The sequence below is a fragment of the Chryseobacterium polytrichastri genome (genome assembly GCF_900142445.1).
GTDB classification, from domain to species: Bacteria; Bacteroidota; Bacteroidia; order Flavobacteriales; family Weeksellaceae; genus Chryseobacterium; species Chryseobacterium polytrichastri.
Window position 1 is genome coordinate 1 of record NZ_FRAV01000036.1, and the last position, 52,024, is coordinate 52,024.

A 52,024-nucleotide genomic window follows, 5' to 3' on the forward strand; every position below is an offset into this window, starting at 1 on the left:
ATGTAGAATTTGGTTTTCTTCTTCAAATTTTACAATCTCAAAATATTCAATCAACAGTTCAGGTAAAAATAATTTAAGCAGTTCGGCATCATTTAGCATTATACAAAAATAGCATTTTTTATTTTCTCCCCAACTTTTGAGACTGATCCAAAAACGATTTATCTCGCACACCTCTAAGTTGTAATCTGAAGTTTTTTATTTTGGCATTGAAAGATCCAGACATAGTTTTTCTAAATAATTCAAGATATCTCTATCTTACATATTAAAAAATTGAAACTCTTAATTAGATGATAGGATGTTACTTTTAAAATAAAAAAAGCACATCGAAATGCGCTTTAATTTAATCTGGAAACATTTATATACCACTGAATGTGCTTCCATATTCAAATGGTCAGTAAATAGGTCTTGATAAAAAAGCCTCAACCATAATTTTTGTTTACTTATATTTTAATAATTTAACTATTTCTTGAGATACTCCTTTTGCTGATTCTGGATTTTGTCCGGTAATGAAGTTACCATCAGTGATCACATTTTCTTCCCAAAGGGCAGCATGAGATAATATTCCTCCATGAGCAGCTAGCTCATCTGCTACAAAAAATGGTACAACTCCTACTCCACCTTCAGCTTCTTCCTCGGCATTACTGAATGAGGCAATCTTTTTACCATGAATCAAATAGCTCCCATCAGATAATTTCACGTTGATAAGTCCGATTGAACCGTGACATACTCCGGCTACAATACCTTTATTTTCCCAAATCTTCCTGGTGATTTCCTGTAGTTCGTGATTATCCTTGAAATCCCATACGGTACCATGCCCACCGATATAATAAATAACATTATACAGATCAATATCTACTTCGCTGGGCTTAAGTGTATGATTAACTTTATATTGAACATCGCTATTATTCAGAAACCAATCATCAGCAGGTTCAAGCTCATTGCCTGTAACAAAAGGAGCAATTCCCCCCTGCGGGCTAACGAAATCTATTTCATAGCCAGCATCACTAATGATTTTTGCTGAAATAGAAGCTTCAGGTAAATAATAACCGGTAGGCTTTCCTGTGCTACCGAACTGGGCATGACTTGTCAATACCAGTAATATTTTTTTTGGCATATTTATAAAATTTAAAGATGAATTAATTTAGAAACTTTACATAATTGGGTTCTCTACCCTCTTATTAACATAGATTATTCTCAACCTATAGGAATCAGTTATATTTATTATTTTATTTTTAATCTGAATACCTTGTATGGTAATTTGGTTAAATTCTGACCGTTATTGAAAAATGGCATTTGATGAATTTGAGAACAAGATATATAGAGATAGCCATCTTCAGAAATACTATAGCTGTCTGGCCAGCTAAGTTTATCGGTATCCTGTACCAAAGTCGTCATTTTATTATCCGGCCTTATTTTTATAATACTGGAATGTTCAAGATCACCCATATAAAGGTTTCCATCCTTGTCGAACTCCATTCCATCTGTTGCTACAAATTTGCCTAGATCTTCAACTTTATCCTCAATTGTTTTTTCTGATATTTTAAAGTTTCGTAGAAGACTTGTATTTATCCTATAAAGATTATTATCGGTAAGTGATTTGTAATAAAGCCAAACTTTATCCGGTGTCAGCGCTATACCATCAGAATTAATCTTTACCTCCCCTTTATCATTTTTCATTTCTTTATTGTTCATTTTGAAATGATAATCGGGATCAGATAAGGTCGAATAATGATTATGAAGTACTAATCTTGATTCACCAGTATTAATATTCAGAATAACAATCCCGCCATTCGCTGAACTGGTCATGTACGCAAAACCGTTTTTATTATCAACCCGAATATCATTGATATAACTATCCCGCCCAGCAACATTTTCCGGAAACCTGTAAATCCTTTTAATTTTATTGCTTTTTAAATCTATCTGAATAAGCTTATTACTTTTCCTATAGACTTCAGAAAGACCAATACCAGCAGCATCAACAACCCACAAATAGCCTTTTTCATCAGCAAATACTGCCTGAACGCAGACAAATTTATTCTGTCCGTCTTCTCCTTTTTTAAAACTATTCCAAGCTGCATCAGGATATGGTTTTGCTTTTCCATCCTTTCCAACTTCTACAACAGAATAGCTATGTTTATCCATCCAGTAAGGATAGTTCACAAACAATCGTCTATCGGGAGATATCGCTACACCCGTCAGCTGGTAAGTACTATCAGCAAATACTTGTTCTAATTTACCTGCACCATTTCTCAGGCTTAATTTTTCTTGCTTATTACTTTCAGGCTTAGATTTCGAACAAGAAACCAAAGCAATGAGAAATAGAAATGCTAGAATATATTTCTTCATTTTGATCAATTAATTATATTAATAAAATATCTAAGCATGCAATATTTCACCCTTTGCAAATGACCAGTTTTCCCAAGCTGTTTCCTGGAAAGAAACAAAAACGTCTTCAGGATTAAATGATAGGTCTTGTAACTTAGTAATCAGAGTTTCCAGAATTTTACGTTTTACTTTGACACTGCGCCCAACCGAAAGTAAGATTTCAATAATTACAAAATTTTCAGTACGACCATTTTCCAGGTTTGGATAATATTTATCGTACAGGAAATTTTCGGGTTCCAAATCTAGAAATCTTTGGAAACGATCTGTAGGTGGTACACCCCCTTCCACGATAGCTGCATGTACAGCTTCGCCTATTTTTTGTTTTTCTTCTGCTGTTCTTCCTTTTAAGGAAGTAATGGTAATAAGTGGCATAATTAAAATTTTAATTGTTATTTATTTAATAATTGAATAGACTAATCTATCTGTTTTTGTGGCAAATTTTTTATCATATCAAAATAAGATATTCTACACTAGCAATTGCTGTACAATCTCTTTAGCGGTTGATAATGCTTCTTTTTGTTTATTAATATTAACGCTGACTGTTGCTCCTTCCATTAACAAATAAATGGTTTCAGAAAGCATATCTGCATTTAATAGTTGTTGTGTAATTTTGATTTGTGATACTAAGCTACTGATATAATTCCTTAGCCTTTCTTTATGATTCCGAACCAGTTGAAATGCTTTTAATTCATCTGCAGAAATTTCTGTGCTTACTTTAACAAAAGGGCAACCACCAAAATGTTCTTCTATCTGACGTGTAATTCTAAAATCAAATATTCCTAGAATTCTTTGTTTTGGATCTTTATGCTTTTTAAGGAAGCTATCCAATTCTTTAAACCAATTTTCATCCTTTCTCTCAACATAGGCATGCAAAAGATCTGTTTTCGATGGAAAATGATTATATAATGAAGCCCTTGCAATTTCTGCCTCAGAAATAATCTGGTTAATCCCTGTGGAATTATACCCTTGTTTAGCAAACAATTGAGATGTAACATCGAGAATTCTTTCACGTACTGCAGATTCTTTGGCCATTTTTAAATAATTATTTTATTCTATTCGGACACCATAAAGGCATCCAATTCTATTAATCTTCAACAAAGGTAAATAAAAAAACAGATAGACCAGTCTACTTATTTAATGTTTTTATATAAAGATTTCTATCAATATTTAAAAAAGCTGAAATAATCAGTATTTCCGTAGAATAAAAATATTTACTTTTCATTAATGAAATTGTAAAATTCTACAATATAAGTCATATCTTTGCATTCATCAGATGATAAGATGATATGTCACACATTCAAAGAAAAACATTAGCACAAGAAGTTGCAGATAGACTGATTGAAGAAATCACCAATGATGAATATACTATTGGTGAAAAGCTCCCGATTGAACCTGAGCTCATGAAAATTTATGGGGTTGGACGCTCCAGCATTCGTGAGGCTATAAAAATATTATCTATTAATGGAATCCTGAGCGTACAACAAGGCGTGGGAACATTTGTGGTTTCTAAAAATATCCAGGAATCTTTAGAAACTCAAATCAGTAAAGCAGAAATTGAGGAAGTACTTGAAGTACGATCACTTTTGGATTCAAAGATTGCCGCAAAAGCAGCGATGAATCATACGAAGAAAGATTTAGAAACCATTAAACTTTATTTAGATCTAAGAGGTAAACTTGCTGAAGAAAACCAAGCGCAGGAATGCTATCTGGCAGATTTAAATTTTCATATAGCAATAGCTGAAGCTTGTGGCAATACACTTTTAAAAGAAATTTATAAAGTAGCAAGCAAGAATATTCTAAAAACTTTTGAGATTAATAACAACAATAACACAGATTCTTTTAAGATCTCACAAAATATACATGCCGATCTTTATAGGAGTATAGAAAAAAGAAATTCAGAAGAAGCATCAATTATCGCTCAAAAAATTGTTGAAAATTTATTTTAAAAAAATTACAGTCAAGTAAAACAACAATCAAATTCATCAGATGACAAGATGAATTTCAAATTACAATTCTATGGAAGACGTACAAACAAAAACAATTGATAACAGTAAAATTGTTTATCCTATTTTATTTATGATCAGTTTCTCGCATTTTTTAAATGACCTGATTCAATCTACCATCCCTTCATTATATCCAATTCTAAAAGGAGAATTCACATTATCTTTTGCTCAAATTGGTATTATTACTTTAGTATTTCAGCTTACGGCATCTATACTACAGCCGTTTGTTGGTATTTATACTGATAAGAAACCAAACCCAAGATCGTTGGCCATCGGAATGGGATTATCAATGGCCGGCCTATTGCTTTTGGCATCTGCTCATGAGTATTATATGATACTAATCTCGGTAGCATTAATCGGTATGGGATCATCGGTTTTTCATCCTGAAGCTTCCCGAGTTGCTCAACTTGCATCTGGTGGACAGAAAGGGCTTGCCCAATCTATTTTTCAGGTAGGAGGAAATTCAGGAAGTGCTATCGGTCCATTATTGGTCGCATTAATAGTTCTTCCGTTAGGTCAGGGGTATGTAGGATTGTTCGCCATTGCGGCATTTATTGGTATTATCCTGCTATGGAGAATCGGAAATTGGTACGCTGAAAGATTATCTATTCAAAAATCTACCAAGCATTCTGATGTAGTAATCAATATTCAGTTGTCAAGAAAAAAGGTATTATTCTCGGTTAGCATTTTGTTAGCTTTGGTATTTTCCAAGTACATCTATCTGGCCTCAATGACGAATTACTTTACATTTTTCCTGATCGATAAATTTCATGTTTCTGTACAAGATTCTCAGTTATATTTATTTATGTTTCTTGCAGCTGTAGCAGTAGGAACAATTTTGGGAGGAAAATTAGGAGATAAATATGGCAGAAAGAAAATTATCTGGGTATCTATTTTAGGAGCTGCTCCGTTTACATTATGTCTTCCTTATCTATCATTGGTATGGACAATTGTATTTGCTGTTCTAATCGGGTTAATTATTGCCTCAGCATTTTCTGCCATCTTAGTATATGCAACAGATCTTATGCCTGATAAAATTGGCTTAGTAGCCGGTTTATTTTTCGGTTTCATGTTCGGAATGGGAGGAATTGGCTCTGCTGTACTAGGGGCTGTTGCAGATGACACCAGTATTGAGTATGTCTTTAAAATCTGTGCATTCTTACCTTTAATTGGTATTATCACCGCATTTTTACCCAATATTCAAGGAACAAAAAAAACAAAATAACTTACATTATTATTGATACAAAAAGCCCTTTACTAATTAGCAAAGGGCTTTTATTATTTTAAATTAGAGAGTCAAATCCTTTTCAAATTACCTATCTTCTTCCTCTACCTCCTTCTCCTCTATTGCCACCTCCCATTTTCATCTCTCTTCCTCGCTCATCAAATCCTTTTCCGCCAAACATATTCATACTATGAATAGCAGGTCTTGGGTTAGTGTTGTGAAATTGTCCCACTTCATTACCCATATTTTTTTCATGCTCCATTTGCTCTCTACTTGCCGGAATACGATTATCATGCATCCCATTCATTTCATCCTTATTGGGTTCGTAACGTACTCCTTGGCCTCCGTTAAAACTCGCACGATTTCCATTATGAGCAAAATCTACTTTATTAATGTATGTATTGTGTATATTCCTGCCTACATGCCAAACCGAAGTATTATACATAAAGCGGCCACCTTCCCATCTTCCACCATAGAAACCGGATCCAAAATATCCAAATCCATAATTAATTCCACCATAATATCCTACCTGTGGACCCCAATATCCAGGATTCCATCCGTAAAAATTATCATAGAAGCCCCAATATCCCGGTGTCCATAATACATTTACTGAGGGTGGTAAAACCCAAACTCCAGGAACCCAATAATAATCATTCGAGTTCCAACCCCAATATCCAGGCGTCCAAAGATAACCCTCTCCAGGACATGGCGGCTGAACATAATCAAGCAAAGCTGGCGGTGCAATTTGTGCTCTTAAAGTGATAGAAGCACCATCTCTATGACCAATATTTTGTCCAAAAACTGATGTAATCCCAAAAAGGAAAATCATAAAAACAACCAACAGTTTTTTCAAATCAAAGGAAAGATTTGTATTAAGCAAATCATTACTTCTGCATGCAATAATAGCTTTCATAAGAAAAGATTTCTCTTGAAAGCTGGATTTGTTTTTTTCCATAAAAAAGCGATTTAAGATTTGGTAAATAGAATACTATGCAATTTAAAAAATAAAAACCAAGAAAACAATACTCTCTGGGTATCAATCAATTAAAAAGCCTCCACCATAATATAATGGCAGAGGCTTCAATCTAATTATAAATTATTATTTAGAATAACTAATTCTTAATAAATTTCTGTTGGTACACTGCTTTATCAGTTACCACTTTTAGAATATACATTCCTTTTGTAAGTGTGCTTACATTGATTTGTCCATTATTGATTGGAGCATTAATCATCTTTCCAGAAAGATCAAAGATCACAGCACTTACAATTTTCTCTTGTGTTTTAATATTTAAAACATCTGATGTAGGATTTGGATAAATACCTAATTCTATTTTTTTAACCTCAGCTGTAGCCAAAGTAGAAGTAGTGCTATTTACTGTAAGCGTTTTATCAATTACTTTACCATTTGAATTAAAGCTTAAAACGATATCTGCAGTTCCTGTCCCTTGAGATGTAAGAACCAATTCGTCATTCAGATTAATCACGGCAGAAAGTATAGCAGTATTGCTGTTAGATTTAATAGACTTAACAATAGCTGATGATAAATTATCTTCATCAGAAATTACTGTTTTCAAATCAATTGTAGTTACCGTATTCACAGACACCTGAGAAGGGAATGTATTGCTTACAACAGGAGCATTAGCATCCGGGAAAACCGCAACTGAAGGGAACCAATAATAATCATTTAGCGTTTTTGTATTGGTTAAAGTTCCTGTATTACTAAATGTATGAATCCAATTTTTCTGAAAGTGTGCTAACCCTCCACTTTCTGTTGTATTTAATATCAATTCATCGGTAACAGGATTAATACGTAAAGCTGCTCCATAAGGAATTTGTCTGAATGTACCCCCTTGTCCTGGAATAGAAGCAAAGGTTTCATTAAATGTTTTAGCCGTTACATCAAATTTTACAATCTGGCTTCCCGCCGAAAAAGCATTGATAGAATTAATCCAATATAATGCGTTCTGCTGATTACTGTAGGTAAGTCTTCCTGCATACCATGCTCCCCAATCTCCAATGTATTTTGTAGTAGGAATAGGATATTCTGTTGTTGCAAAAGTTGTAGGATTAATATTAATAAGCTTCTGCTGCTGAATAGCCCAAACGCTTCCGTCTTTAGCCTGTACTATAGAATAAAAAGATCCCGGAATGGTATTGATTACCGTATGGGTATTAGGATTAATAACCAAAATCCCTCCAGTTTGTGTTACCACAAAAACATATTGAGAAGTACGGATCATATTTCCAATCTGCCCTTTTCCACTGGTTCCGGCAACTAAATTTCCTACTTGCAAATTGTCTATATTGAACAGAACAATTCCTGTACTTCCTCCTATATATCCTGTATGTTCATTCACTCCAAGGAATGATCTTCCATCTCCTGCAGCTCCAATGGTATTAAAACCTGCTATTTTCTGCATGGTCTGAGCATTCGCAATAACTAATCTTCCTCCTGGTGTATATTGATGATCTCCACCGTCAGCAGCTTGCTTTGAAATGAAATAGAATTTATCTCCGTAAATTGTTCCAAATTGGGTAGTTGCTCCAAAAGCCTCATTGTTATTTACATTGCTGTATACACGATAATTAATATTTCCGTTATTATCTATGAAATTTACAGAACCATTGGTATGGCTAAACCAATCTTCATTCACCATAAAATAGCCATTTGTAAAGCTCGTTAAGGGTACATAAGGTGTAACCGGCGTCATGGTAGAAGAAATTGGGGAATCATTAAATGATACATTAAAATTCCAAACATCCCAAGAACCATTTTCTAATGCTCTTGTACTTGCTCCTACTGATGAAAACCCGAAATCCTGATCGGCCGGATCTTTTGTCCAATATGACCAGAATCCATTGGTTGTCCATCCTGAAGACCAGTGATCAGCTGCATCTATTGCAGTGTATTGATCAAAATCATAAGATGTAGAGTTTATAATTCCGTTTACTGGATAAAGAGGGTAAGTAAGGTTTCCTGAGTTGTAAAGTCCATTTGAATTTACCCCATTTAGATCGAAACCAAGACCTCCAACTGCTGTTCCGAACTGTGTTCCCTGATATAGCAAAGAGAAAAATCTATGATCTGCTTTTGCAATAGCTTTCAACATATCTTCACCTGTTGCATTTCCGTTCCATCTGAATCCCCAAACTAATGCATCAGGATTTTTTCCGTCATTCCATTGCACTACAAAAGCAGCTTCGTTTGTTCCTGTTCCTACCCAATATTGTACATCAGCAAACGTTAACGCTGTGTTCGTTTGATTTTGGGTATTAAGGTTTTGAATATCATTTCGGGGTACTCCCTGTACTTTTACCTGCGCATTCGTAATAAATGCAAACAGCAAAAGCATTGTAAAAAGATAAAACTTTTTCATTTTTATTTAATTTTAAAAGTATTGTTGAATTTTATTTAAGATGTAAATCGTAAGCTCCCGCTACTTCTGTGGAAACCTCCCCTAGCCATCCTGCTTCCTGATTAACTCCTGTATAAACTTTTATAAAATCTATTCCAGGTAGTTTTACATAATTACCGTTTTTATCAACCGCCCAAGAGATATCGATATTGGAAGCTTCATCATTATTGGGTGCATTATCTGCATAGCCAAAAGCATACGACTTTCCTACCCAATAGGTTCCGTTTCCACTTTGGTCATAAAAATTATTCTTTATTTTCGTTCCTGTAAAACTGTAAGAAGGATCTGTAATCCATAAGGGATAATAACTGTTATTCGCATTAAAACTGTTTTTTGTTTTATATCCCGAATTTCCAAGATTATCCTGCCATTTAATATATTCTACATCATATTCCCAAGGTTCATTTCCGGAAACAGGTGGTTTATTTTCATTAGGCTTGAAATAAGTAATGTTATAATTTTTAACGGTCGTATTTTTAAAATATTCACTTCCTGCAATCTCATACCATTCATTATCATCAGGTTTTCCGTTTTTATTTTTATCATAAGCCACCAAAATAATTCCCGGTTCACATGATCCCGAGCGATTTTCAATAGCCTCACTTGCCCAAAATGCATTTCCAAGGATTTTGAAATCATTACCCTTCAAGTTTGGAATCGTATGATCAAAACCAACCACAACATAACCACCATACCCTCCTAATGAAACAGGAAAGCTATTGGACCCCACTAAATAGGACTTTACTTTCTGAAGCATTTGCCCAACTGTATTTCCAGGATCATATTCGGGAATTTCATTCATAAATTGCCCCACAGCAGGACGGTAGTCTAAAACATCTGAGATGTATTTACTGTAAGTTCCCGTTTCATGTTTAACAATTATTGAAGAATTATAGGTTTGTACAGTTCCGTTATTCTCAATTTTTAATTGTAATGGATACGTTTTTATAACCGGACTGATAAAATCTAGTTCCGAATTTTCAGAAATAATAGAATCATTAATACTCCATGTTACTTTTCCATTAATCTTTGGAGCAATGTTTAAAACTTTGAAACGATCAACAGTATATGCTTCTTTCAAACCTTCAAAAGAAGAGTTATCATTATTTACCTCTTCATCATGTTCACTTTTACAACCTATAACTCCTATAAGAAGAAAAGCAAACCATACAGTTCTTACAATTTTAAAAGTATTTCTTTCCATATTTTGAGTTCAATTTATTTATATAAAAAAGCAAAATGAGCAGGGATATTCCCGCCTTCGGTTTTCCATTTGAATTGACCATTCTTGTCAAAACAGTATACAAATCCTGTAGCCACATAATTTCTGGCATCGGTAATATAAATATCTTCTGTAATTGGATTTACGGCAATTCCATAAGGTGCTTTGATGGCATCTACATATTCCTGAGGAATAATTTTATTGGAAATAACCTGTTCGGTCTTCACATCAATAATTCCAAAAGTTTTGGTATAAGTATGCGTATTGTAATTAAATTCATTTCCGTAATAGTACAATTTGTCATTCACGATAGTCATTCCACTTACCGCGACATGAAAATCTTTTTTCACAATTCCCGTAGCAGCATCTAGCAAAAATAAACTGGAAGGAATGGTATAATAATCTCCTCTAGAACTCACATACAGATCTCCGTAATTATCTTTTTGCAGACGGTGAAGGTTAATGGCAACGTCTATTTTTTTTGTCTCTGTAAAAGTGGTAAGATCAATCACCGAAACTGTTTTATCATAATTGGGAAATTTATATCCTCCGGAGTTAGCTACAAAAAGTTTATTTCCAACGATTGCCATTTCTTCAGGCTGATAGCCAACAACTACTTCTCTCTGGATAGAAAGCGAAGTAGTATCAATTTCTACCACTTTCCCTGGAGGCGAGTTGGGGTCTAAAGAAACAGGACCCGCATAGCTACTTGCGTAAATTTTATTTCCTTTAAAGCTCAGATAACGGCAATTCTGCAACTGAATCGTTTTTATACGTTTCGCCGTCTTAGCATCCATCACTTCAATCTTATTAGAAACATTAATAACAGCGTATAGCTTACTTCCATAGACCATAATATCATTTCCTACATCTCCTAATTCTTTTACTACATTAGGATTCGTTTCTGCATAGATATTTCTGCGATAAGTTCCCGTTGTATAATCAAAGAAATCTAGGGTAGATTTGTTACTTCCCATATTTCCTTCATTCAACATATAAAAGCCTTTGATTGCTGTATTTTCAGGCTGAGCAAGCGTTTCGCGTTCCTCAGGAACAACTACATCATCAGTTCTGCAAGAGAACAGAAAAAGCAATGTAAAAGCTAATAGATAAAAGTTTATTTTTCTCATAATGTAAAACTTACAATAAGTTTAAAGTTTCTTCCGGGCATCGGATAATTCCTTACCACTTCATAGTTTTGATTAAAAATATTATTGACTTCAAAACTGGTTTTAAATTGATGCGAATTCCATTCAAACCTTCTCTGAATGGAGAGGTCATGCGTATACCAAGGTTGGATATAATTGTATTGAATATTATTTAGCTGGCCATCGTAGCGTTCTCCTACATACATACAGCTATAATTAAAACTCCAATTATGATAATCTGCCATCATCGTAAAAGTTCCGGCATTCCAAGGGATATAAGGAATTTGATCTCCATAATAAGATTCACTAGGATCAGTAAAATCCCGAGCACTTTGATAGGTATAACTTAACAAAGGTTTCAATTTTACCTCTCCAAAATTTATTTCTGCCTGAAGGTTTATATCAGCACCTATAATTTTTACATTGCCTAGATTAGTCATTGTCCATCGGAAAAGATTAGCAGTGGGCATTGCTACAATTTTATTTTCCACAACATTATAATAACCATCTACTTTTAAATAAAGTTTGCTGAAATTTTGATTGGTATAAAGTTTTTGGTAGGTAAAACCAAGATCATATTGATTGGTGAATTCTGGTTTTAAGAAAGTATTTCCAATCATTGAATAATACAAATCATTGAAAGTAGGCATTCTGAAAATTCTTTTATAAAAAGCCCTAATCGTAAAATCATTAGATTGAAATGGCTGGTAGCTTGCAAAGACAGAAGGTGTCCACTCAGTTTTATCCGGAGATTTTGAATTGTTCTCAACATTCTCATGAATAAATGTTCCTAACACACTCCCAAGAATCTTAAAACGGTTCCATTGATATGTTGTTGCAAAAGCAACTAATGAAGTATAGCGAGTAGGATAAGAAAAATCAACCAAATTAGCGTCTAGATTATTATACTGAAAATCCATGCTTGCACTGACATCCCAATTCGGAGTAATTGAATATAAATTGGATGAAGAAAGATATAATTCTCGTTGGATATAGGTATTATCAATTCTCAACGCAGTACTTTCAACATTCAAAGTATCCATATATCTTGTATAATCATACGCGAATTTTGCCTTAAACTGAGTTTCGAATTTTGGAAATAACTTCTTTTTAAACTGCCCCTGAATAAAATAATTTTCATCTTTTAATCTTGAACCTCGCGGTATAAAACCGTTATTAACAATTGCTGCAGGAATTCCTCGATTAGACAAATATCCATACCCTCTTACGTTCCAATTACCATCATTCAAAGTTCCATTAACACTGGTCTCAAAACGTTTTGCCGTAACATCAGAATCATATCTTTTAGCAATGGTATCATAAGCTGTTGAACCATCAGGCATTTTTTTACCTGCTCTGAATTTATAAATTCCATCAGTTTGTAAATATTCAGAACTAAGGCTTGCTGAAATTTTATCTGAAATCTTTTGCTCTAAACGAAATGAAGGATTGAAAAGTTGAATTGAAGAACTTTTAGTCCTTAGAATGACATTTGTTTTTCTTCCATTTTTGAAAGCAGGAGTTTTAGCCTGCATATAAATAGATCCGGATGACCCGAAATCCTTAGCCGGCTGAAAAATTTCACTTTTTTGTCCGTTATACAATGAAATTTCCTCAATATCGTCTAATGAAAATTTACCTAAATCAACTACGCCATTTTGTGCATTCCCCAGCTGAATTCCATCATAAAATACACCAACGTGCTGGCTACCCATGCTTCGGATATTGACCGTTTTTAATCCTCCAATCCCTCCATAATCCTTAATCTGAACGCCTGAAAAATAACGTAACGCATCTGCAACTGATTGGCTATTGAGCCTTTCTAATTGTTCCCCAGAAAGGGTTTGAGCCGAAACAATTTCTTTAAAATTCTTTTTGTAAATAGTGACAGGAACAATGTGTTGCTCTTTAAGAGTATCTCTTTTTGTTTGAGAGCATAAGAGTTGAGCCGTTAGCCCAACGAATATGACAATAACTTTATGAAGTCCAGAAGTAAATTTTGATACCATTAGCTCTTTGAAAATAATAACGCTAATGGATATAAGAAAGCAGCAACGAAAAGCACAGCTGTAGCTGCACAGAATCATTGATGTCCTAAGCTTTATTCCACGAAAGCGTCAAACGTTAAATCTTCTGGCAGGTCTTCTGACTTACTCCATTTTTGAAATCCTTCCCATTAAAAAAACAGTGGATCTAATTTTCAAAAACTTTTTTGTGGAGCTTACAGCAGCGGGTCTGTTCCGGATTTACACCGAATTCCCTTTTAAGCGCTTTTTAGGGCTCACCAGATTTCGGCAAAGATAGAAAATTATCGGCAGATACAATACACCGTTTAATAAAATGATAATCAGTTAAATAACAAAAATATCCCGTTAAAAAAATAACGGGATACAATAATTATGTTAAATTCCAAAATTGATAAAAACACTCAATCGGGATTTCGCTTCAATATCTCCTCCTGCTAAATTAGAATAAGCGGGAAGCATTACCTCACTTCCCAAACTAAACTTTTTATAAGAGGCTTCAAAGCCTAATTTTCCATACAAAGCACTTCCTGCGGTATTGGGTAAATCTTCACGAAACTGCTTATTTCGATCATATACTTCTCCCTGCATTCCTACTTTTCCTGAAAAAATAACTTTTTCATTGGCAATAAGTTGATAGAATCCGGTGACAGAATAATTCCATTGGTTTCCGAAATCATAATGTTTTTTGTTCTCTGTTTTAATAGTATAATCTGTGTTTAAAAGAACAGCAACTTTATTTTTCTGAAATTTATAATTCAAAACCATCTGGTAATCCCAACTTCCGGTTCCTAACTGAAAACTCGGGTTCACCCCCGTGATTCCTTTCTCATCAAACTTTCCTAAGGGAACTTTCACTCCAACCCCTCCATTTAATTGATGAATATTATCTTTTGAATTGATCAACTGATAGATCCCCATCACGTTCAAATCACCAATTCCGTTGATCTTAATATCGCCCTGCATTGTTTTCTTTTCATGAAAATGAAATGGCAAACTTGCATACACACTTAGCTTTTTAGTTAAAGGAATCTTTCCCCAAAGCTGAATGGTATTGAAATATTGATCTTGCGTTAAATCCTTTACAAATAGATTTTCTTTTGCTTTATAATGCTGCGCAAAATATTTAATTCCTATAAATTGTGGATTCAATAAAGACTCAAAACCAGAAGAACCATTTCCTGCAGCACATCCGCACGCATCACAATCATCAAAAACCATTGCATGAAAATCAGTAGGAATATAAAGACTGTCACCGATTGTTTTCGCCTGAAATAAATTACATAAAATCAAACTTATTATTAATAGTATTCTTTTCATGTTTACTCAGCAAATTTTGGGTTTGAAATGAAGTTTTTATCAGACAATGTTTTTAAAAAGGCAATAATAAACTGCTTCTCCTGATCATTCATCGCAATTCCGACATGACCGTTTTGTTTTAATTGAGGATCAAGATTGGGTTGATCTTCTACATTATCTGAATAGAAATTAAGCACCGCATTTAACGTATAAAACCTTCCATCATGCATATATGGCGCTGTATATTCAATATTCCTTAAACTCGGAACACGGAATTTCATCCAATCATTTTGATCAAGCGTCACCCGATATCGTCCCGCATCTTTGAACTGCGTATTATAATACATTCCTGTATTTCTAAAACTTTCATCTGTAAATAATGCTCCGCTATGGCAGGAAGCACATTTCTGCTGAAATAAATTCATTCCCTGCGTTTCTTCTGAAGTAAAATTTTCTTTTCCCTGTTTAAATCTATCATATTTCGAATCTGCGGAAATCATCGTCGCCATAAATTGTGACAACGCTTTCAACACTCTTTCTCCCGTAATACTTTCATCGCCATAAGCAGACTTAAATAATTTCTTATACTTAGAATCCGCGCTTAATTTTGAAATAACCTCAGGCATCGAACTATCCATTTCATCTTCGTTGGTTATTGGAATTATTGGCTGTTCATTTAAATTATGAATCACTCCGTCCCACATATATCGTTTTAAAAAGGCCATATTCTGAATCGGTGGCGCGTTTCTGATTCCAATTCGATCATCAACACCATGACTTACAGTATGCCCGTGATGGGTAAATGCATTTTCCTGAATATGACAGAAACCACATGAGATGGTATTATTTCGTGAAAGCTTGCCTTCATAGAATAATTTTCGTCCCAACTCTACTCCATTTTTGGTAATCGGATTTCCAGATTGATCGAAAGTCAATTCAGAAAAATAAGAAGGAAACTCTAAATTGTAAGCTTCGTCTTTTTCCAGCGGCTCTATCACCTCATCAGAACACGATGCAATACTTATAAAAGAGAAAAGAATCAATCCCGTTTTTACTATTTTAATCATTGTGAACGTGATCTACTTTAAACATCTTCGTTAAGTTATTGGTTACGCTCACCAAATGCTGACTAGAACCCATCATCATGTCATTGGTAGACGTCAAAGTAAGCGGAGTTTCTCCACTCAAATACTGATTAAGGTCTGCCAAAATATGAATAGAAGGCGTAATGGCATTGGTAACTCTTGCCGTCGTCGGAAGATTCAACGTAACTTCTCGGTAAAGATTAGGGGTGTTATTCGCTCCGGTGTTCCCCATGTTTCCGGTGTGATTCATAAATTCTGTAGTAGGAGAACTTGTTCCATATTTCCCTTCCAGTTTTACAAAAACATAACCTGCTGCCCAAGACCATGACATTCCTTTTTGCTTGGCCTTATTCCAAAATTCTGCCTGCCCGTCTTGTCCCAGCAGATAAGCATTTTGGCTAATTCCCAATCCGAATTTTATTTTTTTATAATTGTTTTTTGGAATTCCATTGAGGTTGAGGTAAATAATTCCAGCCACAGCATCCGCTTGATCCACGATAAAAGCGCCTTTGTCAGGATTATTTTCATTGTATTTAAACTCGTTTCCGTTTTCATCAAATAAACTGATGTTGCTCACTACATATTTTAAAGCAGAAAACTGATGCTTTTGTCCTTGCGAAGACGTTTGAGTGGTTTGATTTAAAACAATATCTCCCAAATTATTAAATCCGTTTTCAAATTTTATCTGAAGATTCCCCGGTGTTTCATTGGTTGAATCGTCGTTGTCATCATTATTTCGACAAGAAGTTAAAGTGAATAAAGTAATAACAATACAGAATAATGATAAAAATTTATAAATTTTCATTGTTGATTTTTTAAGTTGATTTTTTGAAATAGAAATATGAGTTGAATGAAAGAACATTCAATTTTCTCTTACCGCAAAAGACACAAAAGTTTTAACACTGTAGAATTTTAAAGTGAATACTTAACGCTTGAAAAGAACACTCAAGTTTTGAGAAAATCTTTGATTTTCATCTTTTGTGAACTTATTTTACGTAGGATTTAAACAGAAGCTTTTGTAACTTTTTTGAAAAAAAAATATATCTGAATGAAAGAACATTCAATTTTCTCTAACCGCAAAAGGCACAAAAGCTTTAACACTTTAGAATTTTAAAGTGAATACTTAACGCTTGAAAAGAACACTCAAGTTTTGAGAAAATCTTTGATTTTCATCTTATGTGTGAACTTATTTTACGTAAGATTTAAACAGAAGCTTTTGTAACTTTTGTGGTTAAAATAAGATTTGAAAAAATTAACTTAAAAAACCGGTGGTCTGAAAATAGAGGGTAAAAACAGAAAAGAATAGTCTGCTTTGTAGGAAAATTTGAAATCAAAAAGAGATATTTTCTCTGTGTTTTGAATTTCTGCAATGTCAGGAAGAATATAAATATCCAATAATTTCTGTCCTGAATTTTTTGTTTTGTTTAAAGGTGAAGAATCGGTATCATTTGTTTTTGCAAGCTCTTTGCTCAGGTAACATTTTCCGTTACAGTGAAGCTCGGGTTTGCTTTTGTTGATACATAAAACATTCGATATATAATCATAATTTACAGCATACTCCACCAATGGTACCAGAGGTCTGAATACCACAAATAAAGTGAGAAATATGCTGCAAATTAAGTTCATGAATTATTTCTTGCTTATTGCATCTTCATATCTTTGGCTTACTGATTTCCAGTTAAGCACATTCCAGATCGCGGTAAGATAATCTGCTCTTTTGTTTTGATATTTCAAATAATAAGCGTGCTCCCAAACATCAATTCCTAAAATTGGAGTTCCTTTTTCCTCTACAACATCCATTAAAGGATTATCCTGATTTGGTGTTGATGAAACGAATAATTTTCCGTTTTTATCTACAGAAAGCCAAGCCCATCCAGAACCAAAACGGTCTGCTCCAGCTTTAGCAATTTTTTCTTTGAAAGCATCCATGCTTCCGAAACTTTCAGTAATTGCTTTAGCTAATTTTGCTGAAGGCTGTGTATTTTTTTCAGGGGTAAGCATTGTCCAGAAAAGCTCGTGGTTGTAATGTCCACCCGCATTATTTCTTACAGCAGGAGTAGATTTCGAAGCTTGAGAAAGAATCTGAAATAAGGTTTGCTTTTCCTGTGGAGTTCCCGCAATGGCTTTATTCAAATTAGCCACATACGCTGCAGCATGTTTTGAATAATGAATCTCCATTGTCTGAGCATCGATAGAACCTTCCAACGCATTGTATGCATACGGTAAAGGCGTCTGTTTAAACTGTGCAAACGCAAACTGCGCCGCAAAAACTGCACTTAGAGCAGCTATTTTCATAATCTTCATAACGTTTTGTTTTTGTGGTTAAACAATATTATCTTTTGAGATGGAAGTTACTAAGTATTAATTACTTCAATCTTTTTACTTATTTATTTTAACAACTTCTTGATATCCTCTATCAAAATTTCTCTGTCAGGGTGATATTTGCCCGTCAATTTTGGAACCTTTCCCTCTGCATCCTCATAATTCAAACCAGAATAATATAAAATCGGCATATTATCCTTATTGTATCTGCATCGAATATTTCCTTCTTGGTCTACGAGAGCAATCATTCCACTATGGTTAAGATTTTCTCCTTCATCTTCTTTGTCACCTACATAAATATTGAATTGATCAGCCACCTTGCCAATATAATCTCTGTTCCCTGTTAAGAAATGCCAGTTGGGAGATTTCACTCCAATCCTTTTTGCGTGTTGCTTCAATAATTCGGGAGTATCATTTTCCGGATCTATACTTATAGAAACAATTCCAAAATCAGGATTATTAATCTCATCTTCAATCGCTCTCATATTGCTGTTCATCACAGGGCAAATGGTAGGACATCTGCTGAAGAAAAACTCCACCAAATATACTTTTCCAAGCATATCTTTATTCGTGATTTTCTTGTTGTTTTGATCAGTCAGTTCAAAATTAGGAACCTTCATTACCGTGTAAAGGCTCTTTTTAAAATAACTCATTCCGACCCCGATACCCAAGAAAAGTAAAGCAATAATAGCAAGCGGAATAATTACTTTTCGCTTTGCACTTTTATTGGTCTTATTATTTTTGGACATACTTCTCTGGATTTTTTTTGAATTCGTCCTTACAGTAAGCACTGCAAAAACCGTACGTTTTATTTTTATACACCGCTGTATCCTTCATGCCATCTTCAGTTTTCATATGGCAAATTGGATCTTCTGCGTTGGCAAATTTCGTGCTTTTAGCATTTGATTTTGAAGAGGCAGTACTCTTTTTATGCTTTACCTTAGGGACTTCCTGAGCACAAGACAATAGTGATATAGACAGAAATGCTGTCAAAATTATTTTTGATTTCATTTTAAATTAAATTGAAATTAATGTTAGTATTGAATGAAATTGATTAAGATTTAAACTAAATTTAATCATAAGCCTAGTTTGAACCATTAAGAATATTGAAGAAGGTAAGATTAATTAAGAAAATCATGTTGACTTTTAAGCATTCAAATTAAAGCGAAGCTATCCTTAATACTCTTAAAGACTTCATTAAAACTTAACGGTTGGAAATTAACTGTAAATTTTAGTCTAAAAATAAAACTTATGCTAAAGGAGGACGGAATATTCGGGATGAATATTCTGATATATGGAAATTAATGACACCTGAGTCAGGAATTCCTATTGAAATATCTGATAGGTTTTTATTGGAGAATGAAAGAATTTCGTTGGATAAAAAAACATCTAATCCCGCGATTTTAATATTTTGAGAATTGTTTGATTGCTTTTCTGTTTTTGCTAATTCTTTTTCGACATAGCATTTTCCTTTACATGTAGATTGAGGAACGTTTCTGTTTTCACAAAGATTTTTTACGATGTAATCATAGTTTATCGCATAATTCAGCAATGGCAAAACAGGTCGTAATGCAATGGTGAAAATAACGAATATGGAAATGAAAAACTTCAATGATCAATTCTGTTCTACAAATATACTACTGAAATTTGTTTTTATGATTGATTTATGATGAAAGTCATTTTTCTGGTTGGTGATTGTTTGTTGATGAAAGATTTTAATTTCCCACGGATTACACAGATTTTACAGATGATTGCGTATAATCTTTAAGTTTAATTAAATAAAATATGCATAAACATCTGTGAAAATCTGTGTAATCCGTGGGAGACAATTTTTAAAACTTCATTTTCTGAATTCTAACAGCATTTAAAATAGCGAGTAAAGCTACACCAACATCGGCAAAAACGGCTTCCCACATAGTAGCTAATCCTCCAGCTCCCAATACTAAAACAACCGCTTTTACTGCAAATGCAAGAATGATATTCTGCCAAACGATTTTTTTTGTCTGCTTTCCAATATTGATAGCCATTGGAATTTTGCTCGGCATATCGTCTTGGATTACGACGTCTGCTGTTTCAATCGTAGCATCACTTCCCAGTCCGCCCATTGCGATTCCTACATCGCTTAACGCAACAACTGGCGCATCATTTACTCCATCACCTACAAAAGCTACAGTTTGATTTCTCGCTTTGATCTCTTTTACTTTATTCACCTTATCTTCGGGAAGTAAGTCTCCAAAAGCATTTTGAATCCCCAATTGATCTGCCACAAATTTCACCACTGAAGTTTTGTCTCCACTCAACATGGTGGTTTGTACATTCAATGCTTTTAATTTATCTATCGTTAATTGAGCATCCGCTTTGATGGAATCTGCAATTGTAAGATACCCTACAAATTGTTTATCATAAGCAATGGCAATCAACGTATACACAATATTGTCAGGTTTGATGTCGTATTTGATATTGAACTTATCCAATAACTTAAAATTTCCTACCAATAAATCTTTCCCGTTGATCGTTGCTTTTAAGCCATGACCCGCAATTTCTTCCACATTTTCTAATTGAATAGAATGATCAATCTCTCCTACAAAATCATGAATCGCTGTTGCAACAGGATGAGAACTCTTACTTTCTAAGGCATTGACAAATTTTAGGATTTCATCTTTATTGAATTCAGTTTTAAAATCAACTTCCTGGACTTTAAAAACACCTTCCGTCATGGTTCCGGTTTTGTCCATAACCACATTTTGAACATTCGCCAAAACATCTAAAAAGTTGCTTCCTTTAAATAAAATTCCGTTTCGGCTGCCCGCTCCAATTCCACCAAAATACCCTAATGGAATGGAGATCACCAAAGCACACGGACAAGAGATTACCAAGAATACCAATGCTCTGTACAACCAATCTCTAAACTGATAATCGGCTACAAAAAAATAAGGTAACAACGTAATTCCGATTGCCAAAAACACAACAATTGGTGTATACACTTTGGCGAATTTTCTTATAAATAATTCGGTCGGAGCTTTTTGAGCGGTTGCATTTTGAACCATCTCCAAAATTTTGCTCAGCTTGCTATCTTTATATGCCGTTGTTACTTTTACCTGACTCACCGTATTGAGATTGATCATTCCCGCTAATACCGTTTCTCCTTTTATTTTGGTATCCGGTTTACTTTCTCCGGTAAGCGCAGAAGTATTAAATGAGGCTTTTTCAGACAGCAATTCACCGTCCAGTCCAAGTTTTTCACCAGATTTTAACTGAATGATTTCTCCAATATTTACCTTTTCTGCTTTTACAATTTCAGGTTTTCCATCTTTCAAAATGGTAACCTCATCGGGACGCTGATCGAGTAAAGATTTGATATTACTTTTTGCTCTGGTCACCGCCATCGCCTGAAAAACTTCGCCCACAGAATAGAAAAGCATTACAGCAACCCCCTCAGGATATTCTCCTATTGAAAAAGCACCTACGGTTGCAATTCCCATTAAGAAAAACTCTGAAAACACATCGCCTTTAGTGATGCTTCCGTACGCTTCTTTTAATACAGGAAGTCCTACCGGAATATAAGCAATCAGGTACCAAACTAAGCGAACCCAGCCTGTGAACCAACTGGTTTTAATATAATTATCTAAAGCAATTCCTATTAATAATAAAGAAAAAGAGATGATCGCAGGAAGGAACATCTGAAACGTAGATTGATCTCCTGTATCATGAGAATGGTCGTGGTCGTGACCTTCATGACTATGATTGTGCTCTTTTTTCGGTTTTGTACTGCAACACTCTTCCATAACTGAATAATTTTAATCAAAATTAGGTCTAAACTTAATGCAATACTATTGCAAACTTTCCAAACAATTTTCACAGATTCCTTTGGCAAAAAGCCTGATCTCATCAATCCTGAAATTCGTCTGAACATTTTCAGGAAAAGAAATATCTTCTTTACAGGTGGTCTGTTTACAAATCTTACAGTAAAAATGAAGATGCCAGTCTTTATGCGTACTTTCATCGCATCCATCGTGACAAAGCTTATATTTTGTCGTGGTATTTTCCTGTATGCTGTGAACAATTCCTTTTTCTTCAAAAGTTTTTAATGTTCGATAAATTGTAGTTCGGTCGGCATTATCAAAATAATTTTCAATTTCTGACAATGACAAAGCAGCTTCCTGAGAACTCAAAAAATCATACACCAAAATCCTCATGCTTGTAGGCTTGGTATTTTTATCTATTAATTTATTTTCAATGTCTTTTTTCATAATATTTGAAAATTAATGTTCATGTTCTCCAGAGTTTGTAAGCTTAGCATTAATAAAAAACGCTCCTTTTGTTGCGATTTTTGTGCCTTCCGGAATAGATTTCACAGGCGTAATTGCTGTATACCCCATTTCTGAAGTTCCTTTTACCACTTCTATCCTCTCAAAGTTAACGGTTTTTTCATTGTGTTTCTCCTGAGATTTTTCATCTTTATGATCTTCTGTCTTTTTATCACTCACAAGAAAAATATAGTCTTTCCCGTCAGCACTTGTAATGGCTGTGTTCGGCACTGCAGACATTAATTTATTATCTAAACTTATTACCGCAGTAGCATTCATTCCATCAATCAAACCGTTTTTATTTCCTTTCACTTTACAATGAATCGGAATGGTTTTACTTTGATTTTCAAAAGCTGTTCCAATGCTGTATACCTCAGCGTCATATTCTTCTACCGGATTATTAGTTAACGTAAAATGAATTTTCTGTCCCACTTTTATCGACGGTAAATCTTTTTCAAAAACCTGTAAATCGAGATGCAAAGAACTGTTGTCAACAATTTCTGCAACAGGTGATGAAACATTAATATAACTTCCAATCTGTAATAAAATATTACTGATTGTCCCGCTAATTGGCGCTGTAACAGCAAGTCCGGATCTTAAGTTTTGGTTGGAAACATTTCCAGGGCTGATTCCCATCATCTGAATCTGTCTTTGCAAAGAAGCTCTTTTTGTTCTTAACGTTTTTAACTCTGCATCCGCATTTTGTAGATTTTTTTTAGCTCCGGCATCGTTATCGAAAAGTTCTCTCTGTCTTCTGTATTCCTGTTCTGCAAAAGTGATTCTGCTTCCTGTTGTTAAATAATCTTCCTGCAATTGAATGAACTCAGGGTTGGCAATCGTAGCAATTACCTGCCCTTTTTTTACAAAATCTCCGACCTGAACATTCAATGTCTTAATGACGCCTCCATATAAAGAAGTTGCACTGGCTTTATTATTATTGGGAACACTCAATCCTCCATTGGCTTTAACGACAGAAGTAAGCTCTTTCATTTCAATTTGTCCTAACGAAATCCCCACCGCATTCATTTGCTCTTGCGTGAGTTCTGCAAGCTCCGAACTTTCATGTTCTGAATGTTCTTCAGTTTTCTCTTTTGGTTCTTCTTTCTTTTCAGATTTCCCACAACTCGTTAGAAATAATGACAGAAGAATAAGTATGATGATATTAAATTTGAATTTCATTTTATTTGTTGATTAAAGAATTAATGTTGACAACAGTTTGATTTACCTGCTGAATAGATTGCAAATATTTCAGTTCGATATTGGTTGCTGTTTGAAGCGCAAACAAATATTCTACATAAGAAATCTCTCCTGTTTTATAACCTAACTGAGCGGCTTTTACAATACTTTTCGCATTAGGAACTGCCTGATCTATATAATATTGATATTGTTGAAGATCTTGCTGATATTGACTGAACGAATTTTTTAGTTGAGTATCCAGCTGTTGCTGCTGAAACTTCGCGTTCTTTTCTTCCATCTGCTTTTGGTAATCCAACGACTTTATTCTTGCTTTTGTAGCACCGAAAGTCAATGGAATAGCCACTCCAACGGTCACTGCATTGAATCTATTCTCAGACCCATAATATTTTTCCTGTCCATTTAAAGTATGAAAACCTATCAACGACTGATTGGTATATCCAATACTGAAATCTGGTAATCCCTGTGCCTTTTCAACATTTTTATTCTTTTCCAACACTTCCATATTCTGCTTAAAAATCTGGATCGAAGGATGATTTTCAACCGTTGCATTGTCTAAAAGGTATTCAACTTTTAAAGGTTCATATTTTTGAGAATCCGGAATGGAAATATCTTCATCTGTATTTAATAAGGTCTTTAAATTTTTATAGGCATTATTCAGATACACCTTATTCTGCTGAAACAAAAGATTGATCTCTCCTTTCTGTGTTTCCGCGGTGTTGATTTCTATTTTCTTAATATCTCCTGCTTTAAATCTCACCGTTGCAATTCTGATAAAATCGCCATACAAACTATCGAGGTATTGCAGTTTTGATTGATTGTACTGCAAATATTCAATCTGATAAAAATAAGATCTTACCTGTTTGATCAATTCATTTTCAGTAACCTGTTTTTCAATCTTTTTGGTTTTAATCTCTTCCTGAATTAATTCCTTTCTGGCTTTAAACAAAGTGGGAAACGGAATCGTTTGGGAAATAGAAAAAGACTGGTCAAATTTCGGGCTGTTGTATTGTCCGAGCTGTGCACTGAAATCCAACTTAGGAATTTCTTTCGCCGTTGGCTTCAATGCCTCAGAAGACTGAACACTTAAATCCTTGGCTTTTATGGAAGGGTTATTTTCCTGTAACAATTCTATCGCCTGATTCAAAGAAATTTCTCTTGAATTTTGAGCTTTCAAATTTTGACCTAACAATAAAGTTCCTATTAAAATGATTACTGTTAAAGGCTTTTTCAACAATTTATCTTTAATATTAATTTTAGAATTAAAAATAATATATAACATCGGCAATACAAACAAAGTAAGGAAAGTTGCGGAGAGTAATCCGCCGATAACAACCGTCGCTAAAGGCTTCTGAACCTCTGCTCCCGCGCTTGTACTTATTGCCATTGGTAAAAATCCGAAAGAAGCTACCGTTGCTGTCATTAAGACAGGTCTTAATCTGGTTTTTGTTCCTTCAATTACTCTTTTAAACACATCGGTAATGCCATCTTTTTCTAATTGATTGAATGTTCCGATCAATACAATTCCGTTAAGAACTGCCACTCCGAACAATGCGATAAAACCAATTCCGGCACTGATACTGAAAGGCATCCCTCTCAACAAAAGAGCAAAAATACCACCGATCGCACTCATCGGAATCGCCGTAAATATCAAAGTTGCCTGTTTGAAAGAGTGAAATGTAAAATACAGCAGCATAAAGATCAAGAGAAGCGATACCGGAACGGCAATCATTAGTCGTTGACTTGCTTCTTTTAAGTTTTCAAACTGGCCACCGTACGTGAAATAATATCCTGATGGAAGTTTTACCTCTTTTGTGAGTTTTCCCTGAATATCTTTCACTACACTTTCTACATCTCTTCCTTTCACATTAAATCCAACGACAATTCTACGTTTCCCAGCTTCACGGCTGATTTGTGCAGGTCCCAATTTATATTCAATATTTGCTACCTGAGATAATGGAACCTGAGTTCCGGTATTGGTTGGAACCATTAAATTACTCACATCATCAATATCTGTTCGATACAAGCTGTCTAATCTTACCACCAAATCAAAACGTCTTTCATTTTCAAAGATCTGCCCGGCAGTTTTACCTGCAAATGCTGTACTTAAAACGTTGTTAACATCTTCAACATTCAATCCATAATTGGCAATTCTTGTTCTGTCATACGTTACATTAATTTGCGGAAGTCCGCCCACTCTTTCCACCTGTGGAGAAGTTGCTCCCTGTACATTTTGAATGACTTTGCTCACTTTATCGGCATAAATAGAAAGTGTATCCATATTTTCACCGAAGATCTTTACCGCAACATCTTGTCGAATTCCTGTCATCAATTCATTAAAACGCATTTGAATCGGCTGATTCGCTTCAAAGAAAACTCCGGGAATTACTTCCAGCTTTTCTGTAATTTCATCTGATAATTCAGTGTACGATTTTTTTGATTTCCATTCTTTTTGAGGTTTCAAGACAATGATTAAATCCGTGGCCTCTGGTGGCATCGGATCTGTAGGAACCTCAGCAGAACCTGTTTTTCCAACGACCATTTTCACCTCATCAAATTGTTTAATCAATCGGGAAGCTTGCATGGAAGTTTCAATACTTTGGCTTAATGAACTTCCCTGTGGTAAAATACAATGAAAGGCAAAATCTCCTTCCTGCAACTGTGGAATAAACTCCCCACCCATTCTGCTAAAAATCAATGCTGAGATTGAGAATAAAACAACGGTAAGTCCAACAATCACATATTTAATTTTAATAGCTTTCTGTAATAAAGGTTGATATATTTTTTGCAACCAATTCATCATTTTATCCGAAAAATTTTCTTTGTGAGATGTTTTCTTTGAAAGGAAAAGCGCGCACATCATCGGAATATAAGTCAGTGAAAGAATCAATGCTCCCAAAATTGCAAAACCTACTGTTTTAGCCATTGGTGAGAACATTTTACCTTCAATTCCTACCAACGTAAGAATCGGAATGTATACAATCAGGATGATGATTTCTCCAAAAGCAGCACTTCCACGAATTTTTGAGGCCGATAGAAAAACTTCTTCATCCATCTCGCTTTGCGTTAATCTCTGAACGGATTTTCTTAATCCTAAATGATGCAAAGTAGCTTCAACAATAATTACCGCTCCGTCTACAATCAATCCAAAATCGATCGCTCCCAAACTCATTAAATTGGCACTTACTCCAAAAACATTCATCATTCCCAAAGCAAATAATAAGGACAAAGGAATTGCCGAAGCTACAATTAATCCTGCTCTGAAATTTCCAAGAAATACAACTAAAACAAAAATAACGATTAGTGCTCCCTCAATTAAATTCTTCTCAACCGTACTGATTGCTCGATCTACCAAATCTGTTCTGTCTAAAAATGGTTCGATCACAATATCTGCCGGCAACGATTTCTGAATGGTCGGAATTTTTTCTTTAATTCTATTCACAACATCATTGCTATTTGCCCCTTTCAACATCATCACCACTCCACCAACAGCATCGGTTTGTCCGTTATACGTCATCGCTCCGTAACGCGTTGCATGCCCAAAACGAACATCTGCTACATCTTTAATAAAAACAGGAATATTCCCTGTATTTTTTACCGCAATATTTTTAACATCTTCAATTGAAGTTGCCAAACCAATTCCGCGAATAAAATACGCATTCGGTTTTTTATCAATATAAGCTCCGCCCGTATTCTGATTGTTTTTTTCAAGAGCTGTGAAAATATCGGCAACGCTTACTCCCATTGCTTTTAGTCGATTGGGATTCACGGCCACTTCATATTGTTTCAACTCTCCCCCGAAGCTATTGACCTCAGCAACGCCTTCTGTTCCGTATAACTGTCGAGAAACAATCCAATCCTGCATCGTACGCAGATCTTTCGCATTGTATTTTTTTTCACTTCCTTTTTTAGGATGCAAAATATATTGATATACTTCTCCCAACCCTGTGCTCACGGGTGCCAATTCGGGAGTTCCAATTCCTTTAGGGATATTTTCTTCCGCCTGCTTTAATCTTTCGTTAATTAATTGACGGGCAAAATAGATATCTACTTTATCTTTAAATACAACCGTAATCACCGATAATCCGAATCTTGAAATACTTCGGGTTTCTTCTATATCAGGAACCGTCGCAATACTCTGTTCAATGGGGAAAGTGACTAATTGTTCTACTTCCTGTCCTGCCAACGTAGGGCAAACCGTAATAATCTGTACCTGATTATTGGTAATATCCGGTACGGCATCAATGGGTAATCTGGTGGCACTCCACCCTCCCCAAATGATCAAAAGCAAAGTCATTATACCAATAATGATCTTGTTTTGGATACTAAATTTTATGATTTTATCTAACACAAATTGAGATTTAATTTGTGATTGTCTGCTTTTTAACTCAAAGAGCGCTAAGTTTTTTTGACAAACTAACTGGTTTTAAGTTCGCAAAGGCGTTTCACTCAGCAAAGTTATCAAAGAGACAATCTGTTAATTTTAATTGAGAATATTTTACATTCCATTATTTTTTTTAAAATAAAGATGCTTTTCTTCTAAACCTCATAGGTTTTGAAAACCTATGAGGTTTGATAGCGTTGAAGTGCAAAAATATCATGAATACCTCTGCAACGATATTGCAAAGTTTCACGAAATATTTAAAATCAATACATTAAATCTTAGGAGGTTGCCAGATATGGTCGTACACCTGATAGGCAAAATTGTTTTTTTGAAATAGAATTTTCTTTGAAAAATAGGTTTGAATCTTTTGAGGAATATTCATCGAAACATCCATCTTAAAAGCCGTAACCGTAATCTGACAGCAATTACAAACGCACAACGGAGAGCAGATATCTCCTTTGTCTTTTGAATGAGATTCGTCAATATGTAAAGATAATAATGTCTTGTCAGAACCTGATTGTTTACGTATGTCTTCACACGGCATTACGGATAACACCACGAAATACATCGCTAAAATCAGTCTGAATAGGTTCATTGTGACAAAGATAGAGATTTTTCATCAATGGAAAAGTCATTTACCTGATGATTGTTGCATTTTATCATTTGAGAAATACGGTTCTTTTGGTATTGAATAGCACCATGACCACTCATGGAAAATAAATAATGCTATTTTTAAATCTAAATTACTGTGACTATTTATTAAATTTGTAAAAACGCACATTTACTCACTCAAGCAATGCAAAACAAATACTCCGCTTACCCCTATATTTCCTTTTAATATTGGGTATTATCTACTTTTTATCCATTGGAAAAGATCCAGCTTTAGGTGACACTTTAGGTTTCACCATACAAGGTTACCAAGGATTTGCATTTGAATCGAACGCGACTAATCACTTCTTATTTTCTAATATTTTAGGCTTAGCTCATAAGATTCTACCGTTTATTAATGTACATATTCTTTTTGTCTGCATCTGTATTATTTCAGGGGTACTGGCTTTATTTTATTTAAGAAAATTATTACTCTTACTAGATATTTCTGAAAAATCATCTCTAATGTGTATTATGCTATTAGGGCTTTCATTTACATTTTGGAGGCAAGCCGTCATTACAGAGGTTTATACATTCTATCTACTATTTGTTATTTTATTTTTAATTAATGTATTTAAATTCCTCAAAGAAAAGGATATTAAATATTTCTATTACCTATCTATATTTTTAGGCATTCTTTTTTTAATTCATATTCAGACCATCCTTTTTGGTCCATTATATTGTTTCTTGCTTTTTAAAAACTTTAAACTTCTAAAGAAACATATTATTTACGGAGGTCTTATTACGCTTATTTTATTTTCAATTCTATTAATTCCTGTAGCACTTGGACGCCATTCATTAGTCGCGATATTCACCGATAATGCGTATGAAAACTCTCTTTTTGATTACGACCCTTCAACGATTTTTAAAAGCATCATCAAGAATTTAGGAATCCTGGGATACAATTTTTTATTTTTCAGTGTGTTTATTTTTTGGGGAGTAAGAAATAAAAAATACCTAAGCTACGTTCTTTTCGGGGCTCTTCCTTTTCTGTTTTTCTGTATTAAACATAATGTATCAGACGTCCATGTTTTCCAGCTTGTTCCTTATATTTTTATTATTATTCTCATAGGACAAGGATTAGATAGATTTCCTAAACTTCCATTACTATTACCCGTTATACTTCCTATTTTCTATTTTGCCTCTTTTAAAATTGTACAAGGAACCTCTATCGGAAAGAATTTTGAGAAAGAAAAAGGTTTTAAAGGCGGAACAGAATACATGCTATATCCACCTTTAAATAACAGCCCAGATTTAAATTCTATCTTAAAAAACTACAAAAAAGTTCATTATACGAGAAACCCGGACTAGAGGAAATGTATCCTTTAATGATTCAATGGGAAGAAATTAAAAAGAAAAATAATTATTAAATTGAAATAGATTAATTATCAAAAACTATCTATTTCAATGAACTTAAAAATTACATTAAAAAGTCAATTACAGGCTTTAAGAGAATTAATCATAATTAGTATAATCTATTTTGTACTTATGTATTTCTTATATGTAAACACCGAATTTGATCTATTCAAAATCTGGCTATTCTGTAGGAAAAGCATTCTTTAACAACTTTCAATATACCTATAACCATATCCAGACACAACTGGCAAAACCATAATCTATGAAAACACTTACTTATTTATTTTGGAGCTTGAAAAAATATCATGAAAAAGTTTGGTTAACAAAGGGACAGTATAATTGGACGATATTAGTTTTTAGTCTCCCCTATAATATTCCTATAATGCTTTTTTCGGGAGCCTTTGTTCAGGTATTTATTAACCCCTATTTAGAAATGGAGATATTGCGAATAATAATATTTTTATTATTTACTTTATTAATTTTCTTTTTATTAGCGCAGCCTTTGAAAATTTTTTTTCCAAAGAAGAAGATAGAAAATTCGATTTACACTAGAAAAGAGGTGAAAAAATATCGGATGAATATTTTATATTTTACCATCGGTTTTTTTGTTTTGATTGCTTTAGCATTTGTATATATTAGATATACAAAATAGTAGTTTTTTTATAAACGCTTATCTAATTAGCAATCATAATCCCACCCTTGTCAATCGTTCAATAAGTGAATTGACCAAAATAAGATACTTTAAGACAACAAAAAATCCCTTGATCATTTCAAGGGATTTTTGCTAGCAATATATTTCAATTATAAAAAAATTACAAATTCGGGTTATTCTCCACCTCCTTCTGCGGAATAGAAAACAAATAATACTTACTATTTGGAGCAAAAGAAGTCTGGTCCGGGAAAGCATAAATGGTGTGCCCTCTTCCATTAACTGTTTTTACTACCCCAGCTGGAGTTGTAATCTGAACTGGAATTGATGATCCATCTGCATTGGCATAAGGTTTTCTAGCCACCGTTCCTTGGGTTCTGATAATATCAGACAAAGAGAAACCTTCCCCAAATAATTCTTTTCTTCTTTCGATCAACACTTCCTTAATCACATCATTTTGTGCTAAAGATCCGTTGTATTGATTGGCGTTTCTTGCTAATTTTAATTGATTTAATACTGTCACCGCATTCGTAACATTTCCGTTTCTGGCGTCAGCTTCGGCTTCAATTAAATACATTTCAGCAGCTCTCATGTAGACAATATCCGCAATCAGATTGGCTTTAAATTTAAACTTAGCATATCTCAAAAGTCCTTCCCTTCCAGGATTTCCATCCCATGAGAATAAAGAATATCTGATATCATTGGTGTCAAACAGATTTTTAAAGTATGGATCCGCCATGAAACTATAATAATAACTTCCCGAAGACGAAACATCTAAAAAGTGGAATGCATAACTTTCACTTGACTGCTCTTGTGTTTGACCATGCCCCCAGATCCATTCTCCATTGCTGATGTCATTAAATCCGTCTTTGTATTTTTCGGTAGTCATTAAAGCATATCCATTTCTGGCAACCTTTGCAGCGGCAGCGGCTTTCGTCCAGTCTCCGGTGTTCAAATAGGTTCTAGCCAATAATCCATTCACTACCGATCTATCAATTTTATCTTTATTGTTTCGGGTATAATTTTGCAATAACTGGTTAGCATCCGTTAAATCACTTTTAATCAACGTATAGATCTCCTCTAAACTCGCTCTTTTATTAGGCTTTGAATTCGTGGTGGTAGGTTCCGTATAAATGGGAGCCGTTAATGCTGTTTTATCTTTCAAATAACTTAATTGGTAAAAACTAGCCAAGTTTAAATAACAAAAAGCACGTAATGTTTTTGCCTGACCTTTCACCTGATTTTTCTTGTCCTGACTCCCTTCTGCAGCATCAATTTTTGTAATCACATTATTCATGTTATTGATGGTAGAATACAGCAAGCTCCAGATAAAAAGTGGGCGACCTCCTGTATTGTTCACTAGGTCTGTAAAAGCATAAGCACCTGGAAATCCATATTTATTGGTCAACACCGCTACATCACTTCCCATCGCATCACTTGTTCTCAATACGGTTGAATACCCGATGTTGGCATAGTTGGTTCCGTCATCATTAAATTTTGCCCACGTTCCGTTAATTACCGTTTCAGCATTATCTGCTGTTTTAAAAACTTCTGCTTCATTGGCTTGATTCGTTGGAGCTGTTTCCAGATCATTTTCACAACTGACAATTGAAACTAAGGCAATAAAAGCAAAGGATATATATTTTAATTTTTTCATTGTTTAAATTTTAAAGAGATTAAAGAGTCGCCTGAATTCCAAAAGTTATTGTTCTCATCGCAGGATATCTATAGTAAGTGGTTCCATCCAATGCTTGCTCAGGATCCATTCCTTTATGGTTGTAGAACGTCAGAAGGTTTTCTCCCTGCAGATAGATTCTGAATTTTTTCAATCCGATTTTTTCAAAATAATCCGATGGCAGCGTGTAACCAATACTTACATTTTTCAATCTTGCATAGGTTGCAGAATATAAAAATCTTGAAGAAGCCGTTGTCCAGTTATTTGTTGTGGTACTTAAACCAGGAACATCTGTATTTGGATTTTCAGGTGTCCATCTGTTTAGTATTTCAGCACTCCAAGATCTTCCACCAAGATTCCCACTTGACATAATAGATGTATAATCTGTATCTAATATTTTTCCTCCTATTCTGAAAGTTAATAATGCTGATAAATCAAAGTTTTTATAATTGATACTCGTGGTAAGCCCTCCCATTAATTTTGGAAGTGCAGAACCCTGAAGCTCTCTTGTTGCCTCTCCTACTACTGAAGTTGTACCTTCTACCGTTTGTCCGTTTGCATCTGTTTTAATGGTTTTCCACAATGGTTTCCCGTTACTAGGATTTACACCAACCCAAGTCGGAAGATAAAAATCATACACTGAACCTCCTTCCGTTAAAAGCTTTGTTCCGCTAATGATTGACGCTTTAGGTAATTTTGTTATTTTATTATTTAATGTGCTTAAATTCACATCAACATTCCATTCAAAATCTTCTGTTTTAATTGGGGTAGTAAACAATGAAAATTCAAAACCTGTATTTTTTAATGTCCCGATATTAGCCTGAAAACTACTAAATCCTAAAGATGGAGCCAAAGGCGTGTCAAATAAAAGATCCTGACTTTTACGTTCAAAATATTCTACATTTCCTTTAATCCTATTGTTAAGAATAGCGAATTCTAATCCTAGATTTAGGTTAAGATTGGTTTCCCATTTCAATTCAGGCGTCGGAAGCTTGCTTGCTACAGTTCCTGGTTCACCTAAATTATTATAGAACGTGTATAAGCTCTGATAAGCATAATAAATACTTTGGCTGCCTCTCATGATTTTATCATTTCCCTGTCCACCGTAACTTGCACGAAGCGTCAATTGATTGAAGAAATTTAAATCTTTAATAAAATTTTCATTCGATGCTTTCCAAGATCCTCCTACTGACCAGAAAGTTCCCCATCTGTTTTCGGGTGCAAATCTTGAAGAACCATCAGATCTTACTGATCCTGAAACGAAATATTTATTGGCATAATCATATTCTACTTTGCCTAGGAAACTTAATAAACTTAGTTTATCACTATTTCCACTAAATCCTCCTAACAAGGCAGCAGCATCCGGCTCATAGTAATACGGAAGAGAAAACTGACTTCTATTTCCTGAAATTGTTTGATAGTCGTACTTATAAAATTCCTGACCAGCCAAAAGGTTAATATGATGCTGACCGAATTTTTTATCATATGTTAAAATATTACTTGTTGTGTAAGAAAGCGTTCTGGAATTAGTTCTCGTTACCGAACCACCAATTTCCGTTCCCTGTCCCAATAATGGGTTGGTATAATAATGACCGTTATAGTTCACCAAATCAACAGAAAAACTCGACTTAAATTTTAGTTCAGGTAAAAATGTAAAATCTAGAAACCCTTTTCCAGAAAAGTTATCCTCTTTATTTTCGTTTTTATCTAAAGGCAATGTTGCTGCTAAATTCTGATTTTGTAAAGCATTGGATGGTCTGTATTTTCCAAAGTCGAAAATATTATTCCCACTGGCATCCAACCTATAACTTCCATCGCCGTTTCTTTCGTAATAAGGATAAAATGAAGGAATACTACGTCCCACATTAATAATATTATCCGAACTTGAATCTGATGAAGGCGGAGCTTGTTGTATGCTATTTGTATAACTTAAGTTTGCCCCAACATTCAGCCATTTTTTAACTTCAGAATTTAATTTTAATCTCGTGCTGTATTTTTTAAAGCCTGATTCAATAGCAACTCCTTTATCATCCAAATACCCTAAGGAGAAATAATAATTACTTTTATCACTTCCACCACTGAAATCTAAATCTACTTGATTTCTTGCCGCAGTTCTCTGAAGAACATTCGCCCAATTATCATCCCATAAAGCTTTTGCACCGGGTAATAATTTTCCGTCTGTTCCTACAGGTTTTGCAAAATTTGAACCGTAAGGATTAATTCCTAAGCCATTGCTTCCTGAAATTAAAGCATCACTCGCCATTTGAGCGGCCTGTTGTGGAGCAATTTGATTGGCAACAAAACCATTTCTCAACGCTTCCCAATACAATTCAAAATACTGGTCAGTCGTTACTTGTTTATAATCTCTCACAGCTCTTGAAGAGAATCCCTGACTTATATTAAAATTAATACGCGACTCTCCTTTTTTACCGGATTTTGTTGTAATGATAATAACCCCGTTTGCTCCTCTTGAACCATATAAAGAACTTGCGGTAGCATCTTTCAACACACTGATTGATTCAATATCATTCGGGCTAATGGCATTCAGGTTTCCATCAAAAGGAAGTCCGTCTACCACATATAATGGATCGCTGGATGCACTCACAGAACCAATTCCTCGAATACGAACAGAGGCTACGGCACCGGGTTGTCCAGAAGCACTTACCGCCTGAAGTCCGGCAACCTGCCCTTCCAAAGCTTTTGTAATATTCGTAACCGGTCTGTTGTTGATTTTATCACTTGAAATGGTTGCCACAGAACCTGTGTAACTATTTTTTTTAGCTTTTCCGTAAGCTACCACTACCACTTCATCAATCTCCTTTTCACGAAGGGTATCTTTTTTTGTTTCCTGACCATGTACACTGGCAATTCCTAAGAAAAATACAGCAACTGGTGGAATCCAAATTTTAGAATTAATTAAACTTTTACCAATCATAATCAATTTTATTTATCAAATATTAAAAACTAACCCTTTATAGAAAAGTCAGCAAAAGTCATCGATAAATACGATTAACCAAATGCTTATTTTTCCTTTAAAGGCTGAATGTAACACCTTGCGCAACGCAGGTTGTTAAGACTTCACAGGGTCAGTTCCCTCCATCTTTCTTTATAAGCCGATCGAAATATGTTTGCAAATCTAAAAACAATTAGTCTACAAAACAAGTAGACTTTAATATTTTTAATGATAATTTGATAAAAATTATGTTAATAAAAACTTAAAAACCACTAAAATAAGCACTTAAGAAAATTATTGATTTTGTAAATATGAGAAATATCATTAAAAATAATACAAAGCATCATTTCCAATTAAAATCAAAAATTTGAGTCTTAATTGAAAAAACTTTTTAAATTTATACTATGAAAATTTTAATTGTAAACGGTCCCAACCTGAATCTTTTAGGAACAAGAGAACCAGAAATTTACGGAACACTTTCTATGGAAGATTATTTGGAAAATTTAAAATCTGAATTCCCTTCTCATGAATTAGAATATTATCAATCGAATATTGAAGGAGAAATCATTAACAGACTTCAGAAGGATGATTTTGAGGCGTTGGTCATTAATCCTGGCGCTTACACGCATTATTCTTATGCAATTGCTGACTGCTTAAAGAATATTCAAAAGCAAAAAGTGGAAGTTCACATTAGTAATATCTACAAAAGAGAAGAATTTCGTCAAAAATCTGTGACAGCTGCCTACACTGATGCTGTTTTATCCGGCTTTGGAATGGATGGATATAGATTGGCGATCTTGAGTTTTAAATCATGATTTAAAATCCCACAAATTTCACAAATTTTCACAGATTAAAACATAACGTAAACATCTGCGTAGATCTGTGAAATCTGTGGGAAAATTTATATTGAAATAAAAAAACCTCATCAATTGATGAGGTTTTCTATTTTTAGTTTGTTGTCTGTTGTTGTAATTGAGGTCCTGAAGCAATAAGCTTTTTCCCTTCTTCTGTATTACAATACTGATCAAAGTTTTTGATGTATCTTGAGGCAAGATCTTTTGCTTTCTCTTCCCACTCAGTAACTTCGTTGTATGTATTTCTAGGATCTAAAATACCTTCAGAAACGTTTGGTAATTCTGTAGGAATCTCCAAGTTCATGATAGGAATTCTAGTTTTAGGAGCATTTTCAATTGATCCATCAATGATCGCATCAATAATCGCTCTTGTATCTTTTAAAGAAATTCTCTTTCCGGTACCATTCCATCCAGTATTTACCAAATAAGCTTTAGCACCGTGTTCCTTCATTTTACCAATCAATGTTTTAGAATACATTGTTGGGTGTAATGTTAAGAACGCTTCACCAAATGCAGGTGAGAATGATGGTTCAGGAGAAGTAATTCCTCTTTCAGTTCCGGCTAATTTTGAAGTATAACCGCAAAGGAAGTGATATTGAGCTTGGTTTTCATCTAAAACAGAAACCGGAGGCAATACTCCGAATGCATCAGCAGAAAGATAAACAATCTTACTTGCGTGGCCTGCTTTTGAAGGCAAAACTATTTTATTGATATGATAAATCGGATAAGAAACTCTAGTATTTTCTGTGATTGATCCGTCAGTATAATCAGATACTCCGTTGTTTACCACAACGTTTTCAAGAAGCGCATCTCTTTTAATCGCTCTGAAAATATCCGGTTCTTTTTCTTCAGAAAGGTCAATAACTTTAGCATAGCAACCACCTTCGTAGTTGAATACTCCATTGTTATCCCAACCGTGTTCGTCATCACCGATCAAATATCTTTTAGGATCTGCAGATAATGTAGTTTTTCCTGTTCCAGAAAGTCCGAAGAAAAGAGCAACATCTCCCTCTTCACCTACGTTTGCAGAACAGTGCATAGAAGCCATTCCTTTCAATGGAAGGTAATAGTTCATCATTGCAAACATTCCTTTTTTCATTTCTCCACCGTACCAAGTACCACCAATAATCTGAAGTTTTTCAGTAAGGTTGAACATTACGAAGTTCTCAGAATTTAATCCTTGCTCTTCCCAGTTCGGGTTTGTAGTTTTAGATCCGTTGATTACAGTAAAATCCGGCTCTCCGAAGTTTTCTAACTCGTAGTGAGAAGGACGGATGAACATATTAGTAACAAAATGCGCCTGCCATGCAACCTCTACAATAAATCTTACTTTAAGTCTAGTATCTGCATTCGTTCCACAGAAAGCATCTACAACATAAATTTTCTTAGAAGTTGAAAGCTGGTTCAACACTAATTCCTTACAAGACTGGAAAATTTCCGGAGAAGTTGGTAAATTTACTTTACCATCCCAGAAAATCGTGTCTTTTGTAACATCATCCTGTACAATGTATCTATCTTTAGGAGAACGACCTGTGAAAATTCCTGTTTTTACTGATACCGCACCAGATTCTGTAAGCTCTGCTTTTTCAAAGCCTTGGTTTTCAGGAGAAATTTCAGCTTGATATAACTCTTCATAAGAAGGATTATATTGTATTTCATAGTCTCCTTTAATCCCTAATTTTTCTAAATCTTGGATGATTTTAGCGTGTTTCATTTTACTTATATTTTCTATTTCTTTTTTGGGTTCAACAAAATTAATATTAATTAATTGTTAAAGGTGGTTTAAATATAATGATATAAGTCAGATTGGCAAATAAAAAAACCTCTTTGTAAAATACTGATTACAAATTAATTATCTCATGCCATTCAAAAACAGTCGTAAAACCTTTTCCCCAAAAATAGTCCTTAAAGCCGTCAAATTTGGCACTCATGACAAAATCTCCGCCCCAAGCGCCCAAACTTTTCACAAATGAAGGGCAATCTTCGAAAAACTTTTGTTTAACTGTAGGAATTTCAAGAAAATTAGCTATTTTTTGCTCATGAATCACCATTAGTTGAGAAAATTTTTCCAATTCACTGCATAACAAAATATTCTTTGTGAGATTCGAAAATTCATCAACCAGTTTTTGAGACTTTGTTTTTGACTTGTAAAAATTGATTCCTTCGCGGCTATCTTGCTTTTGATTGAGGTGAATAAAAATAAGCTCATTTTTAAAAGAAGGGTTAAAATTTACCTTCTCATATTTGATCTCAGGTTTACTTTGAAAAAGGATGGCAGATTTCTCTTTAGCAACTGCAATATCGTAACCGCTTCCTCCCAAACTGATAGAGTTTAAATGAAAAGGATCTATTTCAGCCCATTCCGCAAGATTATTCATCAGCGTAGAACTACTTCCAAGACCATAATCGGCCTGGAACTGAAGGTTTGTTTTTAAATGATAAGAATGTGTGCTTTTGAATTTGGTTTCAGAAAGACTCTGAACATTTTTTAAGGTTTTTAAGATAAATTCAGCACTAGAAGTAATGTTGGTTTCTATGACCTGCCAGCTTTTATAATCAATGACAGCTTTTAACCATAATTTATTTTGATGATATGCTTCCCAGATAATCAAAGACTTTCCATCCTGCTTTTCATCAAAGAAAAACTCTTGTCCTAGCTTGGTGGGTACCGCTAAGACAAGAGCTCCGTCTATCGCGAAATATTCTGAAGTAAGCATAAGCTTTCCCGGTGAAAATATCTCGCTCATAATTTGTTAATTAAATTGCAGAAGCAACATCTACAGAATTGTCAATTTTCTTGATCAATCCTTGAAGTGTTTTCCCTGGTCCAACTTCAATGAAGTTTGTTGCACCATCTTTAATCATATTTTGAACAGACTGTGTCCATTTTACCGGACCTGTTAATTGTGCAATCAAATTTTGCTTGATCTCCTCAGGGTTGGTTACCGCTGTGGTCGTGATATTCTGATAAACAGGAATCGTAGCTTTTCTGAATTTTGTTTTTTCAATTGCCGCTGCCAGTCTTTCTTGTGCCGGCTGCATCAATGGAGAATGGAATGCTCCATTCACAGGTAATAATAAAGCTCTTTTAGCTCCTGCTTCTTTCAATTTTGCGCAAGCTTCTTCAACCGCTGCTGTCTCACCAGAAATTACCAATTGTCCGGGACAGTTGTAATTTGCAGGAACAACAATTCCGTTGATCTGTGCACAGATTTCTTCAACTCTAGCATCTTCTAATCCTAAAATTGCTGCCATAGAACTTGGGTTGGCGTTGCAAGCATCTTGCATTGCTTTTGCTCTTTCAGAAACTAATTTCAGACCGTCATCAAAAGATAAAACTCCATTGGCAACTAATGCTGAAAATTCTCCTAAAGAATGTCCTGCAACCATTTCAGCTCCAAGACCGTTCACTGCTTTAAGTGCAGCAACAGAATGTATAAAAATTGAAGGTTGAGTAACCTCTGTTTTTTTAAGGTCTTCATCTGCGCCATTAAACATAATGGAAAGGATGTCGAACCCTAAAATTTCGTTGGCAGATTCCATCAGATCTTTTATATCTTTTCTAGAATCATACAATTCTTTTCCCATTCCTACGAACTGAGAACCCTGCCCAGGAAATACAAGTGCTTTCATGTATTGATTTAAAATATTATACAAATATAAATATAAATATAATGTTAACGTTTTTCTTTAAACTGATCCGAATCATTTATGGAACCAATCTAATCACACGATAACCTGTATTTACATATGCTCCGTTTGCTTTAGATTTTACAAACTCAAATTTGGTAGCCAACTGAGTCTGAACTTTATTCATTTGCTTGAAAATTTCTCCTTTTTTGTTTTCTCTGGTTAGCATGTCATTTACAACATCGAAACCTACGATTGCATATTTAGGAGGCGTTTTACAATATTTACTTTTATACGCTGCTAAAATTTCTTTTTCGAAACCACCATCAGCATTAATTTTTCTATCCATTAAATACACCAAATTAGCCTGGCTCAATTCATCCACTTTCTTTTCAAAACTTGGAGAATAGTACATACTGAAAGCTTTCACACCCTGAACTTCTTTAGACAAAGCAATTACTTTGTTGCTAAAAGCATCTCCTAAAGCATCATTATCATTCGCTAAAATGGCAATTACCGGAGCAGACTGCCCCGTCATCATATTTTGGTCAACCTGAATATCAGCCGGAGAATTTACAATCGTTACATTAGGATTCTTAAGTGCTTTTTCAAGACCTCCTTTAATATAGTTTGCATTTTCTTTTTTGCTGTCTGCAACAATGTAGATTTTTTGATCAGAATAAGCACCTTTCACTTCTTCCACAATCTTATCTGCATACGTCTGATCATTCGTTTCAACAATAATTAAATTGCTGTAATTATATAATTCCGGAGAGTTAGCAAATGGTGCTACAACCGGTATTTTTTGGTTTTTAGTAAAATCTAAAACATCTACTACATTAGACTTGAAGAATGGCCCAATGATTAAATCTGTATTATTAGGATTAATCTGTGTTAATGAATTTCTGAATGAAGCTTCATTACCAGAATCAACAATTTTAATATCTAGTTTCTGACCGTTTCTTGCATTTCTTTCAATCGCTAATTTTGCGCCTGTAAGGAAATCCAAAGCCATTGTTCTGTATTGAGTTTCGTTTGTGCTGTATCCAAAAGGAAGCATCAATACTACGCTCAAAGCATCACCGTTTTTCTTGATGTAAGCAGGATCTAATTTTTTAATCTTTAAAATCATTCCTGTTTTTAATCCGTGAGACAAATCAGGATTCAGTGCAATAAGCTCATCAATTGACACTCCGAATTTATTAACAATAGAGAAAACAGTATCCCCCTGCACCACCGTATAAGTCACATATTCATCTGAAGAAACGGTACTCGTATTTGATGAACTTACAGAAGATTTTTCATTTCCTGAATCAACTGTGGTTTTTGTATTCACAACTGGTTCAGCAACTGAAGTATTGTTATTTGATTTTTTAATTTTAATAGATTCACCAGGTTTCAAACCTTTTTCCTCTAATCCTGGATTTAAAGCAAAAAGTTCTTCCTTGGTAACATTAAACTGTCTTGCAATTCTGTAATAATTATCTTTTGCCTGAACAACATACAATTCGTTACTAGCTGGATTTGATACTGGAGTTTCAACAACTGTTTTTTCTACAGGCTTTGTATTCGCTGGTGTTGTAATTGCTACTTGCGCCTGCGTACCTCCGTATTTTTTTATGCTCTCAAGAGGTAATGTAATTTCATCACCAATTTTCATATGAGAGTCCAACTCCGGATTTAATTTTCTTAAATCTGTTTCTGAAATACGATATTGTTTTGTGATTCCGTAAATCGTTTGTTTAGGCTGTAAAATAATTTGGCCTACATGAGCGTTCGGTTTAGCTTTTTCTGCAACAGCAACAGTAGTTTTAGGAACTGATGTTGTAATTGCTTTATCAGCCTTAACCGTAAGTATATCCCCGATTGCCAGTTTTCCGTCTTTAAACTTTGGGTTTAGTTTTAGCAATTCGTCCACAGTTATACCGTATTTTTTTGCAATGTTATAAGGATTATCTCCTTTTACAACGGTGTGAGATTTCTGAGCAGACATGCCCAAAAACATACATAAACTGGATAGAATAAAAAACCTCTTTATCATAGTCGATAATTATAATTTACAAAAATACTCCTTTAAAATTAAATGGCAACAATTATTAATTTTGAATCTTGAACCACCATTTCTTCCCAACAAGTTTCAAGCCACGAATATCCATAATCTGCAAAAAATACACTAAAATTATAAACTCTTTCCTGCCAAGTCTTAGAAGGATGTACATCTAAAAATAAATTTTCAAGTCTTTCTAACAATTCACTTTGTTTAATTTTTTCAGCATGAAGAAGACGTTTTTTCATTCTTGCAAAAGATTTCATCTGCCTCACTTCTTCAGCCTTTACCATATTCCCAAAGGACTTTTCAGTAGTTTCTGCAATAGCTTTTAATTCAGAAAAATTATTTGTTAAGATCTGTTCTTTCTTTTCTAGTAATTCCTGAATCTCATTATTGCTTAAAATCTTATTATTTGTAATCGTAGTAAAATTTTGGAAAAAATCTTCAATTTTCAGTTCTAATTTTTCAATTTTAGTTACCGTCTTTTCCTTTAAAAACAACATTGAATTTCTTGGAATTAAAACCGGAAAAGGAATATTAATCTTGGAGAAATAATCTTTCAATTCCAACCAATACATGATCTCAGCATTTCCTCCAATGTAAGCTAAATTCGGTAAAACCTTTTCCTGATATACCGGACGCATTAATGCATTTGGACTGAATTTTTCAGGGTTGTTTTCCAACTCATTCAAGATTTCTTCCTGAGTAAACTGAATATTTTTATCTACAATATTATATTTCTTTCCGTCAAACTCAATTCTATCTCTCGTTTCTGAAAAATAGAACAAATTAATTTCACGAGGATTTACCTGAACTTTACCATATCTCTTAGTTAGAAAATCAACCTTATTTTTTGATGTTTCGTGTAAACCAAAATTTAGAAGTTCATCTTTAAAAACATCTTTAATCTGCTTCTTAAGCTCTTTAGAATCTCCATCAACAATCAATAAACCTAGATCTGAAAAAAGTCTATTCACTAAAGTTTTGATAGCCTGAGTTAAAGTATTTCCAACTTTGTAAGCTTCTTTTAACATCAAAATCAATTCAGTTCCAAAAACAGAATCTTTAAATTCTTTTTCAAATTCTGAAATAAAAAATGTGTCGTTAATCTTTATTCTTCCAACCGGACCGCCAGACTTTTCATTGATCTCATAATAATTATTATCTGTTTTAAAATGATTAATCTCGGCGAAATCATGATCTTCAGAAGCCATCCAATACACGGGAACAAAATTAAAATCTGGGAAGCTTTCTTTTAAATAAGTACAGGTTTTAATTGTCTGCAAAATTTTGTAAACAAAGAAAACAGGCCCGGAAAATAAATTTAACTGGTGCCCAGTCGTAATTGTAAATGTATTAGGTTGTTTTAAGTTATTTAAATTTTCATTTTGCTTTGATGAAAGTTTAAGATCCTTAAGTTGATCCTCCAGCGCACCAAATAAAACCTTTCTTTGATCTTGTGTAAAAGATTCCTGTTTAAGGTGAATCTGTTTTTTAAAATTATCAAAAGAAAATGTATTTTCTTCAAATCCTTCAATTTTATGATTCAAAAAATCTTTGATCAATTGAGGAATGCTTTCTATGTCGTTAAATGATATTTTGTTAATTGTTTTCAACTTTGATGTATAATATTAGTTGAACATATACCAAACAATTCCAATATTCAGTCTAAAATCGTAAACCGGATAATGTGGAAATGCATAGGCCTTGTTATGAGAAATAACGGTCCCAATCTGCTGACCTTCTATGAAGAAGAACATTTTTTTCACCTTCATATTAAAATAAACATCCGCGATCGGCTGTCCTCCAATCGAGAATGAACTTGAATTTGGTAAAATATATTCGTTAAGTATCGGGAAATAATTTCTTGAAGCGAATTTTGAGAAGTAATATACTTTGATCCCAGCCTGAATTTCTGCAGCATCTTTGAAAGCTTTAGACTGATAAAAGAAATTCGCTCTGCCAATAAAGCTTGGCATCGGAAGTAATTCTTTATTTGTTAATGCATTTTGGAACTGCAATCTTGTATTCAAATGAAAATCTCCATAACTAAATGTTGCATCACCTCCTATCTGAGAAATATTCAGCGAGCTATCACTTTGTTTAGGCATGGCAAACTGATCGAAATACGTGTAATTATCAATCCTGAAATAGTTTACAAATAGTTCTGTTTTAAACCATTTTAAATTTACATTCCCGCCAATTTCAGTGATTGACTGGTTTTTTGCGTTCTGAAGATAATAGTTAAAGTTATTATAATTAGATGTATTTAAAAGATAGTTAAATGACGGATACACACTTTGGAAATTAACTTTAGCATTTACAAAGTAATCTTTTATCGGTTCAAACTTAAGATTATTGGTCGTCTTTAAATACGTTCCAAACTGACTTCCGTTTGAAAATTCAAGAAATGAGTTCAACTGTATCTTATCTAAAAGTTTCACCTGAAGATTGCCTACTGCTCCAATTCTACTTTCTTTAATCTCATTAGGAATTTCCAGAATAGGCAACGTAATAGCGGTTGCACCAAATTTCAACATTTGATAACGTACCCCAGCATCAAGCTTGAATTTTTCATTATCCCAAACCAAACTAACGGTATTGCTTAAATTCTCAGAATATTTCTTTGTTGAAAGAGGAAAGCCAGCAACAATTTCCTGAGGCACAGCCTGCCAATAAGGCTCTACAGCTCCCTGAGTATAGTAATATTTATTTCCCTGATGGAAAATAGTGTGTCTTATTCTAAAAGGATATTTTTCGGGATTAAAAGGCGAAAACTGATGACTTAAATAATATCTTCTATACGCATATTGCGAGTTTGAAGATGCTAAATTAACCTGAGCATTTTGCTTGTTGCTAAAATCGCTGCTTCCACTTTGGAAAAGATTATCGTCTACAATTCCACCACTCTCCTGATTGTTTACGTTTTGATGTAGATAATGGGCAAATAACTCGTAGTTCCCACTTTTAGAAATATAGTGTCCGGAAAATAATGTATTGTTATTAGCCGCCAAGGAATTCCTATACATCCCTTGTGAACGTAATCCCATATATTCTAAAGCAAAGTTGAATCTTTTACCGATATTCTGAGTATACGTTGATCTCAACGCAGCACCATTTTTCATTGCATTATGGTACACAAATGTAGCCGTAGGTGTTTTTACATCGTAATAATGAACGTCATCAATTCCTATAATTCCATACGATTTATTCTCAGGCAATAAAGATAGGTTCTGCTCAGCATTCACTTCATAAGATAATGGATTAAACCCTGCCCCTACATTAGCAACCTGTACTCTCCCAAAATTATCTTTGTTGTTATATTGTGAATATATATTTGTCTTATCAAAAGTCATCACCGTATCAAATACTTTCTTTTCCGAAAACTGTGTCTGATACAAATAATCCTTAATCGTTGGCTTAAATATTTTTAAAGAATCTTTTTTACCCGAGTCTATCACTAAGGTATCATCATCTTTTTTCTTATCTAGCTTATTAAGGTCTGTTTTATTAACAACCTGAGCCTTGCCAGCAAAGCTAAAGAAGATGATTATAAAAAGTATATATTTCATACGTTGATTTATATTGTTCAAAAAGAGATGCAATTCTAAGATTTCAGTATCTAATTTTGTACAGCAAAAATAAGAAATAAAAGGAAATAAAAAACCCCACAAAAAATGTGGGGTCTGAGATATTTTTATTAGAAAAATTTTAGTTTTTCTGTAAGACAAATTTATTACCACTAGAGGTACCTGCTGCACCTGCGAAAGTAAGAGCAGAAATATTTATACCGCCAGTACAAAAGTTAACTGTCCCTGTCCCTGTTAATGTCATACTACCCGTCGGGGCGTCATAAAGAAAGGGTTGATTAGAAGCTACTGTAACATTACCATTATTTTGAACAGTAACAAGCATGTAAGATGTACTTGGATTGCTAATATAAATATTGTTGGTTGACAATATCTTAAATTGGTTAGCGGCAGGACCTGGCTGCACAGTAATTAGTGCTCCTGGTGAATAGTCTTCCCAAGTATCAGTTACAACCTTGTACGTTCCAGTGAAAATCGACATGTTAAATGGACATTCTAATGAATATTTTAATACATGAGTTTGATTGAATATAGCACCAGGAACTGTTGGGGAAGAAAGCTTAAAGGTAATTACTTTTGGAGTTTCCTTAGCACCGCTTTCTAATAATTGTATTCTAAAGCTACCTACTTTTTGTCCTGCAGCAAGATTATCTGTTGCATTTATAATCTTAAAATCAGTACCTTCTACTGCTGTAGAATTATTGGTATCTACAGAAATTTTCACTTCCGTATTTGCCTTCGCCTCACTTAAAGTAGTATATGATAATGTAACTTCTTTAGATGTAGTTCCTTTTACCACTGTTGCTTCTGAGCTCTTAGCAGCAAAACTAACGAAGTTATCTCCTTCATAAACTGCATCATCTTTACTTTCACAAGAAGAAAGCATCAATGCAAAAATCGGAATACTTAAATATTTAAAAATTTTCATAATTAGAATTCGTTTTTAATTGATATTAATAACCAGGGTTTTGTTGCACTGCAGGATTCAAATTAACTTCTTGAACAGGAATAGGTAATGTATATTTATTACTGTTATTCGGAAGATTAGTAACCGTAACAACGTCATCCGTTTGGTTTCTATCCATAGTCACACCCGCTACTGTTGCCAATCTTTTTAAATCGATGTATCTATGCCCTTCCAATGCAAGGTCAACTCTTCTTTCCTTCAAAATATCTGCATAAGCAGCTGTTGCTGAAGCATACACAGGAAGATTAGCCGCCCCAGTAGTATTTCTTTTTGCTCTAACTTGTTGAATCAATGTTGCTGCACCCGTAAAATTATTGGCAGCTGTTTCACATTCTGCCAAGATAAAATACATTTCTGACAATCTAAATACCTTTAAATCATTTCTTGTAGGCGCACTTGCTTTACCAGGATATTTGTCAATTACTAATTGATCAGTTTCTCTAGGAGAACTACTTGTTAAATAATTCACATCAACAATAGATGAAGGATCTATATAAACTGATCTTCTTACATCCCCAGGTGTTGTATTGATAATATTAAATAAGTTTCTCCCTAAAGCCCACATTGGGTTTCCTGTAAGCTGAGAACTATTGGTGTTCCATCTTGTTCCGATTGAGGATCCATTTCCTGTAGCCAATCTATTTAATGCAAAAAGAATCTCTCCCTCACTTGTATCATTCCATATCGCTGGATATGCTGAAGCAGCAGTTAATGATAATCCAGAATTAGATATTACATCCTGTGCATATTGTTTTGCTAAAGGTAAATTCCCTCTGTATAGATTAAATCTTGCAGATACTGCATTTACAAACCTTTTATTTACATAATATCTATTTAAAGGTTGAGTTGTAGGGATAGTTGGAAAAGGCAGTGTCGTATAAGAAGTTAAAATACTTCTAGCATAGTCTAAATCTGCATTAATAAAATCATAAACATCTTGATTTTTAGATCTCGGAAGCTTTACATCAATTACCGGAACGTCTTTTAAAAGTAAAACTCCCAAACCATTAGGATCTTTCATATCCGGGGCAAAAAAAGTTTCCAACTGAAGGTAACAGAAAGCCCTTATAGCTCTCGCCTGAGCAATTACATAATCATATTGTTTTTTTTCTTCGAGAGTAGCTGGCGTAACATTTGCTGCTCCCGCAAGTAACCTATTTACACGGTTAATTACCAAATAATGCTGAGCCCAAATTCCTGTTGTCAAGCTCGTTGTTGGATCTATAAAATAACGATGTATCTCATACTCCTGACCCCCACTACCTGCTCCAGGTTTAACTTCATCTGTAAATACTGCTGAGAAATAAATGTCATTATTAGTATCCATGTTGGCATACACAGATCCAATTAAATAATCATTAAGATTTGATACACTTGTAAACAGAGTAGCATCATCCAGTAATCCGGGCTGCTCTACCTCAAGAACATCCTGACAACTGTTTAAAGTAAAACCAACTGATGATAGACATACCGCTATCACTAATGCTTTTTTATATAATTTATTCATTTTATTTTTTTTAAAAATCTACATTAACCCCTAAAGAATATGTTTTTGGATTTGGATATACGTTAAGCGAATACGTTGTAATCGGCTCTACATCAAAACCTTTCCATCCTGTGAAAGTATAAATATTCTCAGCTTGTGCAAAAATTTTAATAGAATTTATTGGCAAGTCACCTAATACTTTCTTGCTGAAAGTATACCCAATACTTACATTCTTTAATCTAACAAAATCAGATTTGAAAAGAAATCTATCAGAAGAACCTGATAATGTTGCATTAACTGCATTAAGACTTGGTAATGTAGAGTTAGGATTATTTGGATTCCAAGAATTTAAGAGTTCAGAAGATACATTAAGACCAGAAGCTGCATAAGCAGGATTCATTACCCAAGAATTTAGATTATCATAAATATAACCTCCTTTTTGATAAGAAAATAAAGCATCAACAAAGAAACCATCGTAAGAGAAATTAAATCCAAATCCACCCGTATATTTAGGCATAGGACTTTTTCCTGTAAGTCTTCTATCACCTGCAGTAGGTGTCTCAGTTACATTTCCATTTATATCCATAAATAACTGCTCACCGTTGCTAGGATTTACACCTAAATAAGGGTAAAGCTGCCATTGGTTAGCTGGCCCTCCGACAGCATCAACATTATCATCTGTAAGATCATTAGTGTCCATACTAACAATTTTATTAGCGTTGTATGCCATATTCGCAAATATAGAAAGTTTTGTTTTGGCATTTCTTATTACATTGAACCTTAACAAACCTTCAACTCCTTTATTATCCATTATTCCATTATTCCCTCTTAAAGATCCTTGTCCTGTAACATAAGTTACCGGAATAGAATTGAATAATCGCGAAGTTCTTTTTTGATAATAATCAAATGTACCTTCTACCAATCCTTTGTAGTTGAAATCTACTCCTACATCGACTTGTTTTACTTGTTCCCATTTCAGATTCTTGTTTCCAAGGTTTGTCAAAGCATAACCAGGTAAACTTTGGTAACCAGGAGCCGTTGTAGGATTTGGGCCATTGTAATCTAAATATGAAACCGGCCCTAGAGTTAAGATATTAGTATTAGTGGTTGTTGTAAATAAATTCTGATTACCCGTAGTTCCTATAGAAGCTCTAAGCTTCAACAACGTAAATCCTGAATCCTCCATAAAACTTTCCTGATCTATATTCCATCTTCCTGCTACAGACCAAAAAGTTTCCCATCTGTTTTCCGTCGGAAACCTGTATGACCCATCTCTTCTCACTACCCCAGATACACCATACTTGCCTTTGTAGTCATAATCTAAGGTTCCAAAATACGCTAAGGTACCTGCATTAACTTTTTGAGCACTTGCAGAAGGTCTGTAGATATTTGGTGTAGCTGGATTGAAGGGAACATATCCTGTTCCTGCACCGAACTCCCAAACTAAAGGATCAAGACCATTTTGCTGTTGAGTGTAGCTTTGCCAATTTACTCTAATGTAATCCAAGTAAGCAGAAGCTGTTATGGTGTGATCACCAAATGAATGATTATAAGTAATATTAGTGGTACTGTTAACAGTCAAATCATTCACCGTATTAAACTGCTCAAACCCACCATATTTTGCAGGTTTACCGTCTGCTTGTATTTGACCTGCGGCTACTACCAAAGATAAATAGCCGTTTGCTGCTCTTGCAAATTGTCTTTGATAATTTTTATAATCGATACCTGTTCTATTTCCAACACTTAAGTCTGGGGTAAGCTTATAATTAGCACTTACGTTAGCTGTAACACTAGTTTCCGTAAACTGATTTCTAATACCTCCATTGATATTGTCATAAAGAATATATGCCCCATTTCCGTTACCACTAGCCTGTCCAATTTGGTTGAATAGTCCCAATCCATTGGTAAATGTTGGCGCCGCTAAATAAGGAGCAGAAAGAACAGTTCCAAATAAAGGATTCTGTAAAGTATTTGCGTTTATATTAGTATTCGTTTCGTCATCTAACTGATTTCTTTTTGAATATCCCAATCCCAAAATTGCACCAAAGGTTAATCTTCCATCACTGCTTTTTCCATTAAGATTATTTCTTAAAGTAAATCTTTTGAAATCCGTTCCACGAATGTTACCTTCGCTATCAACATAACCTAAGGAAACAAAGTTGCTGATATTTTCCCCACCAGCGCTAACGGATAATGTATGTTGTTGGCTCATTGCCACTCTGGAAAATAAGTTTCTCCAGTTGGTATTAGTCGTAAAATTATCTATTTCACTTTGAGTCTTAGTAGCACCTAGCCCTGCACCTGCATTTTTTTGTACTTGTAACAGTTGCTGTCCTGTAGACATATTGTAATCTGTTGTTGGCAACTCAGAAAAAGAAGTCAATGCATCATAGGAAATCCTAAGTTTTGAATTAAACTTCCCTCCTTTTGTAGTAATCACAACAACACCATTTGCAGCTCTATTCCCATAGATTGCCGTAGCCTGAGCATCTTTTAAGATACTGAAAGTGTCTATATCATTAGGGTTTAGGTTTCTGAACTGAGAACCAGAAGTAATGATACCATCTATAACATATAAAGGATCAGTAGAACCATTTAGTGAGCTAAGCCCTCTAATTATGATATTGAATTTACCAGACCCTGGAGATCCAGACGCAGAGTTAGCCACAATACCTGGCGCTGTACCCTGTATAGAGTTAAGAACAGAAATATTCGGTCTGTTCTCTAATGTTTCCGAACCAATTGTTACAGAAGAAGACGTTGATTTAGCTTTTGTTGACGTCTTACTATACCCCAAAACAACTACCTCTTCAATTTTTGTCTCTTTTGCAGAGTCACTAGGCTTTTTTTGAGCTAAAACAGCTTGCCCTGTAAAAAACAAGACACCAGCTGTCAATACGCGTAATTTAACATTCATATTAACAAATTTTAATATATTTTAATGGACAAATATGTTAATAAATATTAACACTTGCAAGTTTTTTTATGATATAAGCGGATTAGTTTTTCATTAAAAAGTGAAAATAAATCATCAAACCAATCAAACTTCATAAAAATTAACATATTTTATTCAACAATAGGCAATTTACATATCATAAATCTCTAATTTAACATTTTATCAATAAAAAAATAAACACTATTTAGAGTCATTATAAATTACATCACCATTAACTCACCAGAAAAAGACATTAAAATCATATTTTGAATTAGTTAGCATATCGAAAATTAGGATTAAATAAAAATTCAATAAAATTTTCTTAGCTTTACAAAATACTAAATAATGATTTACTTAGTATTTTGTAATATCTGCTAAAAATCAACAATAAAATTTTATAACACATGAATAAAAAAATTCTAGTAAGCCTCTTATCAGTTTCTTCAATTCTAACTTTTTCACAGCAAACTCTTTCTATAAATCAGGTCACCGGAAGTCAAGCTGTTTTTAATGCTGGTTCTGATTCCAAATCTTTTAAATACGAAGAAATTTCAGGCTCTCCTTATTTTGACAAAAAATTTCATGAAGCTAAGGTTGCTGATAATTATGAAAAGATATCAGTTCGATACAATAGCTACAAAGATGAAGTTGAGTTTCAAAAAGACGGAAGTCCTTTAGTACTTCCTAAAGAAGCAAAATTTTCAAGAATAGAGATTTCTTCACCAAAACAAACAGTTGTATTATTAGAAACATCTGATGATTTAAGTGGATATTTCTTTGAGTTAGCAAACGGTAAAAACTCTTTGTACAAAAAAATTAAAACTAAATTCGTAGATTATGTTCCTGCACCTAATGGTTATACCACTGACAAACCAGCTACTTTCAAAACGCTAGACCCAATATACTATATTAAAACAGAGAAAGGTTTTATAAAGAAACCTAAAAATCAAAAAGATATTATCGAGCAATTTCCAGATAAAAAAGAAGCTTTAACAACATTCTTTAAATCAAACAAAATTAAATTCGATAAAGAAGAAGACTTAATAAAATTAGTTACTTTTTTAAATCAGAATTAATCACAAAAAAAAGCCACTTTTTACAAAGTGGCTTTTTTATACTTAATGTCGCGTCCTAAAATAGGTTTACAGAAAATATACTTATTATGGAAAAACGAGATAGGAATAGAGAAAAGCGTACACAACGAGATTATACAATGT

39 protein-coding genes and 2 riboswitches are annotated in these 52,024 nt (G+C 34.1%); of the genes, 6 read left to right on the forward strand and 33 right to left on the reverse strand.

The genetic code is table 11. The features are described 5' to 3' along the window. Window positions 1-436: 436 nt before the first annotated feature. From BUB80_RS18305 to BUB80_RS18320, 4 genes are all read right to left on the reverse strand, one after another. Window positions 437-1,114 carry a type 1 glutamine amidotransferase domain-containing protein gene (locus BUB80_RS18305; protein ID WP_073296022.1) on the reverse strand — a complete coding sequence of 226 codons (678 nt, stop codon included), beginning with the start codon at window positions 1,112-1,114 and terminating at the stop codon, window positions 437-439. Between the two features lie 107 nt (window positions 1,115-1,221). Continuing rightward, window positions 1,222-2,346: an L-dopachrome tautomerase-related protein gene (locus BUB80_RS18310; protein WP_073296024.1), complete on the reverse strand. Its 1,125-nt coding sequence runs from the start codon at window positions 2,344-2,346 to the stop codon at window positions 1,222-1,224. Between the two features lie 30 nt (window positions 2,347-2,376). Beyond that, window positions 2,377-2,757, reverse strand: coding sequence for a tautomerase family protein (locus tag BUB80_RS18315; protein ID WP_073296027.1), 381 nt, complete (start codon window positions 2,755-2,757; stop codon window positions 2,377-2,379). 93 nt (window positions 2,758-2,850) lie between these two features. Continuing rightward, the gene (locus tag BUB80_RS18320; RefSeq protein WP_073296029.1) at window positions 2,851-3,417 is read right to left on the reverse strand and encodes a TetR/AcrR family transcriptional regulator; all 567 of its coding nucleotides are present in this window, start codon (window positions 3,415-3,417) and stop codon (window positions 2,851-2,853) included. 254 nt (window positions 3,418-3,671) lie between these two features. Between BUB80_RS18320 and BUB80_RS18325 the strand changes: the two genes are divergently transcribed. Together BUB80_RS18325 and BUB80_RS18330 are read left to right on the forward strand one after the other, a co-directional pair. Further along, window positions 3,672-4,331 carry a FadR/GntR family transcriptional regulator gene (locus BUB80_RS18325; RefSeq protein WP_073296031.1) on the forward strand — a complete coding sequence of 220 codons (660 nt, stop codon included), beginning with the start codon at window positions 3,672-3,674 and terminating at the stop codon, window positions 4,329-4,331. Between the two features lie 70 nt (window positions 4,332-4,401). Further along, complete coding sequence (locus BUB80_RS18330; protein WP_073296034.1) at window positions 4,402-5,613, forward strand: MFS transporter; 1,212 nt, start codon at window positions 4,402-4,404, stop codon at window positions 5,611-5,613. 91 nt (window positions 5,614-5,704) lie between these two features. Here the strand turns inward: BUB80_RS18330 and BUB80_RS18335 are convergent, their stop codons facing one another. The 18 genes from BUB80_RS18335 to BUB80_RS18420 form a co-directional block, all read right to left on the reverse strand. After that, window positions 5,705-6,568 (reverse strand): YXWGXW repeat-containing protein, encoded by an 864-nt coding sequence (locus BUB80_RS18335; protein WP_073296037.1) that lies wholly within the window; start codon window positions 6,566-6,568, stop codon window positions 5,705-5,707. Window positions 6,569-6,725: 157 nt separating this feature from the next. Then, a complete protein-coding gene (locus tag BUB80_RS18340; RefSeq protein ID WP_073296040.1) occupies window positions 6,726-8,990 on the reverse strand; it encodes a DUF5074 domain-containing protein in 2,265 nt (754 codons plus the stop codon). 31 nt (window positions 8,991-9,021) lie between these two features. Then, window positions 9,022-10,233, reverse strand: a complete 1,212-nt coding sequence (locus tag BUB80_RS18345; protein ID WP_073296043.1) for a cell surface protein — start codon at window positions 10,231-10,233, stop codon at window positions 9,022-9,024. A gap of 14 nt (window positions 10,234-10,247) precedes the next feature. Then, complete coding sequence (locus BUB80_RS18350) at window positions 10,248-11,381, reverse strand: YncE family protein (RefSeq protein WP_073296046.1); 1,134 nt, start codon at window positions 11,379-11,381, stop codon at window positions 10,248-10,250. Then, complete coding sequence (locus BUB80_RS18355; protein WP_073296048.1) at window positions 11,378-13,408, reverse strand: TonB-dependent receptor plug domain-containing protein; 2,031 nt, start codon at window positions 13,406-13,408, stop codon at window positions 11,378-11,380. Before BUB80_RS18355 ends, BUB80_RS18350 begins: the two co-directional genes overlap by 4 nt. Before the next feature lie 109 nt (window positions 13,409-13,517). Further along, window positions 13,518-13,703, reverse strand: a riboswitch (cobalamin riboswitch). Window positions 13,704-13,801: 98 nt separating this feature from the next. Next, a complete protein-coding gene (locus BUB80_RS18360) occupies window positions 13,802-14,743 on the reverse strand; it encodes a transporter (RefSeq protein WP_073296051.1) in 942 nt (313 codons plus the stop codon). Window positions 14,744-14,745: 2 nt separating this feature from the next. Then, the gene (locus BUB80_RS18365; RefSeq protein WP_073296054.1) at window positions 14,746-15,789 is read right to left on the reverse strand and encodes a cytochrome-c peroxidase; all 1,044 of its coding nucleotides are present in this window, start codon (window positions 15,787-15,789) and stop codon (window positions 14,746-14,748) included. Further along, window positions 15,782-16,612, reverse strand: coding sequence for an MbnP family protein (locus tag BUB80_RS18370; RefSeq protein ID WP_073296130.1), 831 nt, complete (start codon window positions 16,610-16,612; stop codon window positions 15,782-15,784). The genes BUB80_RS18365 and BUB80_RS18370 overlap by 8 nt, the downstream gene beginning before the upstream one ends. Before the next feature lie 452 nt (window positions 16,613-17,064). Beyond that, entirely contained in the window at window positions 17,065-17,433 is a 369-nt protein-coding gene (locus BUB80_RS18375) for a hypothetical protein (RefSeq protein WP_083547264.1), read from the reverse strand. Window positions 17,434-17,436: 3 nt separating this feature from the next. Next, window positions 17,437-18,111: a superoxide dismutase gene (locus BUB80_RS18380; RefSeq protein ID WP_073296059.1), complete on the reverse strand. Its 675-nt coding sequence runs from the start codon at window positions 18,109-18,111 to the stop codon at window positions 17,437-17,439. 83 nt (window positions 18,112-18,194) lie between these two features. Then, window positions 18,195-18,878, reverse strand: a complete 684-nt coding sequence (locus tag BUB80_RS18385; protein ID WP_073296062.1) for an SCO family protein — start codon at window positions 18,876-18,878, stop codon at window positions 18,195-18,197. Next, window positions 18,865-19,122, reverse strand: coding sequence for a YHS domain-containing protein (locus BUB80_RS18390; RefSeq protein WP_228433886.1), 258 nt, complete (start codon window positions 19,120-19,122; stop codon window positions 18,865-18,867). The genes BUB80_RS18385 and BUB80_RS18390 overlap by 14 nt, the downstream gene beginning before the upstream one ends. Before the next feature lie 256 nt (window positions 19,123-19,378). Then, the gene (locus tag BUB80_RS18395) at window positions 19,379-19,741 is read right to left on the reverse strand and encodes a hypothetical protein (RefSeq protein WP_073296068.1); all 363 of its coding nucleotides are present in this window, start codon (window positions 19,739-19,741) and stop codon (window positions 19,379-19,381) included. A 220-nt stretch (window positions 19,742-19,961) separates the two neighbouring features. Further along, window positions 19,962-21,914, reverse strand: a complete 1,953-nt coding sequence (locus BUB80_RS18400) for a heavy metal translocating P-type ATPase (RefSeq protein WP_073296071.1) — start codon at window positions 21,912-21,914, stop codon at window positions 19,962-19,964. Window positions 21,915-21,959: 45 nt separating this feature from the next. After that, window positions 21,960-22,379: a Fur family transcriptional regulator gene (locus tag BUB80_RS18405; RefSeq protein WP_073296074.1), complete on the reverse strand. Its 420-nt coding sequence runs from the start codon at window positions 22,377-22,379 to the stop codon at window positions 21,960-21,962. A gap of 12 nt (window positions 22,380-22,391) precedes the next feature. Further along, window positions 22,392-23,615, reverse strand: a complete 1,224-nt coding sequence (locus BUB80_RS18410) for an efflux RND transporter periplasmic adaptor subunit (protein ID WP_073296077.1) — start codon at window positions 23,613-23,615, stop codon at window positions 22,392-22,394. Window position 23,616: 1 nt separating this feature from the next. Continuing rightward, window positions 23,617-27,981, reverse strand: a complete 4,365-nt coding sequence (locus tag BUB80_RS18415; RefSeq protein ID WP_073296080.1) for a CusA/CzcA family heavy metal efflux RND transporter — start codon at window positions 27,979-27,981, stop codon at window positions 23,617-23,619. 304 nt (window positions 27,982-28,285) lie between these two features. Beyond that, entirely contained in the window at window positions 28,286-28,609 is a 324-nt protein-coding gene (locus tag BUB80_RS18420) for a DUF6660 family protein (RefSeq protein WP_073296083.1), read from the reverse strand. Between the two features lie 245 nt (window positions 28,610-28,854). Here BUB80_RS18420 and BUB80_RS18425 point away from each other — a divergent pair, with 245 nt between their 5' ends. After that, window positions 28,855-29,973, forward strand: coding sequence for a glycosyltransferase family protein (locus BUB80_RS18425; RefSeq protein ID WP_073296086.1), 1,119 nt, complete (start codon window positions 28,855-28,857; stop codon window positions 29,971-29,973). 307 nt (window positions 29,974-30,280) lie between these two features. Continuing rightward, window positions 30,281-30,670, forward strand: a complete 390-nt coding sequence (locus tag BUB80_RS18430; protein WP_139262772.1) for a hypothetical protein — start codon at window positions 30,281-30,283, stop codon at window positions 30,668-30,670. Between the two features lie 160 nt (window positions 30,671-30,830). Here BUB80_RS18430 and BUB80_RS18435 read toward each other — a convergent pair whose 3' ends face one another. Both BUB80_RS18435 and BUB80_RS18440 read right to left on the reverse strand, forming a co-directional pair. Next, window positions 30,831-32,324, reverse strand: a complete 1,494-nt coding sequence (locus BUB80_RS18435; protein WP_073296092.1) for a RagB/SusD family nutrient uptake outer membrane protein — start codon at window positions 32,322-32,324, stop codon at window positions 30,831-30,833. A 19-nt stretch (window positions 32,325-32,343) separates the two neighbouring features. Next, the gene (locus BUB80_RS18440) at window positions 32,344-35,277 is read right to left on the reverse strand and encodes a SusC/RagA family TonB-linked outer membrane protein (RefSeq protein WP_073296095.1); all 2,934 of its coding nucleotides are present in this window, start codon (window positions 35,275-35,277) and stop codon (window positions 32,344-32,346) included. 83 nt (window positions 35,278-35,360) lie between these two features. Beyond that, window positions 35,361-35,457, reverse strand: a riboswitch (SAM riboswitch). Window positions 35,458-35,699: 242 nt separating this feature from the next. Between BUB80_RS18440 and BUB80_RS18445 the strand changes: the two genes are divergently transcribed. Next, the gene (locus BUB80_RS18445; protein WP_073296098.1) at window positions 35,700-36,110 is read left to right on the forward strand and encodes a type II 3-dehydroquinate dehydratase; all 411 of its coding nucleotides are present in this window, start codon (window positions 35,700-35,702) and stop codon (window positions 36,108-36,110) included. A 133-nt stretch (window positions 36,111-36,243) separates the two neighbouring features. Here BUB80_RS18445 and pckA read toward each other — a convergent pair whose 3' ends face one another. The 9 genes from pckA to BUB80_RS18490 form a co-directional block, all read right to left on the reverse strand. Beyond that, on the reverse strand, window positions 36,244-37,863 hold the full coding sequence (gene pckA / locus BUB80_RS18450) for a phosphoenolpyruvate carboxykinase (ATP) (protein WP_073296101.1): 1,620 nt from the start codon (window positions 37,861-37,863) through the stop codon (window positions 36,244-36,246). A gap of 127 nt (window positions 37,864-37,990) precedes the next feature. Further along, complete coding sequence (locus BUB80_RS18455; RefSeq protein ID WP_073296104.1) at window positions 37,991-38,896, reverse strand: GYDIA family GHMP kinase; 906 nt, start codon at window positions 38,894-38,896, stop codon at window positions 37,991-37,993. Between the two features lie 10 nt (window positions 38,897-38,906). Further along, window positions 38,907-39,782, reverse strand: a complete 876-nt coding sequence (gene fabD, locus BUB80_RS18460; RefSeq protein ID WP_073296107.1) for an ACP S-malonyltransferase — start codon at window positions 39,780-39,782, stop codon at window positions 38,907-38,909. Between the two features lie 76 nt (window positions 39,783-39,858). Then, window positions 39,859-41,820, reverse strand: a complete 1,962-nt coding sequence (locus BUB80_RS18465) for a LysM peptidoglycan-binding domain-containing protein (protein ID WP_073296110.1) — start codon at window positions 41,818-41,820, stop codon at window positions 39,859-39,861. Window positions 41,821-41,858: 38 nt separating this feature from the next. Then, a complete protein-coding gene (gene bshC, locus BUB80_RS18470) occupies window positions 41,859-43,445 on the reverse strand; it encodes a bacillithiol biosynthesis cysteine-adding enzyme BshC (RefSeq protein ID WP_073296113.1) in 1,587 nt (528 codons plus the stop codon). A 15-nt stretch (window positions 43,446-43,460) separates the two neighbouring features. After that, entirely contained in the window at window positions 43,461-45,401 is a 1,941-nt protein-coding gene (locus tag BUB80_RS18475; RefSeq protein WP_073296116.1) for a putative porin, read from the reverse strand. 139 nt (window positions 45,402-45,540) lie between these two features. Then, window positions 45,541-46,347: a hypothetical protein gene (locus BUB80_RS18480; RefSeq protein WP_139262775.1), complete on the reverse strand. Its 807-nt coding sequence runs from the start codon at window positions 46,345-46,347 to the stop codon at window positions 45,541-45,543. Window positions 46,348-46,372: 25 nt separating this feature from the next. Beyond that, the gene (locus BUB80_RS18485; RefSeq protein ID WP_073296122.1) at window positions 46,373-47,893 is read right to left on the reverse strand and encodes a RagB/SusD family nutrient uptake outer membrane protein; all 1,521 of its coding nucleotides are present in this window, start codon (window positions 47,891-47,893) and stop codon (window positions 46,373-46,375) included. 10 nt (window positions 47,894-47,903) lie between these two features. Next, the gene (locus BUB80_RS18490; RefSeq protein ID WP_073296124.1) at window positions 47,904-50,789 is read right to left on the reverse strand and encodes a SusC/RagA family TonB-linked outer membrane protein; all 2,886 of its coding nucleotides are present in this window, start codon (window positions 50,787-50,789) and stop codon (window positions 47,904-47,906) included. Between the two features lie 422 nt (window positions 50,790-51,211). Between BUB80_RS18490 and BUB80_RS18495 the strand changes: the two genes are divergently transcribed. Then, window positions 51,212-51,883: a hypothetical protein gene (locus BUB80_RS18495; RefSeq protein WP_073296127.1), complete on the forward strand. Its 672-nt coding sequence runs from the start codon at window positions 51,212-51,214 to the stop codon at window positions 51,881-51,883. Window positions 51,884-52,024 lie beyond the last annotated feature (141 nt).

Bases quoted from the DNA above. Each gene is read 5' to 3' on its own strand.
- BUB80_RS18305 (WP_073296022.1), bottom strand. From the start codon at position 1,114: ATGCCAAAAAAAATATTACTGGTATTGACAAGTCATGCCCAGTTCGGT.
- BUB80_RS18310 (WP_073296024.1), bottom strand. From the start codon at position 2,346: ATGAAGAAATATATTCTAGCATTTCTATTTCTCATTGCTTTGGTTTCT.
- BUB80_RS18315 (WP_073296027.1), bottom strand. From the start codon at position 2,757: ATGCCACTTATTACCATTACTTCCTTAAAAGGAAGAACAGCAGAAGAA.
- BUB80_RS18320 (WP_073296029.1), bottom strand. From the start codon at position 3,417: ATGGCCAAAGAATCTGCAGTACGTGAAAGAATTCTCGATGTTACATCT.
- BUB80_RS18325 (WP_073296031.1), top strand. From the start codon at position 3,672: ATGTCACACATTCAAAGAAAAACATTAGCACAAGAAGTTGCAGATAGA.
- BUB80_RS18330 (WP_073296034.1), top strand. From the start codon at position 4,402: ATGGAAGACGTACAAACAAAAACAATTGATAACAGTAAAATTGTTTAT.
- BUB80_RS18335 (WP_073296037.1), bottom strand. From the start codon at position 6,568: ATGGAAAAAAACAAATCCAGCTTTCAAGAGAAATCTTTTCTTATGAAA.
- BUB80_RS18340 (WP_073296040.1), bottom strand. From the start codon at position 8,990: ATGAAAAAGTTTTATCTTTTTACAATGCTTTTGCTGTTTGCATTTATT.
- BUB80_RS18345 (WP_073296043.1), bottom strand. From the start codon at position 10,233: ATGGAAAGAAATACTTTTAAAATTGTAAGAACTGTATGGTTTGCTTTT.
- BUB80_RS18350 (WP_073296046.1), bottom strand. From the start codon at position 11,381: ATGAGAAAAATAAACTTTTATCTATTAGCTTTTACATTGCTTTTTCTG.
- BUB80_RS18355 (WP_073296048.1), bottom strand. From the start codon at position 13,408: ATGGTATCAAAATTTACTTCTGGACTTCATAAAGTTATTGTCATATTC.
- BUB80_RS18360 (WP_073296051.1), bottom strand. From the start codon at position 14,743: ATGAAAAGAATACTATTAATAATAAGTTTGATTTTATGTAATTTATTT.
- BUB80_RS18365 (WP_073296054.1), bottom strand. From the start codon at position 15,789: ATGATTAAAATAGTAAAAACGGGATTGATTCTTTTCTCTTTTATAAGT.
- BUB80_RS18370 (WP_073296130.1), bottom strand. From the start codon at position 16,612: ATGAAAATTTATAAATTTTTATCATTATTCTGTATTGTTATTACTTTA.
- BUB80_RS18375 (WP_083547264.1), bottom strand. From the start codon at position 17,433: ATGAACTTAATTTGCAGCATATTTCTCACTTTATTTGTGGTATTCAGA.
- BUB80_RS18380 (WP_073296059.1), bottom strand. From the start codon at position 18,111: ATGAAGATTATGAAAATAGCTGCTCTAAGTGCAGTTTTTGCGGCGCAG.
- BUB80_RS18385 (WP_073296062.1), bottom strand. From the start codon at position 18,878: ATGTCCAAAAATAATAAGACCAATAAAAGTGCAAAGCGAAAAGTAATT.
- BUB80_RS18400 (WP_073296071.1), bottom strand. From the start codon at position 21,914: ATGGAAGAGTGTTGCAGTACAAAACCGAAAAAAGAGCACAATCATAGT.
- BUB80_RS18405 (WP_073296074.1), bottom strand. From the start codon at position 22,379: ATGAAAAAAGACATTGAAAATAAATTAATAGATAAAAATACCAAGCCT.
- BUB80_RS18410 (WP_073296077.1), bottom strand. From the start codon at position 23,615: ATGAAATTCAAATTTAATATCATCATACTTATTCTTCTGTCATTATTT.
- BUB80_RS18420 (WP_073296083.1), bottom strand. From the start codon at position 28,609: ATGAACCTATTCAGACTGATTTTAGCGATGTATTTCGTGGTGTTATCC.
- BUB80_RS18430 (WP_139262772.1), top strand. From the start codon at position 30,281: ATGAAAACACTTACTTATTTATTTTGGAGCTTGAAAAAATATCATGAA.
- BUB80_RS18435 (WP_073296092.1), bottom strand. From the start codon at position 32,324: ATGAAAAAATTAAAATATATATCCTTTGCTTTTATTGCCTTAGTTTCA.
- BUB80_RS18440 (WP_073296095.1), bottom strand. From the start codon at position 35,277: ATGATTGGTAAAAGTTTAATTAATTCTAAAATTTGGATTCCACCAGTT.
- BUB80_RS18445 (WP_073296098.1), top strand. From the start codon at position 35,700: ATGAAAATTTTAATTGTAAACGGTCCCAACCTGAATCTTTTAGGAACA.
- pckA (WP_073296101.1), bottom strand. From the start codon at position 37,863: ATGAAACACGCTAAAATCATCCAAGATTTAGAAAAATTAGGGATTAAA.
- BUB80_RS18455 (WP_073296104.1), bottom strand. From the start codon at position 38,896: ATGAGCGAGATATTTTCACCGGGAAAGCTTATGCTTACTTCAGAATAT.
- fabD (WP_073296107.1), bottom strand. From the start codon at position 39,782: ATGAAAGCACTTGTATTTCCTGGGCAGGGTTCTCAGTTCGTAGGAATG.
- BUB80_RS18465 (WP_073296110.1), bottom strand. From the start codon at position 41,820: ATGATAAAGAGGTTTTTTATTCTATCCAGTTTATGTATGTTTTTGGGC.
- BUB80_RS18475 (WP_073296116.1), bottom strand. From the start codon at position 45,401: ATGAAATATATACTTTTTATAATCATCTTCTTTAGCTTTGCTGGCAAG.
- BUB80_RS18480 (WP_139262775.1), bottom strand. From the start codon at position 46,347: ATGAAAATTTTTAAATATTTAAGTATTCCGATTTTTGCATTGATGCTT.
- BUB80_RS18485 (WP_073296122.1), bottom strand. From the start codon at position 47,893: ATGAATAAATTATATAAAAAAGCATTAGTGATAGCGGTATGTCTATCA.
- BUB80_RS18490 (WP_073296124.1), bottom strand. From the start codon at position 50,789: ATGAATGTTAAATTACGCGTATTGACAGCTGGTGTCTTGTTTTTTACA.
- BUB80_RS18495 (WP_073296127.1), top strand. From the start codon at position 51,212: ATGAATAAAAAAATTCTAGTAAGCCTCTTATCAGTTTCTTCAATTCTA.